This is a genomic window from Acidimicrobiales bacterium (genome assembly GCA_022452145.1).
GTDB lineage: Bacteria > Actinomycetota > Acidimicrobiia > Acidimicrobiales > MedAcidi-G1 > UBA9410.
Genome location: JAKURY010000004.1, coordinates 1 through 57503, shown reverse-complemented (window position 1 = coordinate 57503; position 57503 = coordinate 1). Strand labels below are relative to the sequence as shown.

Genomic DNA, 57503 nt, shown 5'->3' with positions numbered 1-57503 from the left:
CGGAGCGAGTCCCGGAACTCACCCTTCGGGCGTCCGTCAGGATGGAACCGGCCGCTTCCGGCGAACGCCGGCACCGACGGCGCCATGCCACCGGTCATCGTCGCGACCAGCGCTTCGTGGCGGGCCGCCCCGTCCGCGGAGTGCGTGCCGTCCATGGGAACAGACTACCGACGGGTCCGTCACAGGTTCCGGTCGGGCCGGGCCGTCGTCAGGGTTGCCGGCGCTACCCTCCGGCCGTGACCACGTCGCCCACCGTGTCCGGCCTGTTCCTGACCCCTGGGGCGGGGAGCGACCGCGACCATCCGGGCCTGGTGGTACTCCAGGACCGGATGGCACCCCTCCCGGTGGAGCGCATGGACTTCCCCTACCGGAAGGCCGGGAAGCCCTTCCCCGACCGGGCACCGGTGCTGGTCAAAGCGGTGCGCGACGGCGTGGCCGCGATGGCCGGGGCCCACGGCCTGGACCCGGACAGGCTGGTGCTGGGTGGGCGCAGCATGGGCGGTCGGATGTGCTCGATGGCAGTGGCCGAGGGCCTGCCGGCGGCCGGCCTGGTGCTGGTCTGCTACCCGCTGCACCCGCCTGGGAAGCCGGAGAACCTGCGGACCGGCCACTTCGGGTCCATCCACATGCCGTGCCTGTTCGTGTCCGGCGACCGGGACGAGTTCGGGACCCCGGAGGAATTCGACACCCACCTGTCGGCAATCGCCGGACCGGTGACGGTGGTCCGCCTACCCGGGAAGCGCCACGACCTGAAGGGCGCCGACGGGATCGTCTGCGACGCCGTCGAAGCCTGGATGGCCGACACGTTCCAGACCTGACCCCTTCGAGCCGGTCAGGACCCGTCGGGGGTTGCTCCGCCCGGCGATACGTCGTCGAGGTCGGCGTCGCCGGGGTTGAGGGCCTCCAGCTCCACCCGGGCCGTCTCGGGGAACCAACCCAGCACGAGCACGGCGGCCAGGACAGGCCCGACGGCCACCACGGAGAAGGCCGGACCGTACGACCCGAACCGGTCTGCCAGCATCCCCACCACCAGCAGCCCGGTGGCGCTACCGGCTACGCCCAGGGTGACTATCAGGCCGTTGGCCCGGGCCCTGTGCCTGGTCGAGAACAACTCGGGTCCGTAGACGCCGAGGGCCACGGTCAACGATCCCAGTACGGCACCCATGACGTTGGTCGTCCACATGGCGAGCCCCGCCGTGTGGTACCCGACGACGATGAAGGCCGTACCGCCGAGGAGGCCGACCGCCCCCACGCCCCGACGCCCCCTGGTGTCGGCCAACCGACCGGCCATGAAGATGCCGATGCCTGCCGGGGTGGTGGTCAGGAGGGTGAACAGGGTGATGCCGGCGGCCGTGTAGCCGCGGTGGTCCTTCAGGAAGTCGTTCTGGAACTGGCTGGCCGGTGCGGCGAACACCAGGAGGAGGAATGCCGAAGCGGCCAACAGGAGCAGTCGACGCCCCTCGATGCGCCTCAGGGCGCCGGAGGGCCGGCCGCCGTCGGCGCCTGCCGGGGCGTTGGCGGTGAACCGGCGGGACTCCGGGAGGCGTCGACCGATGGCCACGAGGCCGGGAATGGCCACCAGCGGCACCAGGTAGACGACCCTCCAGCCCCGTGGGTCCAGGTCGGCCACCGGTAGGACCCACACGGCCATGCCGGCCCCCAGGGCGGCGCAGAGCGCCAGCAGGCTCACCCCGTAGGCACGTGAACCGCGTGGGAGCTCCTCGGCGGCGAACACCCCGATCAGGATCCCCATGCCCATAGTGAGGCCCCGGGCCACCAGCTGCGTGCCGCCCAGGAACCAGAGCCCCGGCGAGAGGGCCCCCAGCGCCGTGGTGGCAACCGCCAGGACGGCGGCGGCCATGAGCAGGCGTCGCCTGCCGCTCCTGTCGGCGAGGGCCACCACGGCCAGGGCCACGACGATTCCGAGGCGGACGACGGCCAGCGTGACACCCTGTGCGGTGTCGCTCCGGTGGAATTCGTCGCTGGCGAAGGTGATGGTCTGGGTGATGACAGTGCCGAGGTAGCCGTCGACGACCTGTATGCAGGCCAGGAGGGAGAGCACCCGGCTGGCCCGGGCGTCGAGGCGGTCCGGCGGCGCCCACCACGGCACCTTCCGGGTCCTCACGGCATGACGTAGCGGTAGGGCGAACAGGGGGCGCCAGATGCCGACCGCCGCCCGGTATTCGATGGTCTCCACCACCCGTGAGAGGCGGCCATCTGGTGCCGCCGGGTCCGACGGGGCGACGACCAGCGTGCGCACCCACGCGTGGAACGGGCCGTGGGCCAGCCCGAAGCGCTCTGCCGATCCGGAAGCGGGCTCCGGACCACGTTCCCGGACCAGGTCGTCGCGGGGGGACCGGAGATCGGCCAGGCCGCGTTTATCCACCTCGTGGACCACGACCACCGTCGTCGTGCGACCGCTGGTGCCATCGGGCGTGCTGGTGGTGATGGGCTGCCCTCCGGTCCGTTCGGTCGCCCACCATACTGAGGGGGTGGATGCCGTCTCAGACGATTCTTCAGCCGGGACCGGTAGTCGTTCGGTCATCCGGGTCCGGCGATCTGGCCCACTGTCCGGTTCCATCCGGGTTTCCGGAGCGAAGAACTCGGTCCTGAAGCTCATGGCGGCCTCGGTGCTGGCCCCCGGGCGCTTCACCCTCCGGAACGTTCCGCGGATCGCCGACGTCGCCCTCATGGCCGAGTTGTTGGACGGCATGGGGGCGACCGTCACCCACGGCTCCTCCGACCAGGCGCCGGACATCCTGACCATCGACGTGCCCGAGGTGATGGTTCCGGAGGCTCCGTACGACCTGGTGGAGCGGATGCGGGCGTCCATCGTCGTGCTGGGCCCGCTGCTGGCACGGTTCGGCGAGGCCCGGGTGTCGGTGCCCGGCGGCGACGACTTCGGCCACCGTCCGATCGACATGCACCTCAGGGCGCTCGAGCAGCTGGGGGCCACGTTCACCACCAGCCACGGCTACATCGAGGGCCGGGCCGAGCGGCTGGTGGGAGCGCGGGTCATCCTCGAGTACCCGAGCGTGGGGGCCACCGAGAACCTCCTGATGGCGGCCGTCAGGGCCAAGGGCACGACGGTCATAGACAATGCGGCCCGGGAGCCCGAGATCGCCGACCTGGCGGCCTTCCTGAACGCCATGGGCGCTGAGGTCCACGGTGCGGGCGGCTCCACCATCACCGTCGAGGGGGTCGAACGGCTGCACCCGGTCACACACACGGTGGTTCCCGACCGCATCGAGGCGGCCACCTACCTGGCGGCCGTCGGCATGGCCGGCGGGGCGATCCAGTTGCACGGCGCACGGGCCGACCACATGGAGATGCTGCTAGAGAAGCTGGGCGACATGGGCCTGCGGGTCGACGACGGTGGCGACGTGCTGTGGGCCACGGCGCCGGACCGGCTGCGTTCCGTAGACGTGTCGACCCTGCCGTATCCAGGGGTGGCCACCGACTACAAGCCCCTGCTGGTAGCGCTGCTGTCCGTGGCCGACGGGGTGGGGATCCTCACCGAGAACGTGTTCGCCGGCAGGTTCAGGTACATCCCCGAACTGGTGCGCATGGGTGCCGACATACGCGTGGAGGGCCACCACGCGGTGGTCCGGGGGGTGGAAGCGCTCTCCGGGGCGCCGGTGCGTGCGCCCGACATCCGGGCCGGGGCGGCCCTCGTGGTGGCTGGCCTGGCCGCCGACGGTGAGACGGTGGTGGCGGACGCCCACCATGTGGAACGCGGCTACCAGGACCTGGTCGGCAACTTGGCCCGCCTGGGAGCCGACATTTCCTGACGGAGGCCGTCAGGCGTCGTCGTCCTGGCGTCGGCCCATCCGGCGGGCCCTGCGGTCGGCCATCCAGAGCAGTGCGGCGACCACGGCCAGTGGACCGGCCACCAGGCCGATCTCGTCCCAGCCACCCTGGTGGGCGAGAAGCCGGATGCCTGGGAGGGGTTGGAGGGGCACCGTCCGAGCCTACGGCGGTCGATCATCGGGGTCTGTCGGGCGGATGGGGGTGGCGTCTGTGGCCGGTGGTGCGAGAATGAAGCCATGTCGATCGACGTCACCACCGAGGCGACCCCCGGCCTCCGGGCCCGGGTGGAGAAGGTCATCGAGATCATCCGTCCGGCGATCCAGGCCGACGACGGCGACATCGAGTTGCATGACGTCGACGAGGTGACTGGCGAGGTCACCGTGGAACTGGTCGGGGCCTGCACCACCTGCCCGGCCTCGGACCAGACGCTCAAGGCCGGCATCGAGCGGATCCTGAGGGACCGGGTGGACGGGGTGACGTCGGTGCGCAACGTGGGCGAGACCGCCAACCCGGACGGGCCCATCGGAGCACCCGACCCCGACGAGGGCACCGCCGTCTTCCTCTGAGCCGGACTGGTGGCGATCCGGAGTCCGGTTCCATGGCTACCGGTCCTGCTGGGTACCCTCCGGCGGTGACAGAGGTGACAGAACGGCCCCTCCTCCGTGTCGAGCGACGCGACGACGGCGTTGTCCTGGCCACCCTCGACCGTCCCAAGGTCAACGCCCTGGATGCGGCGTTGCTCCACGAGATAGAGGCCCTGGCCCTGGACTGTGCCGACGATCCCCCGGGAGCCGTCGTAGTGACCGGTGCCGGTCGCATGTTCGCCGCGGGTGCGGAGCTGGCCGGGTTCGCCGACCCGGACCTGCGTCCGATCCAGGCCGATGCCTTCCGATCGGCCTTCGCCGCCTTCGAGCGGATTCCGTGTCCGACGATCGCCGCGGTCAACGGCCTGGCCCTCGGCGGGGGCGCCGAGTTGGCCTGGTGCTGTGACCTGCGGATCCTGGGGGAGCGTTCGGTGTTCGGCCAGCCAGAGGTGCTCCTGGGCATCATCCCCGGTGGCGGGGCCACCCAGCGCCTGACCCGCCTGGTCGGTCGATCGACGGCCAAGCGGTTGATCTGGGGCGGAGCCCAGGTGGATGCCTCCGAGGCCCTTCGACTGGGCCTGGCCGACGAGGTGGTGCCCGACGACGGGTTACTGGAGCGCGCTCTGGCCCTGGCCGCCGGCTACGCCGCCGGTCCCCGGGTGGCCATCCGGGCAGCCAAGCGGGCAATCGACGAGGGCCTCCGGCTCTCGCTGGATGCAGGCGTGGACCTGGAGTTGGACCTCTTCATGGAGGTCTTCGAGACCGACGACGCCCGACACGGCGTGGAGTCGTTCTTCGAGCACGGACCGGGCAGGGCCACCTTCCGCGGCTGCTGAGACGCGGCTCGGCTCGGCCTCCGGGTGCTGGCCGCTGCCCGGTGCCGGGTCTAGGTTCCGCGCCGTGCGCGACCCCTTCCTGATCGCCTTCCACGACCTCGCCGTCGCCGAGGGCGCCGGCCATCCCGAAATGGAGAGTCCAATGGCCCTGCTGGCCGATGCGCTGACGCGGGTCGTCCCGGCAGCGGAGCTACCCCGGGTCACCCTGCCGGTGGTCGATGAGCACCTCGAGACGACCCTGGCAGCCGGGGTGGGACCGGCCGCCGACCTGGCCCGGATGGTCGCATCCCGGACCGGTTGGGTCGTTCCGTACCCCGAATACGCAGGGGAGCCGGACATGGACGCCATGCGTCTGGGCTACGCCTACTCGCCGATCATCGGTGCCGCCGAGGACGCCATCTCGGGGAGTACGGCGACGCCCGTGTACCTGAGCGACGAGGTGTTCGCCGGCATGGTCCTGCAGGGTCCCGGCGTCACCTACCCGCCCCACGTCCACAAGGCCGTCGAGGTCTACTGGGTGCTGGCCGGTTCCGCCGACTGGCAGAAGGGCGACGCGTGGTCGACCCACGGGCCGGGGACGGTGATCCTCCACGACACCGGGGTGCGGCACGCCACCGTCACCTGTGACGAACCCCAACTGCTGTTCTTCGCCTGGGTCACCGACCCGGACTGTGTGCCGGTCATCATCCGTCTCTGAGGCCGCTCGTCTTCCGCCCCTGAGTTCGTGGCGAGGTGACCACGGGCGCACCGGGGCCCGTCGGGTACGCCGGTACGGTGCGCCGGATGGAATCCCCACCGGACGCCGAGGTCTGCCACTGGCACCCCGAGAACCGGGCCGGGGTACGGTGCCAGCGCTGCAACCGACGCATCTGCGCCCGTTGCATGCACTCGGCCTCGGTCGGCTTCCACTGTCCGGCCTGTGTGGCGTCCAGGTCCACACAGCGGTTCTCTCCCCGCTCGGCGCCGTCCGCCGGTGGCCTGCGGATTCCCGCCCGGTCCGGACGGGACGCCACAACGGTCCTCATCGGCCTGAACCTCGCCGGCTTCGTGCTCATGGTGCTGGCCGGCGGAACGGGCACCCGGCTCTACGACCGGTTCGCATCCGGTGGTGGTGGCATCACGGGCGACCACGGCCTCCTCGGCGGATGGGCACCGTACGTCGGCATGGATCCGGTGGTCGGCGTGTCCGCCGGCGAGTGGTGGCGGCTCGTGACCGGTGGGTTCCTCCACGGCGGACTCCTCCACCTCGTCTTCAACATGTTCCTGCTGTGGATGCTCGGCCAGCAGTTGGAGCACCTCCATCGACCGGTTCGGTACGTGGGCCTCTACCTGGGTTCGTTGGCCGCCGGCTCGCTGGGCGTGATGCTCATGGACCCGATGGCATTGACCGTCGGGGCATCGGGCGCCGTGTTCGGCCTCATGGCGGCAACCGTCGTCCACCAGTTGCACCGGGGCGTGAACCCCTGGCACACAGGGCTGGGTGGCCTTGTGGTCGTCAACCTCTTCTTCACCTTCGGTCGTCCGGGCATCAGCATCGGTGGCCACCTGGGTGGTCTGGTCGGGGGAGCGGTGCTGGCCTGGCTGCTGGACGCCTGTGACCGGCGACGGTTCCCGCGCCTCGCGGGCACGTCGGTCCTCTACGGCCTGGTGGTCGTGTTCCTGGCAGCCGGCGTCTGGGCGGCCGGGAACTGGACGGACCCGCTGGTGGGCTGAGGCCATGCAGGGGCGAAGATCGGAACATGGCTGAACACGCAGACATCGAGTTCTTCTGGGATCCGGTCTGCCCGTTCGCATGGCAGACCTCCCGGTGGCTTCGGCGAGTCGCCGAGCTGCGTGGGCTGACCATCGAGTGGCGGTTCATCAACCTTTCGATCCTGAACGAGGAGCGGGACTACGACGCCGAGTTCCCCGAGGGCTACCGCGAGTCCCACGAGCGGGGACGCCGGATGCTCCGGGTGGCGGCCTCGGTTCGCGCCGCCGAGGGGTCCGGAGCCATGGACCCGCTCTATCGTGCGTTCGGCGAGACCATCTGGCACCGGGTGGCGGAGCCCGGGACAGACTTCCGGTCCGGTGTCGCCACCGTTGAGCACCTGACAGAGGTGCTCGCGCTGGCGGGCTTCGACTCCGGCCACGCCGAGGCGGCCTCGGACCCGTCGTTCGACGAAGTGCTGCGGGCCGAGACGGAGGTGGCGGTGGGCCGAACAGGCCGTGACGTCGGCACACCGATCATCACCTTCGGCCCACCGGACGGACCGTCCATCTTCGGGCCGGTCATCTCGTCGGTGCCCGACACCGACGAGGCGTGCCTGGAGCTCTACGAGGCCACGCTGACGCTCTGCCGGTTCTCTACGTTCTCCGAGCTGAAGCGCAGCAACCGTCCTATGTTGGACCTGCCGCTCCTGACCGGGCGAGCCGACTGACACGACCGGTTCCCGGGCGAGCCGACCCGCCCGATTCGGGCCCGGGCGACCCGGCCTACTGCTTCACCCAGACCGACACGTGGGCCGGCGACCCGTCGTCGAACGTGGTGCCGTGCCAGTCCTCCGCGCGGTCCTCGAGCCGCAACCCGGCTGCCGAGGCCATGGCATCCATCTGGTTGGGGGTGGCGTAGCGCAGGACGTAGGGGAATAGCCGGTTGCCGGCGGCGCTGATCTCGATCCGCTGGCCAGTGATCACCTGCTCGGCCCCGTCGACCTTCACCACGTCCAGCAGCACCCGGTCCAGGCCCACGTAGCGGGCCGAGACGCCGTCGGTGGCCAGCTTCGGATCGGGCACGAACGCCTCCACCACGAACCGACCGCCACCCTGCAGTAGGCGGGCCGCCGATGCCATGCACCCGGCCTGGGCTTCGACCGTAGTCAGGTTGAAGAAGGTGTTGAAGCCGACGAGGACCACGGAGAACGTGTCGTCGGTCAGGCTCGGCGGGGCCGCCATGTCGCCCTCCAGCAGGGTCAGGCGTTCCGATCCGGGCTTGGCCCGTAAGCGGTCGAGCATGGCGCCCGATGCGTCCAGGCCGGTGACGTCCAGCCCGCGGTCCGCCAGGGCCAGGGCCAGTCGTCCCGTGCCCACGCCTAGCTCCAGTACCGGTCCGCTCCCGGCGAGCGTGGCGATTCGGTTGGCCACGTCGGTCGGCGTGCCGATACGTGTGAGGGCCATCCCACCGTCATCGCCGTACCAGTGGTCGTATACCTCCGCGTAGCGGTCGCCGTAGGTGCGCTCGTCGTAGCCGTCCATCGGCGGAGTATGGCCGGATCCGGCAGGCCCGCCAAGCGGGTTAGGTCGTAGCCTCGGACCCATGGAGGGCGCCTACCTGGACCATGCGGCAAGCACGCCGGCCCGACCCGAGGTGGTCGAGGCGATGCTGCCGTGGCTGGCCGATCATCCCGGCAACCCGTCGGGTTCCCATGCCGTGGCCCGTGCCGCCCGACGGGCCATCGACGACGCCCGGGACATCGTGGCGGCGCTGGTGGGTGCCGGGCCCGGTGACGTGGTGTTCACCAGCGGGGGCACCGAGGCCGACAACCTGGCCGTGGACGGCGTGGTGCGGGCGACCGGTGGCCTGCCGGCGTGCAGCGCGGTGGAACATCCGGCGGTGCTGGCGCCGGTGGCCGATGCCGGCGGAATCGTCGTGCCTACCGATGCCGGCGGTCGGATCGACCTCGGGGCCTTGGCCGAGGTGCTCTCCGCTGTCGACGGGATCCGTCTGGTGTCGGTAATGGCGGCCAACAACGAGACCGGGGTGTGCAACGACCTGGATGCCGTGGCGGCGGTGCTGGCCGAGGGCGCGCACGAGGCGGTGCTCCACACCGACGCCGTCCAGGCCGTCGCCTGGATCGACCTCACGGTGGCCTGCCGTGCCGCCGGGCTGGTCAGTCTGACCGGACACAAGTTCGGGGGGCCCAAGGGGGCGGGCGCCCTGGTCGTCAGGTCGGGCGTGCCTCTGGCGCCCGTCCTGCGGGGCGGTGGCCAGGAACATGAACGGCGCAGCGGCACCCAGAACGTGCCGGCCATCGTCGGCCTCGGCGAGGCGGCCCGCCTGGTGGTAGCCGATCGTGATGCCACGGTCACACGGGTGGGGGCGCTGAGGGACCGCCTGGAGGCGGGCCTGCTGGCCGGCGTACCGGACAGCCACCGCACCGTCCCCTATGGCACCCAGCGCACGCCCGCCATCGCCCACGTCTGCTTCGACGGCATCGAGAGCGAGGCGCTGTTGTTCCTGCTGGAGCGCGACGGCGTGTCGGCCAGCGCCGGCGCGTCGTGTGCCAGCGGTGCCCAGGAGCCCTCCCACGTGCTGGCCGCCATGGGCGTCGACCGGGCGTCGGCCGTGGGCTCACTGCGGCTCTCCCTCGGCCACGGCTCCTGCGACGGCGACGTCGACCACGCCCTGGCCGTCATCCCGGCAGCGGTGGCCCGACTCAGGGAGCACGATCGCGCCGTGGGGTCCCGATGACCGGCCAGCCGGTCTACGGCCCGGTGATGGTCGCCATGTCGGGTGGCGTGGACTCCTCGGTGGCCGCCGCACTCCTGCTGGAGGCCGGACATGAGGTTGTAGGCGTGACGCTCCGCCTCTGGGGCGGCGAGTCGGATTCCGGCTGCTGCGCTGTGTCCGACGTCGACGACGCCAGGCGGGTGGCCGACGCCCTGGGGATCGACCACCACGTGTTCAACCTCGGCGACCACTTCGACTCGCTGGTGGTGGGCCCCTACGTGGCCGACCACGCGGCGGGCAGGACGCCCAACCCGTGCATCGAGTGCAACCGCCACGTCAAGTTCGGCCGCCTACTGGACCGTGCCAGGGCGCTGGGCTTCGGCCTCCTGGCCACAGGCCACCACGCCCGTGTGGTGGTACGGCCCGACGGCACCCGCCGGATCGCCAGGGCCGCCGACGCGGCGAAGGACCAGTCATACGTGCTGCACATGCTGGACCAGGACCAGCTGGCCAGCCTCCTGCTCCCGATCGGCGACCTGACCAAGGACGAGGTGCGCCGACGGGCTGCCGGCCTCGGCCTCAGGACGGCGGACAAGCCGGACAGCCAGGACGTCTGCTTCATAACCCGTGAGCACGGCCGGGAGGACTTCCTGCGCCGCAGCCTCACCCTCACCCCGGGACGGGTGGTCGACGGGTCGGGTGCCGAGGTGGGTTCGGTCGCCGCTGTGGAGCTGGTGACCGTCGGGCAGCGGAGGGGCATGGCCCTGGCGGGGGGAGCCGCACCCCGCTTCGCCGTGGACGTCGACGTCGCCGGCGCCACGGTCACGGTTGGATCGATCGACGACCTGATGGTCGATGCCACGCCGCTGGAGGCCTTCTCATGGGCCGACGGGCCCGTGGTAGGGAGAGTCCTCGTGCAGACGAGCGCCCACGGTTCGTGCGACCCTGCGGTGCTGGACGATGGCGTGGTGCGCTGGGCCGAGCCCCGTCCCCGGGTGGCGCTCGGCCAGAGCGTGGTGTTCTACGACGGCGACCAGGTGCTCGGCGGTTCGATCGCCCGCCGGGCCTGAGCCTCTCAGCCGACCGGTAGGCGTCGGCGGGAAGCGTCGGCCAGCACCACGTCGGGTCGGATCGGCGAGCAGAGGAAGGCCTCGACAGGGCGGACCTCGACTGCCCTGGCACCGGTCGTGCGGCCCCGGCCTGAGGGCAGCACGTCGTGGGGTTCCCGGCACCTCACCTCCAGGGCCAGGCCATGGGCCTGCTGGGTGAGGTCCAGTGCGTCGGTGTCCGCCGGCGCCGCACCGATCCGGGCCAGGCCGGCCCGCTGGATCAGCGTCGGCTCGGCCAGGGCCAGATGGTCGTGGAGGACGAGCCCGGCCGGCACAAGCACGATCCAGCGTCGGGACAGCCGGTGGAGGGCACGGGCGGCCAGGCCGGCTGGCGGGAGGCCCATGCAGATGGCTGCGGCTCCGGCCACCCAGTGGCGGCCGATCAGCAGCACCGGACCGAGGACCAGGCCGAGGATGACGACCACGGTGGCCAACGGTCCCAGCAGCAGGGCGACGGGCCCCGGGGCCCGGAGCTGGAAGCGCCGCTCGTCGCCGTAGGAGGCCCCGTCCACGAACCGGTCTGCCGTCGGAGCCGAGAAGGCGGCTACGACCACCACGGCGGCCACGACCATCCCCGGCATCGTCCGGAGGACGCCCTCGCCTGCCGGGGCACTCCAGGCCGCAGCGACGACAAGCGCCGGAGCGCCGACCCTCAGCGCTGTCAGGGTCACCGGAAGCGGGACCAGGGTGGCGGTCAGGCCGATCGCCCAGAGGACCCAGAGGGCCACCGAGGCCGTGGACCGGGGGCCTGAGGCCATGTCGTGCAGGGCATCGGCAACGGTGGGTCCGAGGGCGACCGGAAGCACCAGCCACGCCACCCGTAGGGCGACCACGGCAGCCCGCTCGGTACCACGACCCGGGATACGGTCGTGGCCATTGCGCTGCACGAAGGCCCGTAACGGCCGGGAGGGTCGTAACGGCCGGGATGGGCGTGAGGGGCGTGAGGGACGGGCCACCACGTCAGGGTACGGGCCGGTCGGTCGAGCTACAGGACGCTCGGTCGGAGCACGCGTAGGCCCTGAGGGCGTCCCGGGCCACCGGTAGGATCGGTCCGTGAACGACGCGGAGGCCCGGATCGACGAGCTCCGGGCGCTGATCCGCCACCACGACGAGCGCTACCACGTCGACGACGCTCCCGATATCCCGGACGCCGACTTCGATGCCCTGCTGGTCGAGTTGCGTGGCCTGGAGGACCGCCACCCGTGGTTGGTCACCGCGGACTCGCCGACCCAGCGGGTGGCGGGCGCCGGGCGGTCCACCTTCGACGAGGTGGTCCACCGGGTGCCCATGCGGTCGCTGGACAACGCCTTCAGCGTCGAGGAGTTGTGGGCATGGTCCGAACGGGTCCTACGACGCCTCGGAGACGGCCTCGGAGGCGACGGGGTCCCGGCCTGGGCCTGCGAGCTGAAGTTCGACGGCCTGGCCGTGTCGCTCCGCTACGAGGACGGGGTGCTCGTCCAGGCGGCAACCCGTGGCGACGGTCGTGCAGGCGAGGACGTCACGGCCAACGTACGGACCATCGGAGACGTTCCCGTACGCCTGGCCGACGGCGCCCCTCCGGTGGTGGAGGTGCGCGGCGAGGTCTACATGTGCCTGACCGCCTTCGCAGCGTTGAACGCCGCGCAGGAGGCGGCCGACCAGAAGGTCTACGTGAACCCCCGCAACACGGCCGCCGGCTCGCTCCGCCAGAAGGACGCAGCGGTGACCGCCACCCGGGACCTCTCGTTCTGGGCCTATCAGCTGGGTGAGGTGGTCGGTGGGCCCGAGTTGGGGTCGCACGGCGACACCCTGGCCTGGCTTTCTACCCTCGGCCTGCCGGTGAACGACCGGATGGAGCGCTTCGCCGACTTCAACGAGGTCGTGGCCCACGTGGAGCTGGTTGCGGCCTCCCGCCACGACCTGGACTACGAGATAGACGGGGTGGTGGTGAAGGTCGACGACCTCGGGCTGCAGGATCGACTGGGGTTCACCGCCCGGGCTCCCCGCTGGGCCGTTGCCTTCAAGCTGCCGCCCGAGGAGCGCACCACCCGCCTGCTGGACATCGAGGTGTCGATCGGCCCCGGCGGCCAGGCTACCCCGTTCGCCCGACTCGAGCCGGTGTTCGTGGGCGGGTCAACGGTTGCCGCGGCCACCCTGCACAACGCCGACCAGGTCCGCGAGAAGGACGTCCGCCCGGGGGACATGGTGGTGGTCCGCAAGGCTGGTGACGTCATCCCCGAGGTGCTGCGTCCCGTGCTGGTCGAGCGGCCCGAAGGGCTGCCCGCCTGGTCCTTCCCGACGTCGTGTCCTGCATGTGGCGGACCGCTCGTTCGTTCGGAGGGTGAGGCGGCCACGTTCTGCACGAACCATGCCTGTCCCCGACAGGTCCGGGGACGCATCGAACACTTCGCATCCAGGGGAGCGATGGACATCGAGGGCTTCGGCGAGCAGCGGGTCGACCTGTTCGTCGGTGAGGGCATCCTGGAGGACGTGGCCGGGGTGTTCACGCTGGATTACGACCGCATTGGCGCCCTCGACGGGTTCGGCGAGACGTCGGTCTGGAACCTCCGCAGGGCCGTCGAGGCCTCCCGGGGACGACCGCTGGGACGGCTGCTGTTTGGGCTGCGCATTCCACACGTCGGGACGACGGTGGCCGATGTGGTGGCCTCGGCCTTCGGCGACCTGGACGGCCTGCTGGCCGCCTCTGTCGACGACCTGGAGGCGGTCGACGGCCTGGGCCCGATCATCGCGGCCAGCGTCCACGAATGGCTGCGCCAGTCGTCCAGCCGGGACCTGCTGGCCAGCCTTCGGGCCGCCGGCGTGAGCCTCGTAGCCGACACCGGACCGGCGGTCGGCGCCGACGTGGCCCCGGTGCTGGCCGGCATGGCCATCGTGGTGACCGGAACGCTGGACGGCTACAGCCGCGATGAGGCGAGGGCGGCGATCGTGGCCCGGGGTGGAAGGTCACCGGGCGGCGTCTCGGCGAAGACGACGGCGCTGGTTGCCGGCGAGGGTGGCGGGTCCAAGTCGGTCAGGGCCGAGGCCCTCGGTGTGCCGATCCTGGACGAGGCGGCCTTCGAGCGCCTGCTGGTCGACGGAGAGATCCCCGACCAGGGGAGAACGCCCGGCGCATCGGAGTGATCCCGGACTGAGGCGGGGCGTTGTCCGGGTCAGCCGTCCACCCGGAAGCACCAGTCGATGGTGGCTGTGCGGTCTGGGTTGCGGACCGGCCAGTAGCGGACGGTGGTGCAGACGTCCTGGGCCGGGAGCCGGTCCAGGACGAGCCCGGCGTCGGGCCGGAATATTACCGAGTTGAGGGCCTTCTGGATCCGCTGCTGGTCCAGCGGGATGGGCGTTCCGCCGATGTGGAGGATCTCGCCGGCCCATCCGGCGGTGAGGATCACGCCGACGTTGGCCTGCGGGAGCACGGTGTCTCCCCGGTGTGGCAGCAGCTCGCTGATGGCCGGGTTGGTGTCGACGGCCAGGTCGCCGGGATTCTCGCTGGGCAGCATGGCGGTCAGCACCAGGATGCCCACCCCAAGGCCCATCAGCACGCTGATCACGAGTGCGTTCCGACGAGTCACCGGTGCAGGCTATCCACGGGGCTCCCACGGGTAGCCTCAGGACGTGACCGACGGACCGTTCGGGGGCGATCCCCGGTTCACCGCCAGCGCCCCTACCGGGACATCAGGGTCGGCTGGCGCGCCCCAACAGGGCATGGGTGGCCGACTGCTGGGCGGGCGGTATCGCCTGGGCGACGCCATCGGAACCGGCGGTTCGGGCACCGTCTACCTGGCCGACGACCTCTCGCTGGGTCGGCAGGTGGCGGTCAAGGTGCTGCATTCCTCGCTGGTCGGCGACGAGGCGTTCGTGGAGCGGTTCCGGACCGAGGCCCGCCTCGTGGCGTCGCTGGCCGATCCCCACGTGGTGTCCATCTACGACTGGGGGGTCGACGGACAGGCCTACCTGGTGACCGAGTACCTGGGTGGCGGCAGCCTCCGGAGCATCCTCTCGTCGGGCCGCACCCTCAGTCCGTCGCAGATGCTGATGGTCTCCCTCGAGGCCTGCAGGGCCCTGGACCACGCCCACCGACAGGGCATCGTCCATCGGGACGTCAAGCCGGCCAACCTCTTGTTCGGACAGGACGGACGCCTCCGCGTCGCCGACTTCGGGTTGGCTGAGGCCCTCACCGGGGTCGCCAGCCGTGAGTTGTACGGCGGCGGTGGGGTGATCGGCACCGCCCGGTACGCCTCGCCGGAGCAGGCCCAGGGCCTGGCGTTGGACGGCCGATCCGACGTGTACGCCCTGGCGCTGTGCATGGTAGAGGGGGTGACAGGTCACCTCCCGTTCGTGGCCGACACCCTCGAGGGCACCCTGAGCGCCCGCGTCGGCCAGGACGTGCCGATTCCCGACACGCTGGGCCCCCTCGTCCCGGTGGTGGCCCATGCAGGCGCCGCCGAGCCTGAGAACCGTCCCACGGCCCGCGAGTTGGGGCGCATGCTGTTGGACATCGCCGGGAGGATGGCCCGACCCGAGCCGCTGCCGCTCGTCGGTCCAGGCGAGGTGGGCGCTGCCCCGATGCCGGGCGAGTCGGACCGTGTAGCACCGACCGTGTTCCCCTCCCAGCCGGTGTCACCGGCGCCCCGGCCGGTCCGCCGCCGTCGCCGCTGGACCGGTGTCCTGCTGACCGGCCTTCTCATCGTGGTGGCCGCCGTCGGCGGCATGCTCGTAAGGGAGATCAGCCGACCCACCCAGCGGGCCCTGCCCACCCTTGTGGGCTCGTCGGGCGACAGCGCCCGGTCCCTGCTCACCGAGCTGGGCTGGCTGGTGGAGAGGTTCGACGTCAGGCGCAACGGCACCAGCGCCGGTGAGGTGCTCGACATGCAGCCCCCGGCAGGTACCCGCCTGGCAGCGGGCGAGACGGTGGTGCTGGAGGTTTCGCTCGGATCCGAGCGCCAGTCGATACCGCCTGGCCTGGTGGGCGTGAGCCTGTCCGAGGCGAGTCGCCTGCTGGTCGATGCCGGCCTCGTAACCGGAGAGGTGACCCGCGTCAACAACGAGGACGTGGTCGCCGGCGTCGTGCTGGAGGTGCTGAGGTCTGGTGACACAGTCCCGAGGGGCGATGCCGTCGACCTCCTGGTCTCGGACGGACCCCTGCCCCGGGTGGTGCCCCAGGGCCTGGTCGGCATGATGCCGGCCGACGTGGTGGCCGAGCTGATTGCCCTACGACTGGCGCCGACCATGGGAGAGGAGCACGACGAGTGGGTGGCGGCCGGTCGCGTCTCCAGGGTGGAGCCGGTGGCCGGTACGCGGATGGTCGTGGGCGACGACGTCCGGGTGGTCATATCGCTGGGGGCGGCCGAGCGGGCCGTTCCTGCGCTGGAGGGGCTGTCCCTGGCCGCGGCCGAGAGCCGGCTGCAGGTGTCGGGGTTCCGCAACGTCGTGGTCGTGGGCCTGCCCGAGTCGACCGATGGGACCCCTGTCGACCGGGCCGCCCTGGTGGTGGTCTCCCAGGATCCCCCGCCGGCAAGGCGTGGAATGCCCGACGTCGAGGTCACCCTCGTGGTCGGTTCCGGCTGAACCCGTAGCGTGGCCGCCCGATGACAGAACGGATAACACGCGACGACGTGGCCCATGTGGCCGACCTGGCCCGGCTCTCGCTGACCGCCGACGAGTTGGACGCCTTCACCCTGCAGCTTGCCGACGTGCTCGACCACGCGGCCGACCTCGACGCCCTGGATCTCTCCGACCTGGAGCCCACGGCGCACCCGCTTCCACTGGTCAACGTCTTCCGGGCCGACGTCGAGGGACCGACCAGTGACCGGGACGAGGTGCTGGCCGCCGCTCCCTCGGTCGAGGAGGCGCAGTTCAGGGTGCCGCCGGTGCTGGGGGAGGTGTCGTGAGCGGCCGTGCCCTCGCCGCGGCCGTCCGATCCGGCGACCGTTCGGCCCGGTCGGTGGTCGACGAGCACCTGGTGGCCATCCGCTCAGGAGAGCCGGAGATCCACGCCTTCAACCTGGTGCTGGCCGACGAGGCCCGGGCCGCCGCCGACGAGGTCGACCGCAGGGTCGCCGCCGGTGAGGACCCGGGCGTGCTGGCCGGCGTACCGGTGGCCATCAAGGACAACATGTGCACCCGCGGGGTGCCGACCACCTGCTCCTCGCGGATCCTCGAGGGGTGGCGACCCCCGTACGACGCCACGGTCGTGGAGCGGCTGGCCGCCGCCGGCGCCGTCCTGGTCGGCAAGACCAACCTCGACGAGTTCGCCATGGGCAGCTCGACTGAGAACTCGGCCTTCGGCGCCACCCGCAACCCGTTGGACACCACGAAGGTCCCAGGCGGTTCGTCGGGTGGTTCGGCCGCGGCGGTGGCAGCCGGCTTCGTGCCGCTCTCCCTGGGAAGCGACACCGGTGGGTCGATCCGCCAGCCGGCCGCCCTCTGTGGCGTGGTCGGTGTCAAGCCCACATACGGGGCGGTTTCCCGCTACGGCCTGGTGGCCTTCGCCTCCAGCCTGGACCAGATCGGGCCGTTCGCCCGCACGGTGTCTGACGCTGCCCTGTTTCTGGAGGTCATCGGCGGGCACGATCCGCTGGACTCCACGTCCATTCCCGGGGCGGCGGCCGACCTGACGTCCGTGCTGGACCGTGGCGTGGAGGGAATGCGGATAGGCATCATCGAGGAGCTCTCGGGTGACGGCCTGGAGGGCATCGCCGGAGACGTCCGGGCCCGCCTGGGCGAGGCCGCCGCCGTCCTGGAGGCCGCCGGAGCCACGGTCGAGACCACGTCGGTGCCGTCCACGGTGTACGGCCTGTCGGCCTACTACGTGATCGCCCCGGCCGAGGCCTCGTCAAACCTGGCCCGCTACGACGGTGTGCGGTTCGGCCTGCGGGTGGATGCCCCGAACTCGGGGGACATGCACACAGCCACCCGGACCGCCGGCTTCGGCGACGAGGTCAAGCGTCGGATCATGCTCGGCACCTACGCCCTGTCGGCGGGCTACTACGACGCCTACTACGGCAAGTCCCAGAAGGTCCGGACGCTGATCGTGAACGACTTCGCCATGGCCTACGGGACCTACGACCTGCTCCTCAGCCCGACGGCGCCCACCACGGCTTTCCCGATCGGGGAGAAGACCGCCGACCCCATGACCATGTACCTCAACGACGTGTGCACCATCCCGTCGAACCTGGCCGGCCACCCGTCCATGTCGGTGCCGTTCGGGGTCGGCGACGACGGAATGCCGGTAGGCGTGCAGGTCCTGGCACCGGCCATGGGCGAACCGGCGATGTTCAGGGCTGCTGCGGTGCTCGAGGCGGCCGCACCGCCCGGAGCCTCATCGTGACCGGGGCGCCCGAGATCGTTCCGGGCTGGGAGACCGTCATCGGCCTGGAGGTCCACGCCGAGCTGGCCACGGTCACCAAGATGTTCAGCGGGGCGCCCAACCGGTTCGGCGGCGATCCCAACACCAACATCGACCCGGTGTCGCTGGGCCTGCCGGGCTCGCTGCCCGTGCTCAACGGCCATGCCGTGGAGTTGGCCATTCGGGTCGGCCTGGCCCTGAACTGCCGGATCCAGAGGTCGGTGTTCGCCCGCAAGAACTACTTCTACCCGGACATGCCGAAGGACTTCCAGATCTCCCAGTACGACCTCCCGATCAACGGGGAGGGCTGGCTGGAGCTGGCCGACGGCCGCCGGATCGGGATCGAGCGGGCACACCTCGAGGAGGACACCGGCAAGAGCACGCATGTGGGTGGCGGAGGCAGGATCCACGAGGCCGGGCATTCCCTGGTCGACTACAACCGTGCCGGCGTGCCGCTCATCGAGATCGTCGGCAGGCCCGACCTCCGGGGGTCCGAGGACGCCAGGGCCTACGTCAGCGAACTGCGTTCGATCCTGGTCGCCATCGGAGCCTCCGACGGGAAGATGGAGGAGGGGTCGATGCGGGTGGACTGCAACGTGTCGGTGCGTCCGGTGGGCCAGGCCGAGTTGGGCACCCGCTGCGAGGTCAAGAACATCAACTCGTTGCGGTCCCTGGGGAGGGCCATCGAGTACGAGGCCCGCCGCCAGGTGGACATCGTCACCTCTGGGGAGCGGGTAGAGCAGCAGACTCGGCACTGGAACGAGGACGAGGGCCGGACCCACAAGCTGCGCTCCAAGGAGGAGGCGTTCGACTACCGGTACTTCCCGGAACCGGACCTGATGCCGGTGGAGCCTTCCGAGGAGTGGATCGCCGAAATCCGGGCCGCCCTGCCGTTGTTGCCAAGGGAGCGGCGGCATCGCCTGGCCGCTGTTGCCGGCGTGGACTCCGAAGCGACCGCCCTGACCGTCGAGCGAGGCCTCGACGACCTGGCCGTGGCCACCATCGGCGCGGGAGCCGACGCCGGCCGGGTGCTGGTGCACCTGGAGAACAACCTGGCCGACGGGGTGGGCCTGCTCACTGCCGGATTGTTCGCCGCACTGGTTGCCATGGAGACCGGTGGCGACCTCACGGCCACCCAGGCCAAGACGGTTCTGGCCGTCCTGGTCGTCGACGGAGGCGATCCGGCCGCAATCGCGGCGTCCATGGGATTCGAGGCGATGGACACCCTTGAGCTGGAGGCCGTCGTGGACCGGCTCATAGCCGACCATCCCGAGGACTGGGCCGCCTTGACCACCGGTGACGAGAAGGAACGCAGGAAGAAGTCCGGCTTCTTCGTCGGCGAGGTCATGAAGGCCACCCGGGGCCAGGCAGACGGCCGGGCCGTCAACGAGCTGCTGGCCCGACGCGCAGTCGAACAGGGAGGCTGACGATGGCACTCGAACTCGACCAGTACCCGGTCATCGGCTATGGGGTCGACGTACCGGTGCCCACCGATCCCGATGAGTTACGGCTGCTGCGCAAGTGGGAGGTCGCCATCGGCTACCGCATCTTCTCGGCCATGAGCTGGGGCCAACTGGGCGACGGCCACATCACCGCACGCGACCCCGAACGGCTCGATCACTTCTGGGTGCTCGCCCACGGCATCCCGTTCTGGGCGGCCACGCTCGACAACCTCTGCCTGGTCGGGCCCGACGGCGAGGTGGTCGAGGGCTCCACCGCCGGCGGTATCAACTACGCCGCACACAACATCCACTGGCCGATCCTCGACGCCCGCCCCGACCTCGTGTCCGCCGCACACACCCACACCCAGTACGGCACCCCGTGGGCGGCCAACGTGCAACCGTTCCGGCCGATCTCCCAGGAGTCGTGCGTCTTCGTGTACGACCAGTCGATCTACCCGGGCGAGGACGTCGAGGTCGACACCTTGGCCGGCGGCCACGCCATTGCCGAGGCCATGGGCGCAACGCGGCTCTGCATCTTGCGCAACCACGGCCTCCTTACTGGCGGCGCATCGCCCGGCGAGGCCGTCGGGTTGTTCGTCTTGGCCGAACGGGTCGCCGAGGTTCACGTCAAGGCCACCGACCAGCAGCCCATCTCCGACGACGCGGCCAAGCACGCCGCCATTGCGCTGGGCTGCGACACCATCGGCTGGCGGGTCTTCCAGTGGCTGGCCCGCGACCTCATCCCCGACCCCTCGGTCGTGCTGGGCGGTTAGCGCCGCCGTGCTCAGGAGCCGACGCCGAGTATCTGCCAACGGTCGTTGCGGAAGCGGGCTCCCAGGCTGAGCCCCCTGACAACCATGAAGGCCCAGATCCCGGCCCACAGCGGGCCGATCCCGAGGTCGGCTAGCCGGGTCGCCACCATCACCGGTACCGCCACCGCGGCAGCGCCGACCATCGCCCTGGCCAGGAACCGCTGGTCACCGGCGCCGATGAGGATGCCGTCGAGGGCGAACGCCACGCCCGACAACGGCGCCATGAGGCCCACGTGCAGCAGCAGGAATCCCGCCAGGGCGACCACAGCGTCGTCCGCCGAGAACACCTGCCCCAGCACCCCGTGCACAGCGACGATTGCTGCCCCCAATACGGCGCCGATGGCGATCGACCAGCCGATGACACGCCTCCCCACCGACCTGGCGCCGGCGGGGTCGTGGGCACCGAGCAGGTTGCCGACCATGGCCTGGGCGGCTATGGCCACAGCGTCCATCGACAGCGCCAGCACCATCCAGACCTGGAACGCCACCTGGTGGGCGGCCACGTCCACGTCGCCGATCCGGGTCGCCGCGGCAGTGGCGATCAGGAATGTTCCAGTCAGGGAGAGGTTACGGACCATGAGTTCGGCGCTTACACCCAGCAGACGCCCGATGACCCGCAGGTCGGGTGCCAGCGATACGTCGAGGCGTCGGACCCAGCGGCCGATCCAGGCCAGGTAACAGCCGGCGCCCAGCCACTGGGCCACGACCGTGGCGGCCGCCGATGCTCCGATGGCCCGGTCGAACCCGTAGATGAGGACTACTTCTAGTATGAGGTTCAGTAGCGCAGTGCCCACGGCCACCCAGAGCGGACGGACCGTGTCCTTGACGCCACGCAGGTAGCCGACACCCGCAAGCATCATCAGCATTGCCGGGGCCCCCAGCAGGCTGATTCGGAAGTAGGTGCCCGCCTGGCCCAGGACCTCGCCGTCTGCGCCCAGCAGGCTCAGCAGGGGATCAGCGAATGTGGCGCCGAGCAGCGCCAGGACCACGCCGAGCACCAGCGCCAGCCAGAGGCCCTGCACTGCCTGGTGGGCGGCCCGACGGTCCTCGCCGGCGCCGGTCAGCCGGGCCACCGCCGCCGTGGTGCCGTAGGCGAGGAAGATGCACATCCCGTAGCCGAACAGCAGCGCCGCCGAGGCGACCGCCAGGCCACCCAACTCGGCGGTGCCCAAGTGCCCGATCACCGCCGTGTCGGCGAGCACGTAGAGGGGCTCCGCCAGCAGCGCCCCCAGCGCCGGGACCGCCAGCCGCAGCAGTTCTCGGTCGACCGGGCGCACGGCGTGATCGTAGGTCCCGCCGACACCGTGGACCCTGCCCACCTCTAGCCTGCTTTGCATGAGTGACTCCACAGGCCGGTCCACCATGAAGCCCCGTTCGCACGAGGTCACCGACGGCGACAACCGGGCCCCCGCCCGGGCCATGCTGCGAGCCGTCGGCATGACCGAAGACGATTTCGACAAGGCCCAGGTCGGCGTCGCCTCGTCGTGGAACGAGGTCACCCCTTGCAACCTGCCGCTAGGCGCGCTCGCCAAGCGCTGCAAGGAGGGCGTCACCGCCGCTGGCGGCTTCCCGATGGAGTTCAACACCATCGCCGTCAGCGACGGCATCTCGATGGGCCACGAGGGCATGCGCGCCAGCCTCGTCAGCCGCGAGATCATCGCCGACTCGGTCGAGGCAGTTATGCACGCCGAGCGGCTAGACGCCTTCGTCAGCTTCGCCGGCTGCGACAAGTCGCTCCCCGGAATGCTCATGGCCGCCGCCCGCATCAACCTGCCGTCAGTGTTCGTCTACGGCGGGTCGATCATGCCCGGCGAGCACCCCGACGGTCGGAAGCTGGACATCGTGAGTGTCTTCGAGGCTGTCGGCGCCCATGCCGTGGGCGGCATCGACGACGCCGAACTGCTCGCCATCGAGCGCGCCGCCTGCCCCACCATCGGCAGCTGCGCCGGGATGTTCACCGCCAACACGATGGCTGCCGTCGGCGAGGCCATAGGGATGTCGCTGCCCGGCTCGGCCTCGGCAGCTGCCATAGACGGTCGGCGGTCCGACATCGCTTTCGCCAGCGGCACCGCTGTCATGCAGTTGCTTCGCGAGAACATCCGTCCCCGCCAGATCATGACCAGGGGTGCGTTCGATAACGCCATAGCCGTGGTCATGGCCCTCGGGGGATCGACCAACGCAGTCCTCCACCTGATGGCCATCGCCTTTGAGGCAGACCTCGAACTGGACCTGGAGGACTTCAACCGTGTGGCTGCCCGGGTTCCGCACCTGGCCGACACGAAGCCCCACGGTAAGTACCACATGGTCGACATCGACCGCATCGGCGGGGTCCCGGTGGTCATGCAGATGCTTCTGGACGAGGGGCTGCTGTACGGCGACGAGGTCACCGTCACGGGTAGGACGGTTGCCGAGAACCTGGCGATGCTGGACGTGCCGGCCCCCGATGGGGACGTGATCCACGCCTTCGACGACCCGATCAACGCGGTGGGCGGACTCGCCATCCTCCGGGGCTCGTTGGCACCGAAGGGCTCGGTGGTCAAGGTGGCCGGACTGGACTTCGACCGGTTCGAGGGCCGGGCCCGGGTGTTCGACGGCGAGGACCTGGCCATGGAGGCCGTGCTGGCCGACCGCATCGAGGCTGGCGACGTCGTGGTCATCCGCTACGAGGGTCCCAAGGGCGGCCCCGGCATGCGCGAGATGCTGGCCATCACCGGTGCGATGAAGGGCGCCGGGCGGGGCGGCGACGCAGCGCTCATCACCGACGGGCGGTTCTCCGGTGGAACCCACGGGTTCTGCGTGGGCCACGTGGCGCCGGAGGCCGTGGACGGTGGTCCGATCGCCCTGGTCGCCGAGGGGGATCGCATCCTCATCGACGTCCGCAGCCACGCCATCGACCTGCTGGTCGACGAGGCCACGCTCGAGCAGCGTCGCGCGGACCTCAAGGAGTTCGAGCCCCGCTACACCTCGGGCTTCCTGGCCAAGTACGCCGCCCTGGCCCAGGGGGCCGAGAAGGGTGCCGTCACCCAGGCGTAGCCACGCCGCCCCGTGGCGGGTAGCCACTGCCAGGTAGCCGCGCCGCCTGCGTCTACGTGCCGTCGGCCCACAGGCCGGATGCCCGGGCGGCCGAGAGCATCATCCAGGGTGCCGTGTCCACGGCCAGCGTTGACGACTGGCGGGCCACCCACGCAGCCACATCGAGGCGCACCTCGGCGGGGACTTGCAGGCCGTCGCGGGGCGCCACGGCACAGGTAGGCAGGCGACCCAGGGCGTCGGCCATTGCCGCCTCGGCTCCGTCTGCCTCAACCCCGTCTGTCTCAGCTCCGTAGAACGCCGGGTCGTGCAGTTGGTGCCATTTGTCGGCTCCCATGACTACCACGTCGTGCCCAGCGGTCAGGTCGGCAACCAGGCGGGCGTCGCTGACCACGACCTCCAGCCAGGCGTGGTCGTCAGCCACCCGGTCGAGGACGGCCCGCCGGGCCTCCACGGTCGTCCGGCCACCCTGCTCCTTGCCGAGGGGGTCACGCGACAGGGCCCAGACCACGCGGTCCAGGTCCCAGCGGCGCCGGGCTGCGTCGGCGATCGCGAGGTGGGCCAGGGTCGGAGGGTCGAACGAACCGGGTTGGACACCGCTGCGCATGCCCCCATGGTGGCCGATCAGGTCAGGGTGGCGGGAGCACAGGTTCGGCGATGATCGGCGGGGCAGGTTGTGGTCACCGGGCGCACCGGCGCATAATTGCGGACCATGCAGCCGTTTCCCACCCCCCTTGCCCATGAGGTAGCGGTACTGCCGTAGGCACGCGCGACGGTTGCGTGCCTCGACCTCCCGTAGCGGGAGGTCGTTTCGTTTTTCGCCCCGATTCCCCGAAAGTCAGAATCCAATGGCCACAGAACAGATGGACGGCGGTAGAGCCCTGATCCGCGCCCTCGAGAACGAGGGCGTCGAGGTCATGTTCGGGCTGCCGGGTGGGGCGATCCTGCCGGTCTACGACCCGATCATCGACTCGTCGATCCGCCACATCCTGGTTCGCCACGAGCAGGGCGCCGGCCACATGGCCGAAGGCTACGCACATGCCACCGGCCGGCCGGGCGTCGCCATGGTCACCTCTGGTCCGGCGGCCACCAACATCGTCACACCGCTGTGCGACGCATACATGGACTCGGTCCCGATGGTCGTCATCACCGGACAGGTCCCGACCGGCGCCATCGGCACCGACGCCTTCCAGGAGTGCGACACGACCGGCATCACCCAGTCGATCACCAAGCACAACTTCCTCGTCACCGAGGCCCAGGACATCCCCCGGACCATCAAGGAGGCGTTCCACATCGCCACCACCGGTCGTCCGGGCCCGGTCCTCGTGGACATCCCGAAGGACATCGTGGACCCGGGCAACCCACGCTCGGCCATGACCTGGACCGACGACGTCACCATCGACCTGCCGGGCTACCACCCGCAGACCGAGGTCGACCCGGCGGCCATCTCGGCTGCAGCCGAGCTCATACGGGTCGCCGAGCGACCTGTGCTCTACGTGGGCGGTGGCATCCTCAAGGCCCGGGCCGCCGAGGCACTCCGTGCCCTGGCCGAGCTGACGGGGATCGGCGTGGTCACCACGCTCATGGCCCGCGGCGCCTTCCCAGACAGCCACGACCTCTGCCTCGGCATGCCGGGTATGCACGGCAACTTCACGGCGGTCACCGCCATGCAGGAATCCGACCTGCTCATCGCCCTGGGTGCCCGCTTCGACGACCGCGTCACCGGCCGCCTGGACGGCTTTGCCACCGGGGCGAAGATCATCCACGCCGAAATCGACCCGGCCGAGCTGGGCAAGGTCCGCCAGCCCGACGTGGCCATCCAGGGTGACGTCAGGGTGGCCATCGAGGCGCTCGTGGCCGAGCTCTCGGCCAACGGCACGGGCGACGCCGACCGTGGTGCCTGGAGGTCGCGGATCAGCGGCTGGCAGGAGCGGTTCCCGCTGGCCTACGAGCCCTGGATTCCGGGCGACCCCCTCAAGCCCCAGTACGTCATCGAGTGCCTGCGTGACGGCACGCCGGACGACACCATCCTCACCTCGGGCGTCGGCCAGCACCAGATGTGGGCCAGCCAGTACTGGAAGTTCGACCACCCCTACACCTGGATCAATTCCGGCGGCCTGGGCACGATGGGCTTCTCCATTCCGGCGGCCATCGGAGCCAAGGTGGCCCATCCCGACCGCATGGTGTGGGCCGTCGACGGCGACGGCTGCTTCCAGATGACGGCCCAGGAACTGGTCACGGCGACGGTCGAGGACATCCCGATCAAGGTGGCGCTGCTCAACAACTCCTACCTCGGCATGGTCCGGCAGTGGCAGGAGATGTTCTACGAGGAGCGGTACTCGGAGGTCTTCCTGTCCAAGGACGTCCCGGACTACAAGATGTGGGCCGAGTCCATGGGCTGCGTCGGCATACGGGTCGACGACCCCGACGAGGTCGAGGTGGCCATAGCCAAGGCCAACGAGGTCGACGACCGACCCGTGGTCATCGACTTCCGGGTGTCGGCGGCCGAGAAGGTCTACCCGATGGTCCCGTCGGGTGCCACGAACTCCGACCTGGTGGTGCCGCCCTTCCAGCAGCACCAGCCCCGATGAACATCCAGACACCGGAGTACCGGTACCACACGCTGGTGGTGACCGTTGAGAACAAGTCGGGCGTGCTGGCCCGGGTGGCCTCGTTGTTTGCCCGTCGAGCGTTCAACATCGAGTCGCTTGCCGTGGCGCCCACCGACGACGAGCAGTTCAGCCGGCTCACCGTGGTCGTGGACCTGGAGTCGGCGCCGCTCGACCAGATCATCAAGCAGCTGGACAAGCTGGTGAACGTGGTGGAGATCCGGGAGCTGCACCCCGGCCACGCCGTGGAGCGTGAGCTGATGCTGGTGACGGTCTCGGCGGAGCCGGATCGCCGCGACGAGATCGTGGAGCACCTGGACCGGGCAGGTGGCAAGGTCCTGAGCGTGGGCACCGATCTCATGATGTTGTCTCTCGTCGGCCTGCCGGCCCGGGTGGACGAGTTCGAGGATCTGCTCCGCCCCTACGGGATCGTGGAGTTGCAGCGCACGGGCCGGGTGGCGCTGGCCACCCTCGATGACCACGACAACGCCGGCCGGTAGCCGACGAGCAGGCCCCGAGCCGACAGCAGATCCAGATCCGGAGAGCAGCCAGCGATCCAGCAAGCAAGCCCCGTTCCGACAAGCAAGCCAGGAGAATCCCGTGGCCAACATCTACTACGAGTCCGACGTCGACCGCTCGGCGATCGCCGACCGGAAGGTGGCGATCCTGGGGTACGGCTCCCAGGGCCACGCCCACGCCCTGAACCTGAAGGAGTCCGGCATCGAGGTCTGCGTCGGGTTGCGCGACGGTTCCGCGTCGGCGGCCAAGGCCTCCGAGGCCGGCCTCGTCGTGCGGTCCCTCGCCGACGCCTCGGCATGGGCCGACGTGATCATGGTCCTGCTGCCCGACACCGACCAGGCCGCGGTCTACGAGGAGCACATCGCTCCGAACCTGCAGGCCGGCGACGCCCTGGCTTTCGCCCACGGCTTCAACATCCGGTTCGACCTGATCGACCCGCCGGCCGACGTCGACGTGATCATGGTCGCCCCCAAGGGCCCCGGGCACCTGGTGCGCAGGACCTATGTGGAGGGCGGCGGCGTGCCGTGCCTCATCGCCGTCGAGCAGGATCCGTCGGGTGGCGGCAAGGCCCTGGCCCTGGCCTATGCCGACGGCCTGGGCGGTGCCCGGGCGGGCGTGATCGAGACGACGTTCACCGAGGAGTGTGAGACCGACCTGTTCGGTGAGCAGGTGGTGCTGTGTGGTGGCATGACCGAACTCGTCCGCAGCGCGTTCGACACGCTCGTGGACGCCGGCTACCAGCCGGAGATCTGCTACTTCGAGTGCCTCCACGAGCTGAAGCTCATCGTGGACCTCATGTACGAGCAGGGCATCGGCGGCATGCGCTTCTCGGTGTCGGACACCGCCGAGTACGGCGACCTCTCCCGCGGACCACGGATCATCGATGACGACGTGAGGGCCACCATGCAGCAGGTCCTGTCAGAGATCCAGAGCGGCCAGTTCGCCGAGGAGTGGGTTGCCGAGGCCCACAGTGGCCGGGAGAACTTCTACCGCCTGGAGGCCGAGGGTCGGGAGCACCGCATCGAGAAGGTCGGTAGCGACCTGCGGGCCATGATGCCCTGGATCAGCGCCGGCAGGGTCTCGGTCCAGGAGGCCTCGGGCGGCCAGGGCTGACCCGGGGGCCCGCCGAAGCCGTGGGCCCATACCGGCTACCGGGCTGCTGCCGGCGCCGTGGTCAGCTGAGGCGCTGGACGACCATGGCCATGCCCTGGCCACCGCCCACGCACATTGCCTCCACGCCGAACTCCCCGTCGGTGTCCTCGAGGCCGTTCAGCAGGGTGGTCATGATGCGGGCGCCAGTCATGCCGAACGGGTGGCCGAGGGCGATGGCGCCGCCGTTCACGTTCAGCTTGTCAAGGTCGATGCCGACCTCGTCGGCCGAGGGCAGAACCTGCGCGGCGAAGGCCTCGTTGATCTCGAACAGGTCGATGTCGTCGGGCGTCATGCCGGCCCGGCCCAGGGCCTGGCGGATGGCCTGGATGGGGCCGAGCCCCATGATCTCCGGGCTGAGTGCCGAGACGCCCGATGAGATGATCCTGGCCAGCGGCCTGATGCCCAGCTCGGCCGCACGGGTGTCGCTCATCACCACCACGGCGGCGGCACCGTCGTTCAGCGGGCAGGCGTTGCCGGCGGTCACCGTGCCGTCGGGACGGAACACGGGCGAGAGCTGGGACACCTTCTCGTAGGTGGTGCCGGGCCTGATGCCGTCGTCGGACGAGACCACGGTGCCGTCCGGAAGGGTGTACGGGGAGATCTCCCGCTCGAAGAAGCCGCGTGCCTGGGCGGCCTCGGCCCGGTTCTGGGACCGCACGCCCCACTCGTCCTGGGCCTGACGTGACACGCCCATGTGCTCTGCCACGTTCTCGGCCGTCTGGCCCATGGCGATGTAGACGTCGGGCAGGCCGACCGGTGGGGTCCATGCGCCGGTGCCCTCGCCGGCGCGCTCCGCGGTACGGCCCTCTGCGTCGCCGAAGCGCGGGTTATGCGGGCCGGTGTCCGACGCGCCGAACTGGAAGCGGCTCACGCATTCCACCCCACCGGACACGAAGGCGTCGCCCTCGCCGGCCCGGATGGCGTGGGCGGCCATCCTGATGGTCTGGAGGGATGACGAGCAGTACCGGTTGACGGTGGTGCCCGGGGCGTCGAGGCCGGCCAGCAGGCCCGCCACCCGACCCAGGTTGTAGCCCTGCTCGCCGCCCGGCTGGGCGGTGCCCCAGATGACGTCCTCGACCTGGTCGTGGGTAAGTTCGGGGACCTTCCCCAGGACGTCGTCGATGATGAAGGCGGACATGTCGTCGGGTCGGGCGTCCACGAAGCTGCCCTTCCCGGCCCGTCCGATGGCGGTGCGGCTGGTGGCGACAATTACGGCTTCGGCCATGGGAATGGTCCTCCTGCTGGCTGGTGCGTGCCGGGGCACGGCGGTCCATTGGTTACCGACCGGTAACCCTGTATACGCCGACGAGCCTAATCCCGGGTCCGATGGGCGGTCCCACCCGGGACCTGCTTGGCTTTCCCACCCAGTACCTGTTGGCCGGGGCGATCGGGCTGTCGACCTGGCCAGTCGGATCAGCGCTTCCGGACGAGGGTGACCCCGTCGCCCACCGACAGCATGACCACCTCGACGCGGCCGTCGCCCACCACGCGGGCGTTGAACGCCCGGAGTGCCACGGTGTCGTCGTCGTCTGCCGACGGGTCCAGGACCCGACCCGACCACAGCACGTTGTCCACGACCAGGAGGCCGTGGGCCGAGAGCCGGGGGACGAGCTCCTCGTAGTAGGCGAGGTAGCCGGTCTTGTCGGCGTCGATGAACGCGAAGTCGACGACGGTGTCCTCGGGCAGTGCACGCAGCGTTTGGATGGCCGGAGCAATGACCAGGTCGATCCGGTCGGCGAGACCGGCGGCTTCCCAGTGGCGTCGGGCGATGTTGGTCCACTCCTCGGACACGTCGCAACAGAGCAGGCGGCCGCCGTCGGGTAGCGCACGGGCGATGGCCAGCGAGGAGGCGCCGGTGAACGTGCCCACCTCCACGGCCAGGCGCGGCCGGACCGCGGCGACCAGCATCGACAGGAACGCAGCCTGGTCCCGGGCCACCTGCATCCGGGCCCATGGTCCGAGTTCACGGGTGGCCGCGGCCAGCGAGTCCTGTACGTCGTCGGCAGCGGTGGTGTGGTCCAGCACGTAGTCCTGCAGGGCCTCGTCCAGGAAGAAGGATCGGTGGTCGGCCATGGCGTCGTCCGGCTCCCGGGTCAGCGACTGTCAGTGCCGCTGCGCAGCACCCGTCCTGGTCGGGCATCGGTGAAGGCTCCGGCTTCTACGACCGGAACGCCTGCCACCAGGACGTCGTCGATGCCCGAGGCACCGGCGTACAGGCGTGCGGCGCCACCGGGCAGGTCGGGCCGCATGGTGACTGGGTCGCTGGCCACGGAGGCCTCATCGATGAGCAGCACGTCTGCATGGGCTCCTTGGTGGAGCCTCCCCCGGTCGACCAGGCCGTACAGGTCGGCCTGGACGGCGGTCATGAGGTGCACCGCCTCCTCAAGTTCCAGCAGGCCGTGGTCGCGGACCGGCTCGGCCAGCACCCGGGTCGGATAGTTGAAGGTGGCCAGCAGGTCCAGGTGGGCACCGGCGTCCGACGCACCGATTACCGCCCGCCCGTCCCGCCAGATCCGTACCCGGGCCTCCCAGTCCTGTCGGCTGGCCGGCACGTCGGGCCGACCGAACGAGGTCTGCAGGTCGTCTACCAGGGCGATGTCCAGCAGGGCGTCGAACGGTTCGCAGCCCAGCTCCGCGGCGATGGCGGCCACCGTGCGACCGTCGAAGCGGGCGTTGGCCGGGTCCACCGTGTCGAAGATGGTCAGGGCCCCCCAGTTGGCCAGCCGCCGGAGTGGGTGGTCGCCCTGGGCCAGGGCGTCCAGGCGCCTCCGCTGTTCGGGGTCGGCCAGAATCCGCTTCTTGTCTTCGCGGGGAAGGAACATGACCTCCTCCCAGCCGGGGATCGCATCCAGCACGAATCCGCTGGCCAGCGAGAGACGGGCAGCGATGACCATTGGCACGGTGAGGGCCACCACCTTTGCACCGCGCTCGGCCGCATGGGTTCCCGCCTCCAACTTGAGGAAGCACTCGTCGATGTTGCCGGCCGTGACCTGCATGACGTTCCAGTTGAGCTGTCGGCCTCCGGCGGCCAGCGACATGTCGGTGAGGAGCTGGCGCGACTCCTCGTCGACGGGTCCGCCCACGCCGGGCAGGAACTCGAGGCCGGTGCCATCGAAGTCGGCCACCACGCTGCAAAGGTCGATGAGCTCCCGGCGCGAGGCGTGCCTGCTGGGCACCGGGCGACCCTCGGCGTCGTTGTGGGTGCGGGACCAGGTCGAGGAGAAACCCATGGCGCCGGCCGCCAGCCCGGCCCGGAGGAGGTCGGCCATGGCGGCCACCTCGGCCTCGGTGGCCTCCCGCTGGACTGCCTCGTCGCCCATTACGACCCGGCGCAGTGCCGAGTGCCCGACCTTGTAGCCGGCGTTGATGGCCAGCAGTGGGTCGATGGCATCCAGGAACTCGGCTGTGGTCCGCCAGTTCCACGGCACCCCTTCCCGGAGGGACTCGAGCGGCATCCCCTCCACCCGCGACAGCATCCTCATCAGGTAGTCGCCGTCGGCCGGGTCGTCGGACAGCGGGGCGATGGTGAAACCGCAGTTGCCGCCGATCACGGTCGTGACGCCGTGCAGCGGCGACGGGCTGAGGGTGCCGTCCCAGAACGGCTGGGCGTCGTAGTGGGTGTGGACGTCCACGAAGCCCGGACAGACGATCCGACCGTCGGCGTCCAGCACGGTGGCGTCGGCGGTGTCCAGGTCCGGGCCGATCGTGGCGATGCGCCCGTCAACGATGCCCACGTCGGCGCGCCGTCGGGGGCCTCCGTCGCCGTCGACGACCCAGCCCCCCCGGATCAACGTGTCGTACATGGTGCTCCCAACTGTGTACGGCGTGCGCCGCGCAGCGCCTCCGGCCACCCCGGGGACGGTAGTCACCGGGCCGGTGGGGGGCCGAACGGGGCGCCTCGGTACCCTCTCCCCAGGACGTCTGACTACCGACATTTGATTTCCCCACGGAATCCGATGTCGTGCCAAGAGCCCGGGGTCGGCCCCGGGCGGGACGGCGCCTAGCCAGTATCCGGCCCAGCATCCGGGAGAACCAGCGCCATGGGCGAGACCACCGCCATCGATCCGCAGGAGGAGTGGAAGCTCCTCATCGGAGGTGAATGGACGTCCGCGTCGGGCACCTACGAGATCGTGGATCCCAACACCACGGCCGTGGTGGGACACGCACCCGACGGCTCGGTCGCCGACGCCGAAGCTGCCATCGCCGCAGCGAAGGCGGCCCTTCCGGGCTGGCGCGACACCCCACCGGTCGAGCGTGGCGCGCTGCTGGGCCGCCTGGGAGACGTGCTCCGTGAGCGGGCACCCACATGGTCGACACTCGTCCAGGCCGAGACGGGTGCCACCATCAACGTGGCCGAGACGATGCAGGTCGGGCCGACCCTCGCTGACCGCTACGCCCAGTACGCCGTTCCCCGCGACCTCGACCGGGCCGAGCTTCCCGTCACCCAGGCTGCTTCGGCCCTGGGCCCTGCCGGCCTGATAGGCGCGGTCTCCCACAGGCAGCCGGCCGGGGTGGTTGCCTGCATCACCTCCTACAACTTCCCGCTCGTGAACGTGGCCGGCAAGCTGGCTCCGGCCCTGGCGATGGGCAACACCTGCATCATCAAGCCGGCTCCGCAGGACCCGCTGGGCGTGCTGCGACTCGGCGAAGCGGTGGAGGAGGCCGGCTTCCCGCCCGGCGTGGTGAACATCCTGACGACCTCCGACGTGGAGGCCTCGGCCGCCCTCGTGGCGTCACCGGACGTGAACATGGTCAGCTTCACCGGGTCGTCGGCCGTCGGAAAGCGGATCATGGCCGACGGTGCCGCATCGATGACCCGGGTGCTGATGGAGCTGGGCGGCAAGGGTGCGCTGGTCATGACCGAGGACGCGGACGTGAATGCCGCCGTCGGGGCGATAGCCAGCGTGTGGGGCTTCCACAGTGGACAGATCTGCACGGCACCCACCCGGGTGATCTGCCACACCAGCCTCTACGACCAGCTGGTGTCCACGCTGGAGTCGGTGGCCGGGATGCTGAAGGTGGGGGATGCCACCCTGCGCGACACCCTCGTCGGTCCGCTGGTCTCGGAACGCCAGAGGGACAGCGTGGAGGAATTCATCCGCGGCGGGGTGGCTGATGGCGCCACGCTGGTGTGCGGAGGCGAGCGTCCGGACCTGCCCGGCTACTTCGTGGCTCCGACCCTGCTGGCCGACTGCACGGCGGACATGCACGCCGTGCGGGAGGAGGCCTTCGGGCCGGTGGTGGTGGTGCTGGCCCACGACGGCGACGACGAGGCCGTGGCCATCGCCAACGACTCGGCGTACGGGCTCTACAGCTATGTGTACGCGGGAGACATGGCCCGGGCCTACCGCATCGCCCGGCGCCTGGAATCCGGCAACGTGGCGTTGAACAGCATCGTGCCCCATCCGAACGCGCCGTTCGGAGGGTTCAAGGAGTCAGGGATCGGCCGCGACCGCGGCATCGCCGGCCTCGAGGCCTACAGCGAGGTGCAGGCGATCTCCTGGATGGCCTGACCCGGCCCGGTGTCGACCTGTGGGCCGGCCGTCCGGTCTGCCCGGTGTCGGCCCTGGGCCCGCCGCCCGTCTGGTCCGTCGTCGGCCGGAGCCCGGTACTAGGTTCGGCGAGGTACGCAATGTTCAGGTAGATGTATTCAGGCACCTACGTTGGGCAGCCACCACGAGATGGCCAGATATTGGAGAGACGCGATGCTGGAAGTGGGAACTGAGGCTCCGGACTTCTCGGTGCCCGACCAGGACGGCCAGGTAGTCACCCTGGAGAGCCTGCGTGGCCACTGGGTGGCGTTGTGGTGGTATCCGATGGCATCCACCCCCGGTTGAACGATCCAGGGCAGGGGGTTCCGTGATCGAACCCCGGACTATGAGGCAGCCGGAGCGGTGGTCGTCGGCGCCAGCTTCGACTCCGTGGAGGCACAGAAGAAGTTCGTCGACGAGGAGGGCTTTCCGTACCGCCTGCTGGCCGATGTCGACAAGGTGATGGGCACGGCCTACCTGGCCGACCAGCCCGACAAGGGCTACCCCCGCCGCATCAGCTACCTGATCGACCCCGAGGGCGGCATCGTCCGGACCTACGACCTGGCCGGCCAGGACCTCGCCGAGCACGCCACGGCCGTACTGGACGACATCCGGGCGCTCTCCTGACGCCGGTGGCCCGGCGGATCTGGCCGCGGTCCTGCGAGTGCGAAGCGACGGCGGTCCTGGTGGCCGCCTCCCGAAGGTGGCGCACCGGCGACTCGGGCGCTGGTCTCCTGACGACGGTGACGTGTCGGATCGGGAATTGACCCGGTGGAGAGGGCTGTGATCCGCCCACTGGAGGGACTGTCGGTCGTCGAGGGCACGGCGTTCGTTGCCGCTCCGTCCGGTGGGATGACGCTGGCCCAACTGGGTGCCGACGTGATCCGGTTTGACCAGGTGGGAGGTGGCCTCGACCACCGCCGCTGGCCGCTGACCTATGACGGGGTCAGCCTCTACTGGAACGGCCTGAACCGGGGCAAGCGCTCCCTGGCCGTCGACCTGCGGGATCCAGAGGTCACCGAGCTGCTGGCCGAGCTCATAGCCCGGGCAGGAAACTTCCTCACCAACTTCCCGCCGGTGGGCTGGATGTCCTACGACGAGCTGCAGGCGCGCCGCCAAGATCTGGTGATGCTCGTCATCACCGGCTCGCACGACGGGGCCAGCGCGCTGGACTACACGATCAACTGCGCCGTGGGCTATCCGGCCATGACCGGACACCCCGACGATCCGCGCCCGGTCAACAACGTCGTCCCGGCCTGGGACCTGGTCTGCGGCCAGATGGCGGCCCTCGGCCTGGTCGCCGCCGACCGGCACCGCTACCGGACCGGCGAGGGCCAGCAGGTCACCATCGCCCTGTCCGATGTGGCGTTGGCAACCGTGGGATCGTTGGGGAACCTGGCAGAGGCCCAGGTCAACGGCGAGTCCCGTGGTCGGATCGGCAACGCCATCTACGGCGCCTTCGGGCGGGACTTCACCACGTCCGACGCCCGGAGGGTGATGGTCGTGGCCATAACCCCGAAGCAGTGGCGGGGCCTGCTGGCGGTCACCGGAACGGCAGGCGAGGTCGCCGCCCTGGCCGACGAGCTGGGCGTGGACTTCGCCGACGAGGGCTCCAGGTACGGTGCCTCCGGTCGGCTCTGCGACCTGTTCGAGCCCTGGTTCGCTCAGCGCACCCTTGCCGAGGTGGCAGACGGGATGGACGAGCACGGCGTCTGCTGGGGTCCGTACCGGACGGTCACCGAGCTGGTGGCCGAGGATCCCCGGTGTTCAACGGCGAATCCCCTGTTCGCCGAGCTGGATCAGCCCGGTGTGGGCATGCACCTGGTGCCCGGCTCGCCGCTGGCGTTCGGCGTGTCACGCGCCGGCGATCGTGGCGCCGACGTTGCGCCGCTGCTGGGTCAGCACACCGAGGAGATCCTGACCGTCGACCTGGGCCTGACGTCGGCCGAGGTGGGGGCCCTGATCGACCGGGGGGCGGTGGCAACCGCCGGCTGACCTACCGTCTTCGCGATTGAGCTTCGACATCCTGGCTCGCGATTGAGGTACGCGATTGAGGTACGCGATCCGGGAACGTTCCCGGCGAACCCTGCTCAGGCGCCCCAGGTCACGACACGCCAGTCCAGGACCTGGACGGTCTCGCCGCCACGATCGCTGTCCACCTCGACCCGGACGGCCCTGAGTCGTCCACCGGCTGCGGGCCGCTCGTCCAGCAGCGTGTGGTGGCAGGCCAGGACGTCGCCCTCGAAGACGGGGGCCAGGTGGTCGCAGGCCTGCCAGCCGAGCACGGTGGCCGTGTCGGGCAGCATCCGGACCAGCGACGCCTGGGCCAGCCCGATGGTGTGGCCCCCATAGACGAGTCGCCGGCCGTCGGGGTCCAGTGCCGGATCGCGATGCACTGGGGCCTGGTTCTGGGTCAGCCGGGCCAACTCAGGTGCGAGGGTGACGGTGTCCCGGAGGCGGTCGCTACGTCGGACGCCGACCTGCCAGCCCTTGACGGCGACGGGGGTCAGCGGCGTGGGATCCCAGTCGGGCGGGATCCGCCCCTCCCAGTCACCGAGGTGGATCTGTGGGTCGACGGCGCCCAGGTCGTCGTCGTGTCCGGTCGTCGTCGTGGCGTCGCGGAATCGCAGCATGGCGCACCGCTCGTAGTCGGCCACGGTGGCTCCGTCGTCAACCCGCACGGTGTGGATGCCGAGAAGGACCAGGCCGCGAGCCGGACGGTCGTCGCGTCGGCTGAGCTCGGAGAGACCCCGGACCTCGACTGTGGTGTGGAGAGTTTCGCCATGGCGGACGGGTCGGTGGAGCACCACGCCCCGGTAGAAGAGGTTGGCGATGACCCGACGGGTGGCGACGGTGCTCTGGCCGATTGACACGTGGAGGACGAGGGCCGGGTTGACCAGGGCGCCAGGCCGACCCGTCACGGCCTCGGCCAGGGGGCGGCTGAGCGACGTGGCCAGGGGGTCGCCGCAAATGGCCTGGTAGGTGGCCGCCTCTCCGGGGCCGATGGTGACGGCCGGTGCGGGATCTAGGGACTGGCCGACGACCAGGTCATCGAAGTAGGGCCCGGGATCGTGGTCATCGTGGTCCACGCGGACCAGAGAGTCATCGGGCACGGCGCCACTCTGGCAGCCCCCGGTCGGTGATGCACGGTCCTGGCGGTCGCGGACCCTGACTGCACGTGTTATTACCCGGTAGTCATCGTGGGGAGGCATCCAATATGGATATTTACATCGTTCAAATAGATAGATAGGTTCTCTAACAATCATCGGGAATCACTGGAGCGCGACGGATCGGATTCCTACGATCTCCGGGCAGGCGAGATGACGGCATCCGCGGAGGGGCAACCCGTTCCATCCGGTCGAGGTGGCGAAGGGAAGGGGCGATCATGTCAGACGCAGCGGTGAACTTGTACGTCGACTCGCAGGAGATGAGTTGGGTCGACGGTGCGCTGTGCATCGGCAGGAGCGACCAGTTCTTCGCCCCGTTCGCCGAGCGTCCCGAGGCCCGGGTTCGACGGGAGGCACGTGCAGCGGAGTTGTGCACCGCCTGTCCGGCGATGTACGCCTGTCGCCATTACGCCCGCGACAACCGTGAGCTCGGATTCTGGGGTGGAGAGTCGGAGGCCGAGCGGGCCACCGCCGGCTTCGCCCCGACCACCCCCATCATCGGGCGTCGCCAGGTGGCCGCCCGTCGTGCTGCCGCAGCCCTCGCCGAGGTCGGCTGAACCCGAAGAACGGGCCAGCCGCCCGGTCAGAGGCCGAGGAAGGCACCACCGTCGACCGACAGGGTCTGTCCGGTGACGAACCGGGCCAGGTCGCTGGCCAGGAACACGGCTGCAGGGCCCACGTCGCGCACTGGGTCACCAATCCGACCCAGCGGCGTCCGCCCGAGCAGGCGCTCCTGCAGGATCGGGTTCTCCCGGTAGGCACGGTCCATCGCCGGGGTCATGGCCATCGGAGCGATGCAGTTAACACGGATCCCGTCGGCCCCCCACTCCGCGGCCAACCCCTTGGCCAGCGTGCGCTGGGCTGCCTTGACCATGGCGTAGACGGCCAGGTTGGCGCTCCCCTCCATGCCGGACGACGACGTCATGATGATCATCGACCCGCCGACGGCACGCAGGTGCCGGTGGGCGGCCCGGGCTCCGTCGAACGTGGCCCGGATCGCCGTGGCCACCATGGCGTCCCAGTGGTCCTGCGTCACGTCCTCAAGCCGGGCCGGCGCTCCCGGGGGCGCGATCGCGTTGTGGACCATGCAGTCCAGCCGTCCATGGGCCTCGACAGCGGAGTCCACCGCGGCCAGGAGTTCGTCGGCCGAGGTCACGTCGCAACGGACGCACCGGGCATCGTGCCCGGCCTCGCGGAGGCCGGCGGCGGCAGGCTCGCCCGTTTCGGGCCGTCGACAGGCCAGCACGACAGCCGCCCCGTGGGCCGCCATTGCGGTAGCCATCCCGAGGCCCAGCCCCGAGGCGCCACCGGTCACCAGGACCACCCGGTCCTCCAGGAGGCGGTGGTCTGATCGCGAGGCCGAGGTCACGGGGACATCCAGACGCCGCCGTCGGCCACAAGGGTCGCACCGGTCACGAAACGGGCCGCCGGATCGGCCAGGAGGTCCAGCAGCGGGGCCAGGTCCCCGTACGGGTCCCCCGGACGGCCCAGGGCCGGATCGGCCAGCGTGGTGGTGGCAGCGACCTCAGCGCCCGCTTCTGGCGAGAAGGCCACCTCAGGTGCCACGGCCAGCACCGCCGTGGTCAGGCCGTCAGGCCCCCACTGCCTGGCAGCGCCCTTGGCCAGGGCCCGGATCCCCTCGGATGCGGCTGCGGAGCCGGCGAAGCCAGCGGCCCCGCCCATGGCCACGGTCGACACCACCCAGACCAGGCGTGCGCGGTCGGCCAGGTGCGGCCGACAGGTTCGGGCCACGGCGAATGCCTCGGCCATGGGCGCCTCGCAGGCTTCCACCCACTGCTCCGTGGATTGGTCGAGTAGCGGCGTCGGGCTGGACGGGGTCTGGGGAACGTGGACGACGAGGTCGACTTCGCCGATAAGCCCGACGGCTGCGCTGATTCCGGCACTGATTCCTGCGCCGGAACCTGTACCCGCATCCGATCGGGCGCCGGCGTGTGCAGGCACCACCTGGGCCACGACGTGACCGCGGTCGACGAGGCCGTCGTGCAGTCCATCGGCGAGCAGTCCGTCACCGACCAGCAGGGTCCGGGTTCCGTCAGCCATGGGTCCAGACGTGTATCACCCGGGCGGAGCGGTTGCCGCCCCCGGGCGGGACGACTCCGTGGGTGCGGCCCTCGCCTCCGGGAGTAGCAGCCCGGGGGAGGCGGACACCCGAATGGCCGGATACCGGGAAACGACCGGCCCCTGGAATCAGGGGAAGATTCCCCGCTGCTTGTACACGACCTGCAGGCGACGGAGGGCCACCGCGTAGGCGGCGTCCCGGCGGGACTGGATCTCCAGCTCCTTGCGGATGTCGACCACCGCATCGCAGGCCTTCCACAGGGTCTCCCGCAACTTGAAGTCCACGTCCTCGAGGTCCCAGCGCTGGGCCGACCGGTTCTGGAGCCACTCGAAGTATGAGACGACGACACCGCCTGCGTTGACCAGGATGTCGGGCAGGACGTCGATGCCCCGCTGAGCGAGGATCTTCTCGGCCTCCAGCGTGGTCGGGCCGTTGGCCGCCTCGACCACCACCCGTGCCTGGATGCGTCCTGCGTGCTCGGCGGTGACCTGGTTCTCCAGTGCCGCCGGCACGAGGAGGTCGGCGGGCACAGACCAGAAGTCCTCGTCGTCGATCCACATGGCGCTCGGAAAGCCGGCCACGCTGCCGTGCTCCCGGACCCAGTCGGCCAGCTCGAAGGCGTCTATGCCGTCCTCGTCGGTGATGGAGCCGCCGTGGTCCTGCACCGCCACCAGCCTGGCTCCGTGGACCTGGAGGATCCGTCCGGTGGCACTCCCCACGTTGCCGAAGCCCTGGATGCTCACCGTGGCTCCGACCAGGTCGAAGCCGACCTCGTCGGCCCAGTGCTGGAGGCAGAACACGACCCCCTGCCCGGTCGCCTTCTCTCGGCCCGGGCTACCGCCCGTCTCCAACGTCTTGCCAGTGACGATCCTCTTGACGTTCTGGCGTTCGGTCGCCCCGGTCGAGTTGGCATACGTGTCCATCATCCAGACCATCGACTGGGCGTTGCTGCCCAGGTCGGGGGCGGGGATGTCGTGGTCGGGGCCGATGTTGCTTCCCAGGGCATGGGTGAACCGCCGGACGACCCGCTCCAACTCATCGGTCTCGAGCACCGTCGGGTCGAACGAGATGCCGCCCTTGGCGCCCCCGAACGGGATGTCGCAGAGGGCCGACTTCCAGGTCATCCAGGACGCCAGGGCCTTGACCTCGTCGAGGTCGACCATGTTGTGGAACCGGACGCCGCCCTTGTACGGGCCCAGCAGGTTGCTGTGCTGGATGCGGTAGCCGCGAAACACCCTGTAGGTGCCGTCGTTCATCCGGACCGGGAAGTTGACGATGATCTCGTTCTTGGGCTGCGAGAGGATCGACCTGAGGTCGTCGGGGAGGTCGATGAGGTCGGCGCCGCGGTTGAACTGGTCAAGTGCGGTGGCGAAGAGGCTCGTGCCGGTGTCGGTCATCGGGGACCCTTCGGGTCGGGCGGGGATCGTCGTCGATCCTCCTGCTGCCCGCAGACGCTAGCCGCCGACCCCTATGGGCATGGCGGGCTACCGCCGGTTGGTGATCCGTGGCAGGACGGCCACCAGCAGACCTCCCGCTGCCGTGCAGGCCGCAGCCGTCAGCCACGCCGACGTCGGGGGGATGACCAGCTCGAAGTAGTCGCGGGGGAAGGACCAGGCCATGGTCAGGGCGTACCAACCGCCCATGGCGGCGGCCAGCCCGACCTTCCAGGGGCGGAGCGGTCGGCTGATCCCCAGCAGGACGACCAGGCTGATGCCCAGGAGCGTGAGGGTGGCCGAGGTGCGGGCCGCCTCTAGCGTGGCGTCGCTCCGCCTGACCACCTCGTAGGCGACGAACGTGGCAGCCGCCGCGGCGGTGCCCGCCGGCAGGGCGTAGCGCAGCACCCTGGCCAGGAATCCCGGCCGGACCAGGGAGTCGTCGGGTGCCAGGGCGAGGAAGAAGCCGGGGACCCCGACGGAGATGGTGCCGATGAGGGTCAGCTGCTTCGGCAGGAACGGGAACGGCACCCCGAACAGGCCCACGATGGCGGTGAGCAGGACGGCGTAGGTGGCCTTGGTGATGAAGAGGTTCGCCACCCGCTCGACGTTGTTGATGACCCGGCGGCCCTCGGCCAGCACCCTGGGAAGCGTGGAGAACCTGTCGTCTAGCAGGACCAGCTGGGCGACGGCGCGCGATGCCGAGCTGCCAGATCCCATGGCTATGCCCATGTCCGCGTCCTTGAGGGCGAGCACGTCGTTCACGCCGTCGCCCGTCATGGCGACCGTGTGGCCCCGGGCCTGCAGGGCGTCGACCATGGCCCGCTTCTGGTGGGGGGTGACCCGGCCGAACACGGCACCGGCGGCCACGGCGTCGGACAGGGCCTCAGGGTCGTCGGGGAGGTCCCTGGCGTCCACCCACCGGTCGGCCCCGGGGACGCCGGCCCGACGGGCCACCGCGGCGACCGTCGCCGGGTGGTCTCCGGAGATCACCTTGAGGCTCACACCCTGCTCGGCGAACCAGGCCAGGATCTCGGGTGCCTCAGGCCTGACCGTGTCCTCCAGGAGGATCAGGCACATCGGCAGCCGGGCCGCTGGAAGCGTCTTGGCATCACACGAGCCGGCTGTCGCACGGGTGAGCACGAGGACCCGCTGGCCCGCCTCGGCCAACTCGGCCACCCGCTCCCGGGCGACGGCCCATTCGCCCGTCGGGAGCAGGACGTCAGGCGCTCCCAGGTGGTAGGTGGCCCGGCCGTCGAAGTCGGCGGCCGCCCATTTGCGGGCCGAAGAGAAGGGAACCACGGTTGCGGCACGCCAGCCCGGGGATGGAAGGTCGGCGGCGAGGGCGGCGAGCGTCGCATTGGGCGCCGGGTCGGCCGCTGCCATGGCGCCGACCGCGTTGGCGGCCTCGCCGTCGGTGGTGGCGCCGATCGTCTCGAGGCCCGCGAAGGCGATCTCACCGGTGGTGATGGTGCCGGTCTTGTCCAGGCAGAGCGTGTCGACTCGTGCCAACAGCTCCACAGAGGCCAGCTCGCGGGCCAGGGCCTTACGACGGGCCAGGGCGACCACGCCGACGATGAAGGAGAGGCTTGTCAGGAGGACCAGGCCGTCGGGCACCATGGCCACGGCGGCGGCCACCGTGCCCCGCAGCGCCTCCTCCCAGAGGTCCTCGGTGACGAGGAGCCGGAGCAGCAGCAGGCCTGCCGCCGGGGGGATGATCACGGACAGCCAGCGCAGGATGGCGTTCACCCCCGACCGGAGCTCGCTGTCCACCAGGGTGAATCGCCTTGCCTCCTCGGCGAGCGTGACCGCATACGACTCGGAGCCGATCCCGGTCGCCCTGACGTGCCCTGTGCCGGCCGCCACGAAGCTGCCCGACAGGACGCCGTCGCCGACCGCCTTGTCGACCGGGTCCGCCTCCCCGGTCAGGAGGGATTCGTCCACCTCCAGGCCGATGGCGTCGACCACCACGCCGTCCACCACCACCTGGTCGCCGGGTCGCAGCTCCAACAGGTCGTCTGCCACCACACCCGACACCTCGATGTCGGAGGCAGTTCCGTCGCGGACCACCCGGGCCCCGGGAGCCGAGAGGACGGCCAACTCGGTGAGGGTTCGCCGGGCACGGAGTTCCTGGACGGTCCCGATGATGCTGTTGGAGACGATCACCCCGGCGAACAGGGCGTCGCCGGGGAATCCGGCCACGAGGATCAGGGCGAACAGGGCACCCATGATGGCGTTGATCGGGGTCAGGACGTTGGCCCGGAGGATCTCGCCGGTCGTCCTGACCGGCGCGTCGGGGACGTCGTTCACCCGGCCGTCGGCGACGCGTTCGGCCACCTCGGCGGCGGTGAGGCCTGTCAACCCCGGGGTGTCCGCGGCGGTCGTGCCTTTCGTTGTCGGGGCGTCGTCCACGGCGGCAGATGCTAGGTGGAACGGGTGGGCGCTACCGGTCGTGGTCAGGTCGGGTTGTTCCCGCAGGCCCTGTCGTCCTCGAAGAAGTAGTGGTCTTCGACCATGGTCAACCGGTGTCTGGGTCCGGGTCGCGTCGGGTCGTTCGACTCGTACCCGCCGTCGCCCTCCCACATGGCGACCGGGCCGTTCTCGGTCCATGCCATGTGGGTCTCGTAGAAGGTGGGATCGGTGGACTCCAGGTCGGCCAGCGCCGCGGAGACGTCCGCGTAGCCGGCCAACCGGTTCAGGGTCATCCAGGTGGGAGGCGCCAGCTCGATCTCGCCGCCGTCGCGTCGGGACATCGCGTCGGCCGGACGCATCCACTCGTGGTCGGTGATCTCGCCGTCGTCGATGGCGATTGACCCGGCGTCGGCCTCCAGGCGGGCCGCGAAGAAGAAGGTGGCGAACCGCTTCGGCATGACGGGGGGAGGGACCCAGCGGGCGAACCAGACCATGCCGTCGGGGTCCACGGACACTGACGCCTCCTCGGCCGCCTCCCTGACGGCCGCGACCGCTGCCGTAGCCAGATCGTCAGGCTTGCCGTCGCCGCCGACCACCGTGTCGGCGGCGTCGATGCGGCCGCCGGGGAACACCCACATGCCGCCGAAGGCGATCTTCGAGTTCTTGTGGAGCATCAGGGTCTCGATCCCGTCGGGAGCGTCCCTGAGCACGATGACGGTGGCCGCCGGGATCAGCTCCGATGAACCGTGTTCCACGTGGTGCCGGGCGTAGTCGTCGTAGCGCCTGTGGTCGCGGTGCTCCCGCCTCCCGGGCGGGACGGTCATCGGATGATCCCGGAGGCGCGCAGCTCGTCGATCAGGTCGGCGCGGCCGGTCTGGGCGACGATCTCGTCGGAGTGCTGGCCGAGCGTCGGGGCGGCCGGTTCCCGGAGTTCGCACGGGGTGCCGTGGAACCGGGTGGGTGGCCGGTGGTGGCGCACCCGACCGGCAGCCGGATGGTCGAACTCGGAGAAGACCTCGTTGGCGACCACCTGTGGGTCGCCCACCACCTCGTCGACCGCCCGCACGATCCCGAACGGCACCTGGTTGGCTTCCAGGAGGGCCTCCGCCTCGGCCACGGTGAACCCCGTCGCCCGCTGGCGCACGGCACGGTGGACGGCCATTGCCTTGTCGCGGTTGCGGGCGCGGTCCTGGATGGTTGCGAGGTCGGGATCCGAGCTGTCCACGCCCATGGCGCTGGCCAGGCCGTGGAACTCGTCGTCGCCGGGCACGGTCACCGCTGCGAAGCCACCGTCGAAGACAAGCGGGGTGTTGTTGGCGGCCACCGACTGGGGTCCGGAGTGGTCGCCGTCGAGGACGACCTCGTGGTCGGCGCCGTCTACGAACAGGAAGGCGATGCAGGCGTCGAGCATGCTCAACTCCAAGTGCTGGCCACCGGCGCCACGATCCCGGGCGAAGAGGGCGGCGGTGATGGCCTGGCAGGCCGTGTAGGCGGTGACCTTGTCGCACACCAACTGCTTGAGGAACTTGGGCTGGTCGTCGTTGATGCCGGTCTGGCTGGCCGCCAGGCCCGACTGGGCCTGGATGACCGTGTCGTAGGCGCGGCGCTGGCTGTAGGGCCCACCGGGTCCGAAGCCGGTGAGGTCGGCGTAAACGATGTCGGGCCGGATGGACCGTACGTCGTCGTAGGCGACGCCCAGTCGTTCCGCCACGCCGGGGCGGAAGTTCTGGACCAGCACGTCGGCCTCGGCAATCAGGTCCCGGATGATGGCCAGCCCGTCGGCATGTCGGAGGTCCACCACGATGGACCGCTTTCCCCTGTTGGCCACCTGGAACATGGACGAGATGCCGGCGACCGTGCTGCCCAGCCACCGGATCAGGTCACCCGTCGGCGCCTGCTCCACCTTGACGCAGCTAGCGCCCTGGTCCACGAGCATTCCGGCGGCCAGCGGCCCGGTGAGGGCGACGGACAGGTCGACGATCCTGATTCCGTCCATGGGTCCGGGCATGGGGCGACGGTAGCCGTGGCGTCCCGGCGTGGGTGTGCCGGACGGCGGTCACCTACCGTCTGGCAGCCCCTGTCCACCTCGCGACTGCTCTGGTCTGGCAGTGGGCGAACGGCTGGTCGACAACGGGAGTACGGGATGCTCGAGGAACTGGACGGAAGGGTGGCAGTTGTCACCGGGGCGGCCTCGGGCATAGGCCTGGCCATGTCGGAGGCCTTCCTGGCCGAAGGCATGCAGGTTGTCCTCTCGGACTGCGACGAAGCCACCCTCGACGCCCAGGTGGAGAGGCTGGCCGACGCCGGCGGTTCGGTGTCCGGCGTGGTCTGCGACGTGACCGATGCGGACGCGGTGGTGGCCCTGGCCAATGCGGCCTGGGACCGCCACGACGCGGTTCACCTGTTGTGCAACAACGCCGGTGTGGGCCCGGCCGGTCCGATGCTGCAGACGACGCCGGCCGAGTGGCGCTGGACGTTCGACGTCAACGTGCTCGGCGTGGCCCATGGCGTGACGGCTTTTGCCCCGCGCATGGTGGACGCCGGTGAGGGGCACATCGTCAACGTGGCCTCCCAGGCTGGTGTCATGACCACCGGGTTCCTGGGCATGTACTGCGCCTCGAAGCACGCGGTGGTCGGCCTCTCGGAGGCGCTCTACCGGGAGCTGGATCCGACGCCGGTCGGGGTGTCGTGCCTGTGCCCCGAGCTGGTGCGGACCGAGATCTTCGACGTGGGTCGGCTCCGGCCCGACTGGGTGGACGTCCACGAAACCACCGATGCCACGCAGGCGGCGCTGGGCGAGATGCTGGACCGCCGCGGAATCGAACCGGCGGATGTCGCCGCCCGGGTGGTCGACGCCGTGAGGACCGGCCGGTTCTGGGTGTTCACCCATGACGTCACGTTGGAGATGTCCATGGTCCGCTTCGAGGACCTCCGGGCGGACCGGAACCCATCGATCATCGGCTAGGCGGCGCTCCCCCCGGAGGGCGACTCCTCGGCCGTAGGGGTCGCCGAAGCGGGCGAACTCCGGTTGCCGAAGTCGGACCCAGGGGGTTGGCCTCAGCCGCCGAATCCGTACTTGGCGAAGTCGACCTGCCCGGTGGCCATGGCCGCCATGAACCCGCCGTCTATGTCCAGGTTCACGCCGTTCACGTAGCTGGCCGCGCCCTCGCTGCCCAGGAACGCCATGGCTGGGGCCATCTCGTCGGCGGTGGCCAGCCGGCCTATGCCCGCCTCAGCGGTCATCTCGATGGCGTTGTCGCCCATCGCCTGGCGAAAGTCGGCCATGATCGCGGTGTCGGTGACCCCGGGGCAGATGCTGTTGATCCGGACACCGGACTTGATGGCGGTGACGGAACGCCACATGGTCCAGTACTGGACGCACTCCTTCGAGAATCCGTAGCCGTCGCCGATCAGGTCGTCCCGACCATCCAGCCAGGCCTCGGCGGCCCTGAAGTCCCCGGTGGCGAGCAGCTCGGTCAGCTCGGCGACGTGGTTGGTCCAGCCGCCCCCCGCCAGGGAGGCGATGCTGGTGACCGACCCGCCCGACGGGATGCGGTCGAAGATCGCCTCTGTGAGGTGGCGTAGTCCCAGGAAGTTGACTCGCATGACGGTGCGGGCGTCGAAGCGCGTACCGCCCGGGATGCCGGCGCAGTTCATGACGGCGTCGATCCGCTCGGGTAGGGCGTCCAGCACGCCGTCGATGGACGTCGAATCACCCAGGTCCACCCTCTGGGAGCCGGCAACCGGACCGGTCACCTCGGCGATGTCCAGGGCGTGAACCTCGGCGCCGGCCTCCACCAGCAGAGCCGCGGTCTCGGCGCCCATACCGGTGGCCGCGCCGGTGACGAGCACGATGCGGCCGGTGTAGTCGAAGGGGCTGGTCATGCTTGCTTGCCTGTCTCTATGGGGGCTTGTCATCGGGGGGTCTGGCCGGCGCCTGAAGCGATTCGATCGGCGAAGTCGGCGCGGTCGCCGTGTCCGGGAACGTCTCGTGTCGGGGTTCAGAAGGGCGCACGGTCGAACCATGCGGATTCCTCGCGGAGCCTCCGGCTGCGCCAGCCGTCGGCCGTGCGCACCAGGTCGTGGTGGTACCAGCCGCCGGTGAACCAGGTGTCGCCGTCCGGCAGGCGCATCGGGTTGTTGAACATGGCCGTCACCCGGGCCGTGTCGCCCTCGACGCTGGCATCCACGTTGGACACCAGGTGCTGGGTCATCTCGAAGCCTGAGAGCGCGCCGTCCAGGAACTCGACGACCTCGTCGACTGTTCCGGCGATGCCGCCGGCCGACGTGTAGTCGATCTCCGCGTCGCTGGTGAAGACGGTCCGGTAGAGGTCCCAGTCGCGCCGGTCAACCGCGGTGGCGTAACGGGTGAGCAGGTCCCCGATGGCCAGCCGGTCGGCCAGGTCGCGGATCGGATCGACGGTCATGCCGGGAACCTAGGTGGCCGAGGGAGCGGTGCCCGGGTCGGGAACCTGGCTGGGTCGCGGCCTAGGTTCCGGCTACATGGGAACCGCTGGACCACGACCTGCCGACATCGACCTGTCCGACGTGGACCCGTTCTGGTCGGGGCCGATGGCCGACCGCCATGCCGGGTTCGCTGCACTCCGCAGCCAGGACCCCATCCGCTTCTTTGCCGAGATGGAGACCGATTTCCTCCCGGCCGGTCCCGGCTACTGGGCGATCACCCGCCACGCCGACGTGATCGAGGCCAGCCGCCATCCGGAGTGGTTCTGTTCGGGTGAGGGCACCAACATCCCCGACCTGCCACCGGAGTTCCGCGAGTTCTTCGGGTCGATGATCTCCATGGACGATCCCCGCCATGCCCGCCTCCGCAAGGTGGTATCGGCCGGCTTCACGCCGCGCATGATGCGGTCCCTGGAGGATGGCGTGGAGCGGACGGCAGTGGCGATCGTTGACGGCGTGGCCGAACGCGGTGGGTGCGACTTCGTGACCGAGGTGGCGGCCCGCCTTCCGCTGGCGATCATCTGCGACATGATGGGCATCGCTCCCGACAGTTACGACGAGGTCTTCAACCACTCCAACGTGGTGCTCAGCCAGGGGGATCCCGAGTACATCGCGGAGGATGTCGATCCGTTGGAGGCGCTCCTGGGTGCCGGCGCCGGCCTGGCGGCCATCATGCACGAGACCGCTGAGGACCGTCGCGGCGGCGACGGCCAGGACCTGACATCGCTGCTCGTCAACGCCGAGGTGGATGGCGAGCGGCTCACCTCCGACGAGTTGGCTTCCTTCTTCGTGCTGCTCTGCGTGGCGGGCAACGAGACGACCCGCAACGCCATCTCCTGGGGCCTGCACTACCTGACCGGGAACCCCGACCAGCGGGCCCTGTGGCTGGCCGACATCGACGGCGTCACGCCGACCGCCGTCGAGGAGATAGTCAGGATGGCCAGTCCTGTGATCCACTTCCGTAGGACTGTCACCACCGATGGTGTCAGGTTGGGCGACCACGAGTTCACGGCCGGCGACAAGGTGGTGCTCTGGTACAACTCGGCCAATCGGGACGAGGCGGTGTTCGCCGAGCCCGACCGGTTCGACGTGAAGCGCGACCCCAACCCCCACGTCGGCTTCGGTGGCCCCGGTCCGCACTTCTGCCTGGGGGCTCACCTGGCCCGCCGGGAGGTCGGCGTGATGTTCCGGCACCTCCTAACGAGGTTGCCCGACATCCGTTCGACGGCCGAGCCGGATCGCCTGCGATCCAACTTCGTGAACGGGATCAAGCACCTGCCATGTGAGTGGACTCCGGCCTGAGTCCTTGCCGCGGACGTGGCGTAGAACGGCTTCAGCCGTTGGCCGGACGTGTTCGCTGGTCGACCAGGGCCGACATGCCGTCCCGCCACGGGACGGTGCACCGGCCGGTGAGCGACCGGCGCTTCGTGGGGTCGGCCGCGCTGCCCGGCTGGCTTCCCGGAAGGTCGTAGTAGGCCAACTCGGATTCGACCCCGAGGCGTTCGCCGAACAGGGCGCACCACTGTTCGGCCGTCACCGTCTCGTCGCCACACCAGTTCACGATCGTTGCTGGACTCGCCGCCGCGTCCAGCAGCGGTGCCACCTGCGCGGCCAGGTCGTCCTCGTGTATGGGGGAGTACGGAGACCGGTCGGGAGATCGCAGCGGCACCGCCCTTCCGGCGGCGATGGCGTCGCAGTGGTAGGCGGGAAGGCCGCCGTTGGGCCCGTAGCTGGCGTTGATCCTGGCGATGGTGGTCGGCAGGCCCAGGGCCCTGGCCATGGTGCGGGCCACCGCCTCCTGACCGACCTTGGAGACCGCGTAGGTTGGGCTGTGGGGGGCAGTCGGATCACCCAGCGGGTCAGTCTCGACATAGGCGTGCCAGGGGTCGGCGTGGGGTCGGTAGACGGAGTTGGTCGAGGCGACTAGGGCGGCGGTGGCGTGACGGCAGTGGGCCATGATCAGGCCGGTGGCCTCGGCGTTGGCCCGGATGGCGCGGTCGTAGTCGGGGGTCGGGCCCTGCCACGCCGCGAAGTGGACGAGGTGGGTGAAGTCTGTCGGAAGGTCGCCGTAGTCGCCGGTCTCCAGGTCGGCCACGTGCGGGTGGACTCCGATCGACTCGGCCCGTTCCCGACTGCCGTCGGCCGTATAGCGGGCCAGGCCCCACACCTCGTTGTCCCGCGCCAGGAACCTGGCCACCGGATGGCCGATCTGGCCGGTCAACCCTGTGATCAGGATCTTCTTGTCGGTCGGCACGTCGGCCAGCGTAGGTGTCGACCCGATGCGGTCGCCGATCGGGTCACGGGCCACACTCGTTTCTGGATCGAAGGGGCCGGGTTGAGGGGAGGCAGATGTCCGAGACGCGTGTTGCGTGGGCCGGGTTGCTCGAGGTGCTGGCCGAGGCCGGTGAGCGGTTCGCCGGTGAGGAGTGGATGGTGCTCGACGACCGCGACGTCGCCGAGGCCCACCGCACCATCGCCCACATCCTCCAGTCGGGGCTGGTGAGCCACGCCGAGTTCGACCCGGAACGCCCGGTATGGCGCCGGATCGTGACGCCGACCCGCAAGTTCAGCGGCGACAATGCCGACGCCGTCTACTTCGAGGCCCCCATCCGGGGCGACCGCACCTACCGGATCACCGGAAACCTGGCCGGAGCGGTGTACACGGCGTTCACCGTGGAGGCCGGGGCCTTCGACGGCTCGTACCCGGACCGCACCGACGGGGTGCTCAACGACATGCAGTTCGACGTTGTCGCCGACGGCTCCTACGAGATCGTCCTCGGGGGTGAACCCCGGGACCGGAACTGGCTGGGGCTGTCGGCCGACGCCGGTCGCCTCACCAGCCGCCACTACTTCGAGTGGGCGTCGTCGGCCGCCGCCGAGGTCCACGTGCCGCTGACCATCTCGAACCTCGACCCACCCGATGGGCCGCCGCCCCCTTGGGATGACGCCCTGGTGGCTGCTGCCATCGGGCGGGTCGCCACCCATGTACGAAGCAAGACCATCGACGGTCCGCGCCCGGCCGACCGCACCGCGCCGCCCGACTGGGTGGGCCGAATCCCCAATGGGTTCCCGGTGCCCCAGGCGCCGGGCGATCTTGCCCTGTCGGCTACCGACGCCCACTATTCCCTGGGTCGGTGGTTGCTCGGGCCCGACGAGGCGCTGGTCGTCACCGGCCGGTGGCCCGAGTGCCGGTTCGCCAGCGTGTGCGCCTGGAACCGGTTCCAACAGACCCTCGACTACATGAACCGGCCGGTCAGCCGGAACCGGGCCACCACCACCCTCGAACCCGACGGCTCCTTCCGCATGGTCGTGGCCCATGCTGACCCCGGTGTCCCCAACTGGATCGACACCGAGGGTCGGCCCTCGGGCACCCTGTTCTTCCGCTTCTTCCTGCCCGAGGGCGACGTGGAGCCCCTGGGCGCCGAGGTCGTCCCGTTCGCCGAGATCGGAACCTGACGTGGACCGAGCCGACATCGCCGCCCTGCACGACCTGACCGGGCGGGTAGCCGTGGTGACCGGCGGGAGTCGGGGGATCGGTCGGGCGGTCGCAGAGGCATTCGCCACCCAGGGAGCCAAGGTCGTCGTCTCCAGCCGGAAGGCCGACGCCTGTAATGAGACGGTGGCCGCCATCCGTACCGCCGGTGGCGAGGCCCTCGCCGTTCCGGCCCATGTGGGCGACCTGGGCGACCTGGACCGGCTGGTCGCCGCGGCCGTCGGCGCATACGGAGGCATCGACATCCTGGTCAACAATGCGGCCAACTCGGTGGCCCAGCCAATAGGAGAGATCACCCCCGAGGCGTTCGCCAAGTCGTTCGACGTCAACGTGCGGGGTCCGCTGTTCCTGTTCCAGGCCTGCCTGCCCCACCTGCTGGCCTCGGAACACGCCTCGGTGGTCAACGTGATCTCGGCCGGGGCGTTCCTGAACACCCCCGGGGTGTCGATGTACGGGGCCGGCAAGGCGGCGCTGCTGCACTTCACCCGGTCGATGGCCGCCGAGTACGCCTCGCGGGACATCCGAGTCAACGCCCTGGCCCCGGGGCCGGTGGACACCGACATGGTCCGCAACACCGGGCCCGAGAGCACGGCGGGCATGGCCCGATCCAACTACCTGAAGCGACTGGCTGATCCCGACGAGATGGTCGGGGCGGTCCTGTACATGGCGTCGGATGCCGCGAGCTTCATGACCGGCCAGTGCCTCACGGTCGATGGCGGGATGGTCCCGGCGCGGTGACCCCCGACGGTGGGATGGCCCCGGCGCGGTGACCGTCGACCCGTCGAACTCGTCTTCCCGGTCGGGGTCGGGGATCTGGAGCGCCGCTAGGGTGACCACAGGATCTGACGGACCGTCAGGTCGCTGAACCTCGCCCAACACTCCGGGAGCAGACAATGGCCGGCCACCTGGCAGGAAAGAACATCGCCGTCACCGGTGCCGGGAACGGGATCGGCCGGGCCATCGCGCTGGCTTGCGCCGACGAGGGCGCCAACGTGGTCGTCGCCGACTACGGCGTGACCATGGACGGCAGCGATCCGTCCAGCGAGGTGGCCGACGGCGTGGTGGACGAGATCCGGGCAGCCGGCGGAACCGCGATTGCGGTGGCCGGCGACGTGTCGGAGATGGAGGTGGGACATCGCATCGTGGACACGGCTGTCGAGAACTGGGGGAGCATCGACGGCGTGGTATGCGTAGCCGGCATCGTTCGCGAGCGGATGCTGTTCAACATGAGCGAGGAGGAGTTCGACCACGTCGTCGCCGTGCACCTCAAGGGCCACTTCACGCTCTACAGGGCCGCCTCGGCGGTCATGCGCTCCCAGGAGACCGGCGGCAGCCTGGTCGGGTTCACCTCCGGTGCCTTCGTGGCTTCGACCGCACAGGCCAACTACTCGGCCGCCAAGGGTGGGATCGTCTCGCTCACCCGCAGTGCGGCATTCGCCCTGCGGCGCTACGGCATCAACGCCAACTGCATAGCCCCGGCGGCCATGACCCGCATGTCGGAGAACGTGCCGTTCGAGATCGAGGCCGGTGGCCCCGAGGCGATAGCCCCGCTGGCCGTGTACCTCATGTCGGACGCCGCCAGGGACACGACGGCTCAGATCTACACCTGTACGGGGAAACGGATAGCCGTATGGAACCAGCCCGAGGAGTTGCGGCACATGTCGGCCGACGACGGTGAGATGTTCACCGTGGACGAGATCGCCGAGAGGCTCCCGACGGCCATCGGCACCGAGGAGATGCCGATGTTCGCCGACCTGGAACGGCGGATGAGGGAGATGGCCGAGAAGAAGGCTGCAGAAGAGGCCGGGACGGCGTCCTAGCCGCCGACGCCGACGCGCCTACCCTCCTGCCATGACCGTTCCCACCTACGTAGAGGGCCATGGCCTGCTGGCCGACAAGGTCGTGGTGGTCACTGCGGCGGCCGGAGCCGGTATCGGCTTCGCCGTCGCCAGGCGGGCCGTCGAGGAGGGCGCCACGGTCGTCGTCTCCGACGTCCACGAGCGTCGCCTCGCCGAGGCCGCCGATGCCCTGGAGGCCCTGGCCGGGCAACGTCCGGTGGCCCGGCTCTGCGACGTACGCCACGAGGCCGACGTGCAGGGCCTCATGGACGCGACAGTGGCCGAGCACGGGCGCATCGACGTGCTGGTCAACAACGCCGGCCTGGGTGGCGAGACCCGGCTCGTGGACATGACCGACGAGGAGTGGGACAGGGTTCTGGACATCACCCTGACCGGCACCATGCGCTGCACTCGGGCCGCCCTGAGGATCATGGAGGCCCAGGGCCACGGTGTGATCGTGAACAACGCCTCGGTGGTCGGATGGCGGGCACAGGCCGGCCAGACCCACTACGCGGCGGCCAAGGCGGGCGTGATGGCGCTCACGAGGTGTTCGGCAATGGAGGCGGCTGGTTCCGGCATCCGGATCAACTGCGTGTCGCCCAGCCTCGCCATGCACCCGTTCCTGGCCAGGAGCAGCAGCGAGGAGCTGCTGGACTCCCTGGTGGAGGGTGAGGCGTTCGGGCGGGCGGCCGAGCCGTGGGAGGTGGCCAACGTGATGGTGTTCCTGGCCAGCGACTACTCGTCGTACATGACCGGCGAGGTCGTCTCGGTCTCCAGCCGGCACCCGTAGTCCGACCGTTTCCACGCGGGCCGTTGGACGGTGCCGGGCTGCCGGACCGACCGGCGACCTTTCCGGGTCAGGCCAGGCGCCAGTCCGCCTTCCAGTCGGAGTCGTCGCCCTCACTGAGGCTGTCCACCCGTCCGGCCCGGGAGAGGGCCAGCAGGTGGGCGTAGACGGAGGCGCCGGCGGCCTTGTGGAGCTTCTCGTCCACGTCGGCGTACAGATCTACCACGATGGAGGCGATGTCGCGGGGGCCGTCGGCGAGTGCGTCCAGGATCTGGCGCTCGCGCATCCGCCGGTGTTCGATGAGCGACGCCACGTACGGGATGGGATCGGTGATCGCCGGTCCGTGGGTTGGTCGGTAGGTCGTCTCGGGCCGGTCCAGGAGAAGACCCAGGCTGGCCAGGTAGTGGTTCAAGTCGCCGTCCGGCGCCGGGACCACCGAGGTCGACCAGCCCATGACGTGGTCTCCGGTGAACAGCGTGGACTCCTCCTGGAGGGCGAAGCAGAGGTGGTTGGAGATGTGGCCCGGCGTGTGGAGCGCCTCGAAGGTGAAGCCCGCCCCGGCTATGACGTCGCCGTCGGCGGCCACCACGTCCGGGACGAAGTCCCGATCGCCTGACCCCTCGCCGTCCTCGGACTCCGGCTCCTCGCCGGCCTCGATCGCCATTCGCACCCTCTCCTCATGGGCCCGGATGGCCTCGGCGGGATGCGGGCCGAAGCCGTGTGTCGGGGCGCCGGTGGCCTCCTTCAGCGCGGCGGCGGCCGGGGAGTGGTCGGGGTGGGTGTGGGTGATCAGCAGGTGCGTGACACGCTGGCCGTCCACGGCCCGCAGCAGGGCCGCCACGTGGTCGTCATCGGCCGGGCCGGGGTCGATGATGGCCACGTCGCCACCGGCGGCCGGGCCGACGATGAACGTGCCAGAACCGTGGTAGGTGAACCTCGACGGGTTGTTGGCCACCACCCGGCGGACCAGCGGCGACACCTGTTCCACCTCGCCGTAGGGCGGGGTGTCCTCGGTCCGGAAGACGGGGGCCATGGCGAGATCCTGCCCCATGGCCGGTGCCGCCGGGGAGACGGTCGGGTCAGGTGGCGCACTCCGACTCGCCGATGACGGCCGCATAGGGGCCAGTTTCGTCGTAGTCCACGTAGTACTCGGGGCCCTCGTCAGGCGTCGGGAACTCGTCCAGGTCCTTGAGGCCCGCAGCCACCTCCTTGGCGCCGCCGGCGCGCTCCAACCAGTCGATGAAGCGTTCACCGGCCTGGCGCTCGCCGACGAACCGGCTGACGACCCGTACCGTCGCCTCGGCGGCGTTCTTGGCAGGCAGCCGCAGCGCCTTCTGTCCGAAGTGGATCTGCTCCTGTCCCACGTAGCCGCCCAGCAGCATCTGGTAGCCGGGGGCCGACTGGCCGTGGGCCCGGCGTTCGGCTCCGAAGAAGCCGATGTCGGCGGTGTGGTGCTGGCCGCAACTGTTGGTGCAACCCGAGATGTTCGTGCGCACGCCGCCCACCTCGGCCAGGCCGGCCTCGTCCAGGGCGGCCCCGATGGCGCTGGCTAGGCCGCGGCTCTGCGTGACCGCCAGGTTGCAGGTGTCGGCGCCGGGGCAGGCCACGACGTCCCGGGAGAGCTCGGCACCCGGGCGGGCCATGCCGGCGGCGACCAGTCGCTCGTACAGGTCCGGAAGCTGTGCCTCCGTGAGGTCGCGCAGCACCAGGTTCTGCCGGTTGGTGACCCGCACGTCCACGTCGAACTCCCGGACTATGGAGGCCACAGCCCGGAACTGGCCGGACGTGACGTCGCCCAGCTCGCACCAGGCGTAGGCCGACACGGTGCCGTTGGCGGCGCCCCTGACCACGTTTGCCTCAACCCACCGGTCGTAGTCGCTCAGGGCGCCGAGGGTCACCGGCGTTCCCTGGCCCATGGCCGTCGGGGTGACGCCGTCGGCCACGCCGGCCGGCTCGTCGCCCCATTCGGTGACCACGGTGGGGATGCCTCCCGGCCAGGTGGAGGAGGCGGGCAGCAGCTTGCGGGTGGCCAGCACCCGGCGCCGGACCTCGTCGATGCCCAACTGGTCGACCACCCACTTGAGGCGGGCCCTGAGCTTGTTGTCACGGTTGCCGGTCTGCTCGAACACCCGGAGCACGGCCTCGATGGTGGCCAGCAGGTCCTCCTTCGGCGTGAACTCCTCCAGGGCGAGCGCCGGGAACGGCGTGGTGCCGAGGCCGCCGGCGATGTATACCCGGAAGCCCTGCTCCACGCTGCCGTCGTCGAACGTGCGGGTGGCGGCGATCACGCCGACGTCGTTGAACATGGCCTGGCCGCAGTCGGTGTCGCAGCCAGAGAAGTTGATCTTGAACTTCCGCGGGAGGCGCTGGGCCAGCGGGTTGCGGACGAAGTGCCGGTAGGCGGCCTCGGCCCACGGGGTGACGTCGAGGACCTCCAGGGGGCAGGCGCCGGCCAGGTGGCAGCCCTGCACGTTGCGCACCGTGTCGCCACACGCCTCACGGGTCGTGAGGCCGACCTCGGCCATCCTGCGCATGACGGTCGGGATCTCGGCCAACTCCACGAAGTGGAACTGGATGTTCTGCCGGGTCGTGATGTGTCCCCAGCCCCGGCTGTGGTCGTCCACTACGTCGGCCAGCAGGTCCAGCTGGTCGGCGGTCATGGCGCCGTAGGGCACCTTGACCCGCACCATCTGGCTGGTACCACCCTGGCGCTGGCCGTAGATGCCGTTGTTCAACCGGAAGACCCGGAAGACGTCCTCGGCGATACGGCCGGCCTGGTAGTCGGCGAGCATCTCCTCGAACTTGGCGATGTCGGCCGCCATCTCGGGATGGATGGGGGAGACGTCCGTGGGGTTGGTGAGCTGTGTCATGGTCGACTCTCCTCGGGCATGTGGGTCAGTGGGATGAGCGCTCGGTCAGGGCGACATCGGCGACGAGTCGTTCCAGCCCGGCCTCGTCGGTCACCTCGAGTGCTGCGACGGTGCCGATCACCAGGACGGCTGGTGCGTTGACGGTGTGGCTGTCGAGTTCGGACAGGGTGGTCCGCAGGGTTCGCTGGGCGGTGGTCGTGGCCGATTCGACGACGGCCACCGGCATGCCCGGAGCCATGCCGCCGGCCAGGAGCCGTTCGGCGATGGCCGCGGTGCGCGATGCACCCATCAGCACGATGAGGGTGGTGCCGAGGCGTGCCAGGGCGTCCCAGTCCAGGTGGCGTCCTGCGGTCGGGTCCTCGTGGCCGGTGACCACCGTGAACCCGCTGGCGTGGCCCCGCATGGTGACGGGTATGCCCGCAGCGGCCGGACCGGCCACGGCCGAGGTGATGCCGGGAACCACGGCCACGTCGATTCCGGCCCGACTGAGTGCCTCCGCCTCCTCGCCGCCACGGCCGAACACGAACGGGTCGCCACCCTTGAGGCGGACGACGGTGTCGGCCCTGTGCGAGGCGTCGACCAGCACGTCGTGGATGCGATCCTGGGCGTCGGCCGGTCCGCCGGGGCGCTTGCCGACGTCGATCACCTCTGCCCACGGGGCGATCAGGTCGAGTACCCGTGGGTCCACCAGTCGGTCGTGGATGACGACGTCGGCGGCCTCCAGCAGGCGCAGCGCCCGCACGGTGAGCAGGTCGGGGTCGCCCGGGCCGGCGCCAACCAGGTGCACGGTCACAGGATCGCTCCGTCCATGAGGGGGTCGTCGAGGCCGACGGCGGTCCGTATGCGCTGCCGGGCCGCCGCAAGGTCGCCGGCCCGGACCAGGTCCAGCAGGTGGTCGTCCAGGGCGGCCTCCCAGCCCGCTGACTCGCTGCTGCCGGCAGTTTCCCGGAGTTCGGTTCGGACCTCGGCGGCAAGCGTCAGGACGGTGGCATGCTCCGGGCCGATGGCACCGTCGATCGTGCGGCGCAGCCACGCGGCGACCGCAGGGCTGCGGCCGTTGGTGGACACGGCCACCTGGAGGTCGTCGCGGGTGGTGACCGCCGGGAGGGTGAACGAGCAGTGTTCGGGATCGTCAGCGCTGTTCAGCCAGACGTCGGACGCTTCGGCGTCCCAGTAGACCTGCCCGTCGACCGTCGGGTCACCGGTGGCGGTGACGGCCAGCCTGTACGAGGCCACCTCACCTCGTCGGTAGGGGCGCTGGTGCCAACGGACCCGGTGGTCGTTGGCGATCTCGTCAACCGCCTCCGGAGCCACCACGGTGACCTGGGCTCCGGCGGCCAGCAGGCCGCGGGCCTTCCGGGCGGCGACGTCGCCGCCACCCACCACCAGGGCCCGGCGACCCTGCAGGTCGAGGTTCACGGGATACGGGGAGGTGGTCACAGGTGCAGTCCGCATTCGGTCCTGGCGGATCCGGCCCAGCGGCCGCTCCGGGGGTCGGCACCCGAAGCGGGTCGCTCGGTGCACGGCCAGCATCCTACGGAGGTGTAGCCCTCGGCGAATAGCGGGTTCCGGATGACGTCGTGGCGTTCGACGTAGGAGGCGGCATCGGCGTCTTGCCAGGCGGCCATGGGGTTGACCTTGACCAGGCCGCGGTGGTCCACCTCGACGATCCGCGCCGACGCGCGCTCCCTGCCGTCGTCGCGCCGTAGGCCCGAGAGCCAGGCCACCTTCCCGGCCAGCGCACGGTCCAGCAGGTC

At 70.3% G+C, this 57503-nt stretch carries 55 protein-coding genes (1 of these 55 running past the window's edge); 29 read left to right on the top strand and 26 right to left on the bottom strand.

What is annotated here, in order from left to right:
- A protein-coding gene (locus tag MK177_02325; GenBank protein ID MCH2426152.1) for a fatty acid desaturase crosses the window boundary here: on the bottom strand, nt 1-155 show its 5' portion. It extends 853 nt beyond the left edge of the window; 155 of the gene's 1008 nt are visible here — the first part of the coding sequence; the start codon lies at nt 153-155; its stop codon lies off the left edge, out of view.
- A gap of 81 nt (nt 156-236) precedes the next feature.
- Here MK177_02325 and MK177_02320 point away from each other — a divergent pair, with 81 nt between their 5' ends.
- Nucleotides 237-818, top strand: coding sequence for a dienelactone hydrolase (locus tag MK177_02320; GenBank protein ID MCH2426151.1), 582 nt, complete (start codon nt 237-239; stop codon nt 816-818).
- A gap of 14 nt (nt 819-832) precedes the next feature.
- On the opposite strand, the gene MK177_02315 is transcribed toward MK177_02320, so the two are convergent.
- Nucleotides 833-2398, bottom strand: a complete 1566-nt coding sequence (locus MK177_02315) for an MFS transporter (GenBank protein ID MCH2426150.1) — start codon at nt 2396-2398, stop codon at nt 833-835.
- 94 nt (nt 2399-2492) lie between these two features.
- Here MK177_02315 and murA point away from each other — a divergent pair, with 94 nt between their 5' ends.
- Entirely contained in the window at nt 2493-3791 is a 1299-nt protein-coding gene (gene murA / locus MK177_02310; GenBank protein MCH2426149.1) for a UDP-N-acetylglucosamine 1-carboxyvinyltransferase, read from the top strand.
- 9 nt (nt 3792-3800) lie between these two features.
- Here murA and MK177_02305 read toward each other — a convergent pair whose 3' ends face one another.
- Nucleotides 3801-3962: a hypothetical protein gene (locus MK177_02305; GenBank protein ID MCH2426148.1), complete on the bottom strand. Its 162-nt coding sequence runs from the start codon at nt 3960-3962 to the stop codon at nt 3801-3803.
- An 84-nt stretch (nt 3963-4046) separates the two neighbouring features.
- Between MK177_02305 and MK177_02300 the strand changes: the two genes are divergently transcribed.
- The 5 genes from MK177_02300 to MK177_02280 all read left to right on the top strand — a co-directional run bounded on the left by MK177_02300 (nt 4047) and on the right by MK177_02280 (nt 7650).
- Nucleotides 4047-4376, top strand: coding sequence for a NifU family protein (locus MK177_02300; protein ID MCH2426147.1), 330 nt, complete (start codon nt 4047-4049; stop codon nt 4374-4376).
- 65 nt (nt 4377-4441) lie between these two features.
- Nucleotides 4442-5230: an enoyl-CoA hydratase/isomerase family protein gene (locus tag MK177_02295; protein ID MCH2426146.1), complete on the top strand. Its 789-nt coding sequence runs from the start codon at nt 4442-4444 to the stop codon at nt 5228-5230.
- Between the two features lie 64 nt (nt 5231-5294).
- Nucleotides 5295-5927, top strand: a complete 633-nt coding sequence (locus MK177_02290) for a dimethylsulfonioproprionate lyase family protein (protein ID MCH2426145.1) — start codon at nt 5295-5297, stop codon at nt 5925-5927.
- An 86-nt stretch (nt 5928-6013) separates the two neighbouring features.
- Entirely contained in the window at nt 6014-6943 is a 930-nt protein-coding gene (locus MK177_02285; GenBank protein MCH2426144.1) for a rhomboid family intramembrane serine protease, read from the top strand.
- Between the two features lie 26 nt (nt 6944-6969).
- Nucleotides 6970-7650 (top strand): hypothetical protein, encoded by a 681-nt coding sequence (locus MK177_02280; GenBank protein MCH2426143.1) that lies wholly within the window; start codon nt 6970-6972, stop codon nt 7648-7650.
- Between the two features lie 55 nt (nt 7651-7705).
- Here the strand turns inward: MK177_02280 and MK177_02275 are convergent, their stop codons facing one another.
- Nucleotides 7706-8464, bottom strand: coding sequence for a methyltransferase domain-containing protein (locus MK177_02275; protein ID MCH2426142.1), 759 nt, complete (start codon nt 8462-8464; stop codon nt 7706-7708).
- Nucleotides 8465-8525: 61 nt separating this feature from the next.
- Between MK177_02275 and MK177_02270 the strand changes: the two genes are divergently transcribed.
- Both MK177_02270 and mnmA read left to right on the top strand, forming a co-directional pair.
- Complete coding sequence (locus MK177_02270; GenBank protein MCH2426141.1) at nt 8526-9680, top strand: cysteine desulfurase; 1155 nt, start codon at nt 8526-8528, stop codon at nt 9678-9680.
- Nucleotides 9677-10729 (top strand): tRNA 2-thiouridine(34) synthase MnmA, encoded by a 1053-nt coding sequence (mnmA, locus tag MK177_02265; protein ID MCH2426140.1) that lies wholly within the window; start codon nt 9677-9679, stop codon nt 10727-10729. The genes MK177_02270 and mnmA overlap by 4 nt, the downstream gene beginning before the upstream one ends.
- A gap of 5 nt (nt 10730-10734) precedes the next feature.
- Here mnmA and MK177_02260 read toward each other — a convergent pair whose 3' ends face one another.
- A complete protein-coding gene (locus MK177_02260; protein ID MCH2426139.1) occupies nt 10735-11655 on the bottom strand; it encodes a hypothetical protein in 921 nt (306 codons plus the stop codon).
- 166 nt (nt 11656-11821) lie between these two features.
- Here MK177_02260 and ligA point away from each other — a divergent pair, with 166 nt between their 5' ends.
- Nucleotides 11822-13888, top strand: a complete 2067-nt coding sequence (gene ligA, locus MK177_02255) for an NAD-dependent DNA ligase LigA (protein ID MCH2426138.1) — start codon at nt 11822-11824, stop codon at nt 13886-13888.
- 29 nt (nt 13889-13917) lie between these two features.
- On the opposite strand, the gene MK177_02250 is transcribed toward ligA, so the two are convergent.
- Nucleotides 13918-14331 (bottom strand): hypothetical protein, encoded by a 414-nt coding sequence (locus MK177_02250; protein MCH2426137.1) that lies wholly within the window; start codon nt 14329-14331, stop codon nt 13918-13920.
- A 43-nt stretch (nt 14332-14374) separates the two neighbouring features.
- On the opposite strand from MK177_02250, the gene MK177_02245 reads away from it, so the two are divergent.
- From MK177_02245 to MK177_02225, 5 genes are read left to right on the top strand one after another with little or no spacing between them, the layout of a single operon-like run.
- Nucleotides 14375-16327 carry a protein kinase gene (locus MK177_02245; protein MCH2426136.1) on the top strand — a complete coding sequence of 651 codons (1953 nt, stop codon included), beginning with the start codon at nt 14375-14377 and terminating at the stop codon, nt 16325-16327.
- A 20-nt stretch (nt 16328-16347) separates the two neighbouring features.
- The gene (gatC, locus tag MK177_02240; protein MCH2426135.1) at nt 16348-16650 is read left to right on the top strand and encodes an Asp-tRNA(Asn)/Glu-tRNA(Gln) amidotransferase subunit GatC; all 303 of its coding nucleotides are present in this window, start codon (nt 16348-16350) and stop codon (nt 16648-16650) included.
- Nucleotides 16647-18089, top strand: coding sequence for an Asp-tRNA(Asn)/Glu-tRNA(Gln) amidotransferase subunit GatA (gene gatA / locus MK177_02235; GenBank protein MCH2426134.1), 1443 nt, complete (start codon nt 16647-16649; stop codon nt 18087-18089). Before gatC ends, gatA begins: the two co-directional genes overlap by 4 nt.
- Nucleotides 18086-19534: an Asp-tRNA(Asn)/Glu-tRNA(Gln) amidotransferase subunit GatB gene (gene gatB, locus MK177_02230; GenBank protein MCH2426133.1), complete on the top strand. Its 1449-nt coding sequence runs from the start codon at nt 18086-18088 to the stop codon at nt 19532-19534. Before gatA ends, gatB begins: the two co-directional genes overlap by 4 nt.
- Nucleotides 19535-19536: 2 nt before the next feature.
- Nucleotides 19537-20322 carry a class II aldolase/adducin family protein gene (locus tag MK177_02225; protein MCH2426132.1) on the top strand — a complete coding sequence of 262 codons (786 nt, stop codon included), beginning with the start codon at nt 19537-19539 and terminating at the stop codon, nt 20320-20322.
- Nucleotides 20323-20333: 11 nt separating this feature from the next.
- Here the strand turns inward: MK177_02225 and MK177_02220 are convergent, their stop codons facing one another.
- On the bottom strand, nt 20334-21638 hold the full coding sequence (locus tag MK177_02220) for an MATE family efflux transporter (GenBank protein MCH2426131.1): 1305 nt from the start codon (nt 21636-21638) through the stop codon (nt 20334-20336).
- 58 nt (nt 21639-21696) lie between these two features.
- Between MK177_02220 and ilvD the strand changes: the two genes are divergently transcribed.
- On the top strand, nt 21697-23394 hold the full coding sequence (gene ilvD / locus MK177_02215) for a dihydroxy-acid dehydratase (GenBank protein MCH2426130.1): 1698 nt from the start codon (nt 21697-21699) through the stop codon (nt 23392-23394).
- A 52-nt stretch (nt 23395-23446) separates the two neighbouring features.
- Here ilvD and MK177_02210 read toward each other — a convergent pair whose 3' ends face one another.
- Entirely contained in the window at nt 23447-23998 is a 552-nt protein-coding gene (locus MK177_02210; protein MCH2426129.1) for a hypothetical protein, read from the bottom strand.
- Nucleotides 23999-24239: 241 nt separating this feature from the next.
- Here MK177_02210 and ilvB point away from each other — a divergent pair, with 241 nt between their 5' ends.
- The 3 genes from ilvB to ilvC all read left to right on the top strand — a co-directional run bounded on the left by ilvB (nt 24240) and on the right by ilvC (nt 27632).
- Nucleotides 24240-25982 (top strand): biosynthetic-type acetolactate synthase large subunit, encoded by a 1743-nt coding sequence (gene ilvB, locus MK177_02205; protein ID MCH2426128.1) that lies wholly within the window; start codon nt 24240-24242, stop codon nt 25980-25982.
- Complete coding sequence (gene ilvN, locus MK177_02200; protein ID MCH2426127.1) at nt 25979-26500, top strand: acetolactate synthase small subunit; 522 nt, start codon at nt 25979-25981, stop codon at nt 26498-26500. Before ilvB ends, ilvN begins: the two co-directional genes overlap by 4 nt.
- A 100-nt stretch (nt 26501-26600) precedes the next feature.
- Nucleotides 26601-27632, top strand: coding sequence for a ketol-acid reductoisomerase (gene ilvC, locus MK177_02195; protein ID MCH2426126.1), 1032 nt, complete (start codon nt 26601-26603; stop codon nt 27630-27632).
- 61 nt (nt 27633-27693) lie between these two features.
- Here ilvC and MK177_02190 read toward each other — a convergent pair whose 3' ends face one another.
- The 3 genes from MK177_02190 to MK177_02180 form a co-directional block, all read right to left on the bottom strand.
- Nucleotides 27694-28896 carry an acetyl-CoA C-acetyltransferase gene (locus MK177_02190; GenBank protein MCH2426125.1) on the bottom strand — a complete coding sequence of 401 codons (1203 nt, stop codon included), beginning with the start codon at nt 28894-28896 and terminating at the stop codon, nt 27694-27696.
- Between the two features lie 188 nt (nt 28897-29084).
- Nucleotides 29085-29744 carry a class I SAM-dependent methyltransferase gene (locus tag MK177_02185; GenBank protein MCH2426124.1) on the bottom strand — a complete coding sequence of 220 codons (660 nt, stop codon included), beginning with the start codon at nt 29742-29744 and terminating at the stop codon, nt 29085-29087.
- Nucleotides 29745-29764: 20 nt separating this feature from the next.
- The gene (locus MK177_02180) at nt 29765-31522 is read right to left on the bottom strand and encodes an amidohydrolase family protein (GenBank protein MCH2426123.1); all 1758 of its coding nucleotides are present in this window, start codon (nt 31520-31522) and stop codon (nt 29765-29767) included.
- A gap of 189 nt (nt 31523-31711) precedes the next feature.
- On the opposite strand from MK177_02180, the gene MK177_02175 reads away from it, so the two are divergent.
- The 3 genes from MK177_02175 to MK177_02165 all read left to right on the top strand — a co-directional run bounded on the left by MK177_02175 (nt 31712) and on the right by MK177_02165 (nt 35197).
- Nucleotides 31712-33184, top strand: a complete 1473-nt coding sequence (locus tag MK177_02175) for an aldehyde dehydrogenase family protein (GenBank protein MCH2426122.1) — start codon at nt 31712-31714, stop codon at nt 33182-33184.
- Nucleotides 33185-33376: 192 nt separating this feature from the next.
- Nucleotides 33377-33829: a peroxiredoxin gene (locus MK177_02170; protein MCH2426121.1), complete on the top strand. Its 453-nt coding sequence runs from the start codon at nt 33377-33379 to the stop codon at nt 33827-33829.
- Nucleotides 33830-33973: 144 nt separating this feature from the next.
- Complete coding sequence (locus MK177_02165; GenBank protein MCH2426120.1) at nt 33974-35197, top strand: CoA transferase; 1224 nt, start codon at nt 33974-33976, stop codon at nt 35195-35197.
- Nucleotides 35198-35292: 95 nt separating this feature from the next.
- On the opposite strand, the gene MK177_02160 is transcribed toward MK177_02165, so the two are convergent.
- Nucleotides 35293-36315 (bottom strand): hypothetical protein, encoded by a 1023-nt coding sequence (locus MK177_02160; protein ID MCH2426119.1) that lies wholly within the window; start codon nt 36313-36315, stop codon nt 35293-35295.
- 272 nt (nt 36316-36587) lie between these two features.
- Here MK177_02160 and MK177_02155 point away from each other — a divergent pair, with 272 nt between their 5' ends.
- Entirely contained in the window at nt 36588-36926 is a 339-nt protein-coding gene (locus MK177_02155; protein ID MCH2426118.1) for a WhiB family transcriptional regulator, read from the top strand.
- A 26-nt stretch (nt 36927-36952) separates the two neighbouring features.
- Here the strand turns inward: MK177_02155 and MK177_02150 are convergent, their stop codons facing one another.
- From MK177_02150 to MK177_02125, 6 genes are all read right to left on the bottom strand, one after another.
- Complete coding sequence (locus MK177_02150; protein MCH2426117.1) at nt 36953-37738, bottom strand: SDR family oxidoreductase; 786 nt, start codon at nt 37736-37738, stop codon at nt 36953-36955.
- Nucleotides 37735-38430 carry an SDR family oxidoreductase gene (locus MK177_02145; protein MCH2426116.1) on the bottom strand — a complete coding sequence of 232 codons (696 nt, stop codon included), beginning with the start codon at nt 38428-38430 and terminating at the stop codon, nt 37735-37737. Before MK177_02145 ends, MK177_02150 begins: the two co-directional genes overlap by 4 nt.
- Before the next feature lie 147 nt (nt 38431-38577).
- Complete coding sequence (locus tag MK177_02140; GenBank protein MCH2426115.1) at nt 38578-39846, bottom strand: Glu/Leu/Phe/Val dehydrogenase; 1269 nt, start codon at nt 39844-39846, stop codon at nt 38578-38580.
- An 87-nt stretch (nt 39847-39933) separates the two neighbouring features.
- Nucleotides 39934-42294, bottom strand: a complete 2361-nt coding sequence (locus MK177_02135; protein ID MCH2426114.1) for an HAD-IC family P-type ATPase — start codon at nt 42292-42294, stop codon at nt 39934-39936.
- Between the two features lie 44 nt (nt 42295-42338).
- The gene (locus MK177_02130) at nt 42339-43118 is read right to left on the bottom strand and encodes an NUDIX domain-containing protein (GenBank protein MCH2426113.1); all 780 of its coding nucleotides are present in this window, start codon (nt 43116-43118) and stop codon (nt 42339-42341) included.
- Nucleotides 43115-44302, bottom strand: a complete 1188-nt coding sequence (locus MK177_02125; protein MCH2426112.1) for a CoA transferase — start codon at nt 44300-44302, stop codon at nt 43115-43117. Before MK177_02125 ends, MK177_02130 begins: the two co-directional genes overlap by 4 nt.
- 135 nt (nt 44303-44437) lie before the next feature.
- Between MK177_02125 and MK177_02120 the strand changes: the two genes are divergently transcribed.
- Complete coding sequence (locus tag MK177_02120) at nt 44438-45259, top strand: SDR family NAD(P)-dependent oxidoreductase (protein ID MCH2426111.1); 822 nt, start codon at nt 44438-44440, stop codon at nt 45257-45259.
- Between the two features lie 92 nt (nt 45260-45351).
- On the opposite strand, the gene MK177_02115 is transcribed toward MK177_02120, so the two are convergent.
- Both MK177_02115 and MK177_02110 read right to left on the bottom strand, forming a co-directional pair.
- On the bottom strand, nt 45352-46179 hold the full coding sequence (locus MK177_02115) for a coniferyl-alcohol dehydrogenase (protein ID MCH2426110.1): 828 nt from the start codon (nt 46177-46179) through the stop codon (nt 45352-45354).
- Between the two features lie 116 nt (nt 46180-46295).
- Nucleotides 46296-46721 carry a nuclear transport factor 2 family protein gene (locus MK177_02110; GenBank protein MCH2426109.1) on the bottom strand — a complete coding sequence of 142 codons (426 nt, stop codon included), beginning with the start codon at nt 46719-46721 and terminating at the stop codon, nt 46296-46298.
- A gap of 76 nt (nt 46722-46797) precedes the next feature.
- On the opposite strand from MK177_02110, the gene MK177_02105 reads away from it, so the two are divergent.
- Nucleotides 46798-48060 carry a cytochrome P450 gene (locus MK177_02105; GenBank protein MCH2426108.1) on the top strand — a complete coding sequence of 421 codons (1263 nt, stop codon included), beginning with the start codon at nt 46798-46800 and terminating at the stop codon, nt 48058-48060.
- Between the two features lie 31 nt (nt 48061-48091).
- Here the strand turns inward: MK177_02105 and MK177_02100 are convergent, their stop codons facing one another.
- Nucleotides 48092-49012: an NAD(P)-dependent oxidoreductase gene (locus tag MK177_02100; GenBank protein MCH2426107.1), complete on the bottom strand. Its 921-nt coding sequence runs from the start codon at nt 49010-49012 to the stop codon at nt 48092-48094.
- A gap of 95 nt (nt 49013-49107) precedes the next feature.
- Here MK177_02100 and MK177_02095 point away from each other — a divergent pair, with 95 nt between their 5' ends.
- The 4 genes from MK177_02095 (at nt 49108) to MK177_02080 (ending at nt 52879) form a co-directional block, all read left to right on the top strand.
- Nucleotides 49108-50214 (top strand): DUF1214 domain-containing protein, encoded by a 1107-nt coding sequence (locus tag MK177_02095; protein MCH2426106.1) that lies wholly within the window; start codon nt 49108-49110, stop codon nt 50212-50214.
- A 1-nt stretch (nt 50215) separates the two neighbouring features.
- Nucleotides 50216-50989: an SDR family oxidoreductase gene (locus tag MK177_02090; GenBank protein ID MCH2426105.1), complete on the top strand. Its 774-nt coding sequence runs from the start codon at nt 50216-50218 to the stop codon at nt 50987-50989.
- A gap of 155 nt (nt 50990-51144) precedes the next feature.
- Nucleotides 51145-52071 carry an SDR family oxidoreductase gene (locus MK177_02085; GenBank protein ID MCH2426104.1) on the top strand — a complete coding sequence of 309 codons (927 nt, stop codon included), beginning with the start codon at nt 51145-51147 and terminating at the stop codon, nt 52069-52071.
- Nucleotides 52072-52102: 31 nt separating this feature from the next.
- Nucleotides 52103-52879 (top strand): SDR family oxidoreductase, encoded by a 777-nt coding sequence (locus MK177_02080; GenBank protein MCH2426103.1) that lies wholly within the window; start codon nt 52103-52105, stop codon nt 52877-52879.
- Nucleotides 52880-52946: 67 nt separating this feature from the next.
- Here the strand turns inward: MK177_02080 and MK177_02075 are convergent, their stop codons facing one another.
- The 5 genes from MK177_02075 to MK177_02055 form a co-directional block, all read right to left on the bottom strand.
- On the bottom strand, nt 52947-53909 hold the full coding sequence (locus MK177_02075) for an MBL fold metallo-hydrolase (GenBank protein ID MCH2426102.1): 963 nt from the start codon (nt 53907-53909) through the stop codon (nt 52947-52949).
- 46 nt (nt 53910-53955) lie between these two features.
- Nucleotides 53956-55746, bottom strand: a complete 1791-nt coding sequence (locus MK177_02070; GenBank protein MCH2426101.1) for a nitrite/sulfite reductase — start codon at nt 55744-55746, stop codon at nt 53956-53958.
- Between the two features lie 25 nt (nt 55747-55771).
- Nucleotides 55772-56533 (bottom strand): uroporphyrinogen-III C-methyltransferase, encoded by a 762-nt coding sequence (cobA, locus tag MK177_02065; protein MCH2426100.1) that lies wholly within the window; start codon nt 56531-56533, stop codon nt 55772-55774.
- Between the two features lie 2 nt (nt 56534-56535).
- Entirely contained in the window at nt 56536-57165 is a 630-nt protein-coding gene (locus MK177_02060) for a bifunctional precorrin-2 dehydrogenase/sirohydrochlorin ferrochelatase (protein MCH2426099.1), read from the bottom strand.
- Between the two features lie 17 nt (nt 57166-57182).
- Nucleotides 57183-57503: phosphoadenosine phosphosulfate reductase family protein (locus MK177_02055; GenBank protein ID MCH2426098.1), on the bottom strand; the 321-nt coding region annotated here is incomplete at its 5' end.

Excerpts from the sequence above, each read along its gene's own strand:
- MK177_02285 (MCH2426144.1), top strand. The coding sequence starts at position 6,014 with ATGGAATCCCCACCGGACGCCGAGGTCTGCCACTGGCACCCCGAGAAC.
- MK177_02095 (MCH2426106.1), top strand. The coding sequence starts at position 49,108 with ATGTCCGAGACGCGTGTTGCGTGGGCCGGGTTGCTCGAGGTGCTGGCC.
- MK177_02110 (MCH2426109.1), bottom strand. The coding sequence starts at position 46,721 with ATGACCGTCGATCCGATCCGCGACCTGGCCGACCGGCTGGCCATCGGG.
- MK177_02115 (MCH2426110.1), bottom strand. The coding sequence starts at position 46,179 with ATGACCAGCCCCTTCGACTACACCGGCCGCATCGTGCTCGTCACCGGC.
- MK177_02120 (MCH2426111.1), top strand. The coding sequence starts at position 44,438 with ATGCTCGAGGAACTGGACGGAAGGGTGGCAGTTGTCACCGGGGCGGCC.
- MK177_02155 (MCH2426118.1), top strand. The coding sequence starts at position 36,588 with ATGTCAGACGCAGCGGTGAACTTGTACGTCGACTCGCAGGAGATGAGT.
- MK177_02175 (MCH2426122.1), top strand. The coding sequence starts at position 31,712 with ATGGGCGAGACCACCGCCATCGATCCGCAGGAGGAGTGGAAGCTCCTC.
- gatC (MCH2426135.1), top strand. The coding sequence starts at position 16,348 with ATGACAGAACGGATAACACGCGACGACGTGGCCCATGTGGCCGACCTG.
- ilvB (MCH2426128.1), top strand. The coding sequence starts at position 24,240 with ATGGCCACAGAACAGATGGACGGCGGTAGAGCCCTGATCCGCGCCCTC.
- ilvD (MCH2426130.1), top strand. The coding sequence starts at position 21,697 with ATGAGTGACTCCACAGGCCGGTCCACCATGAAGCCCCGTTCGCACGAG.
- MK177_02280 (MCH2426143.1), top strand. The coding sequence starts at position 6,970 with ATGGCTGAACACGCAGACATCGAGTTCTTCTGGGATCCGGTCTGCCCG.
- MK177_02070 (MCH2426101.1), bottom strand. The coding sequence starts at position 55,746 with ATGACACAGCTCACCAACCCCACGGACGTCTCCCCCATCCATCCCGAG.
- MK177_02080 (MCH2426103.1), top strand. The coding sequence starts at position 52,103 with ATGACCGTTCCCACCTACGTAGAGGGCCATGGCCTGCTGGCCGACAAG.
- MK177_02270 (MCH2426141.1), top strand. The coding sequence starts at position 8,526 with ATGGAGGGCGCCTACCTGGACCATGCGGCAAGCACGCCGGCCCGACCC.
- MK177_02275 (MCH2426142.1), bottom strand. The coding sequence starts at position 8,464 with ATGGACGGCTACGACGAGCGCACCTACGGCGACCGCTACGCGGAGGTA.
- MK177_02225 (MCH2426132.1), top strand. The coding sequence starts at position 19,537 with ATGGCACTCGAACTCGACCAGTACCCGGTCATCGGCTATGGGGTCGAC.
- MK177_02075 (MCH2426102.1), bottom strand. The coding sequence starts at position 53,909 with ATGGCCCCCGTCTTCCGGACCGAGGACACCCCGCCCTACGGCGAGGTG.
- MK177_02210 (MCH2426129.1), bottom strand. The coding sequence starts at position 23,998 with ATGCGCAGCGGTGTCCAACCCGGTTCGTTCGACCCTCCGACCCTGGCC.
- MK177_02300 (MCH2426147.1), top strand. The coding sequence starts at position 4,047 with ATGTCGATCGACGTCACCACCGAGGCGACCCCCGGCCTCCGGGCCCGG.
- MK177_02140 (MCH2426115.1), bottom strand. The coding sequence starts at position 39,846 with ATGACCGACACCGGCACGAGCCTCTTCGCCACCGCACTTGACCAGTTC.
- ilvN (MCH2426127.1), top strand. The coding sequence starts at position 25,979 with ATGAACATCCAGACACCGGAGTACCGGTACCACACGCTGGTGGTGACC.
- MK177_02125 (MCH2426112.1), bottom strand. The coding sequence starts at position 44,302 with ATGCCCGGACCCATGGACGGAATCAGGATCGTCGACCTGTCCGTCGCC.
- MK177_02105 (MCH2426108.1), top strand. The coding sequence starts at position 46,798 with ATGGGAACCGCTGGACCACGACCTGCCGACATCGACCTGTCCGACGTG.
- MK177_02130 (MCH2426113.1), bottom strand. The coding sequence starts at position 43,118 with ATGACCGTCCCGCCCGGGAGGCGGGAGCACCGCGACCACAGGCGCTAC.
- MK177_02085 (MCH2426104.1), top strand. The coding sequence starts at position 51,145 with ATGGCCGGCCACCTGGCAGGAAAGAACATCGCCGTCACCGGTGCCGGG.
- mnmA (MCH2426140.1), top strand. The coding sequence starts at position 9,677 with ATGACCGGCCAGCCGGTCTACGGCCCGGTGATGGTCGCCATGTCGGGT.
- MK177_02145 (MCH2426116.1), bottom strand. The coding sequence starts at position 38,430 with ATGGCTGACGGAACCCGGACCCTGCTGGTCGGTGACGGACTGCTCGCC.
- MK177_02185 (MCH2426124.1), bottom strand. The coding sequence starts at position 29,744 with ATGGCCGACCACCGATCCTTCTTCCTGGACGAGGCCCTGCAGGACTAC.
- MK177_02190 (MCH2426125.1), bottom strand. The coding sequence starts at position 28,896 with ATGGCCGAAGCCGTAATTGTCGCCACCAGCCGCACCGCCATCGGACGG.